The organism is Streptomyces sp. Ag109_O5-1 (genome assembly GCF_003814875.1).
Classification (GTDB): domain Bacteria; phylum Actinomycetota; class Actinomycetes; order Streptomycetales; family Streptomycetaceae; genus Streptomyces; species Streptomyces sasae.
Map to the genome: position 1 here is coordinate 6,219,173 of NZ_RKQF01000001.1, position 56,376 is coordinate 6,275,548.

The following is a 56,376-nucleotide window of genomic DNA, read 5'->3' on the forward strand; positions in this document are numbered from 1 at the left end:
TGAGCGCGGGGTCAGTTGCTGTCATTGGCGTTTTCCTCCGTCCCGGAGCGGCTGGATCCAGGATAGGGCAGGTTCGCAATATCCCTCGGTTACATATAGCCCGCGTCTGCAACTATTGTGGACGCACGTTAAGCGCACCTGCAATCGTCTGGGAAGGTTGTCCCCCATGCCTCTCGCGCTTCTGGCCCTCGCGATCGGGGCCTTCGGAATCGGCACCACCGAGTTCGTGATCATGGGCTTGCTGCCCGAGGTCGCGGATGACTTCGGGGTCTCCATCCCCACCGCCGGCCTCCTTGTGACCGGCTACGCGCTCGGCGTGGTGGCCGGCGCCCCGCTGATGACCGCCCTGGGCACCAAGATCCCGCGCAAGCGAATGCTGATGCTGCTGATGGGCCTGTTCATCGCCGGCAACCTGCTGTCCGCCGTGGCCCCCACCTTCGCCGTCATGCTGATCGGCCGTGTGGTCGCCTCCCTCGCGCACGGTGCCTTCTTCGGCATCGGCTCGGTCGTGGCGGCCGAGCTGGTCGCCCCGAGTAAGAAGGCCGGGGCCATCGCGATGATGTTCACCGGCCTCACCGTCGCCAATGTCGTCGGCGTCCCGCTCGGCACCCTGGTCGGCCAGCACGTCGGCTGGCGCGTCACCTTCGCCGTCGTCGCCGCCCTCGGTGTCGTCGGCCTGGCCGGAATCGCCAAACTGGTCCCCGAGCTGCCCAAGCCGGAAGGCGTGCACCTGCGGCACGAGCTGGCCGCGTTCAAGAACGCCCAGGTCCTGCTCGCCATGGCGATGACCGTCCTCGGCTTCGGCGGGGTCTTCGCCGCCGTCACCTACATCGCGCCGATGATGACCCACGTCGCCGGCTTCGCCGACGGCTCCGTCACCTGGCTGCTGGTCCTCTTCGGCCTCGGCATGGTCGGCGGCAACCTCATCGGCGGCAAGTTCGCCGACCGCGCCCTGATGCCCATGCTGTACGTGTCGCTCGGCGCCCTGGCCGTCGTACTCGCCCTCTTCACGCTCACCGCACACAACAAGATCGCGGCCGCCGTGACCGTCGCCCTGATCGGCGCCCTGGGCTTCGCGACCGTCCCGCCACTTCAGAAGCGCGTCCTCGACCAGGCGCACGGCGCTCCCACCCTGGCCTCGGCCGTGAACATCGGCGCCTTCAACCTCGGTAACGCCCTGTCCGCCTGGCTCGGCGGCATCGTGATCACCGCCGGCTTCGGCTACACCTCCCCCAACTGGGTCGGCGCCGCCCTCGCCGCGGCCGCCCTCGTCCTCGCCGTCCTGTCGGCCGCGCTGGAGCGCCGTGACAGCGCCCCGAGCGCCGTGGTCACGGGCGGCAACCCCGCCGGGCAGCCGGCGCCGGTCCACCACTGAGCAGCCCAAGCCGCTCACCGCACCTCAGCACCATCCAAGGAGAACCATGAGCACCACCACCGTAGCCCCCCTCACCACCCAGGACGCCGAACTGCTGGTCACCGCGGCCCGGAACGCCGCCGAGGCCGCCGGGGTCACCGTCAGCGTCACCGTCCTGGACGCCGGGGGCCATCTGCTGGCCTTCCGGCGTGACGACCGCGCGGTGCTGATCTCGGGTGAGACCAGTACCCGCAAGGCCTACACGGCGCTTCAGCTCGACGCCCCCACCGCCGATCTCGTCGACGCCGTCCAGCCCGGGGGCCTCTTCCACACCCTGCCCACGGCGCTCGACCGGCCGCTGCTGTTCATCGCGGGCGGTGTCCCCGTCCACCGCGACGGCCGGCTGATCGGGGCGGTCGGTGTCGGCGGCGGCGCGCCCGACCAGGACCACGGCTTCGCCACCGCCGCCGTACAGGCACTCGTCTGACAGCACCCCGCTCAACACGGAACGCCGGCTCCTCCGAGGGAGCCGGCGTTCCGTGTACCGAGGAGTCTTCAGCCCGCCGCCACGGTCAGCGGCGCGAACCGCCGTGTCCAGTCACCCGGCAGCTCCGTGATGCCGTACACCATGACGGAGTTCACGGCGACGGAGGCCAGGCCGCGCTCCTTCGCCCATGCCAACAGTTCCTCGTGCCGGACGTCGATGTCGGTACGGAGCGGGCGGTCGGTCTGGGAGGCGAGCGAGGCGATGAGGGACTTTGCGGTCTCCGTGTCGCGGGCGATCAGCGGACCGACGACATGGGTGTCCATGTTGGGCCAGGCGGCCGCGTATCCGACGATCCGGCCGTCGTCCACGGCCACACGCAGCCGGTCCGAGAACGCGGGCAGCCGGGTGATGAGGGGGGTGCGGTCGGCCCCGAACACCTCCTCGTCCAGCCTGAGGATGGAGCCGAGGTCCTCCGCGGTGGCCGCTCGTGTAGCCACCCGGGGCTCGGGCCCGCACGGTGTGAAGGGCCCGGACAGCATCTCCGAGCGTCCCGTGGTCTTGAACCCCAGCTCCTCATAGAGCGGACGGCCGTACGGCGTCGCGTACAGAGTCAGGGGAGTCGTCCCCGTCGCTGAGACGATGTGCCGCATCAGCCGGCGTCCGATGCCCTGCCGGGCATGCCGTCCGGCTACCAGGACCATGCCGATCGCGCCGAGATCCGGGCGTTCCCCCGGGCCGTACTCCGTCAGGACACAGGCGGCGACCAGGCCCCCGGCGGGGTCGTCGATGCCGTACCCCTTCCCGGCCGTGAGAAGGAAACGCCACTTGTGTTCCTCACGCGGCCACCCCCGATCCTCGGACAAGTCGGCGCAGGCGGTGAGATCGCGTGGCGTCAGTCGGCGAATGGGCAGAGCGGCGACGGAAGGAGTGGGCACGCAGGTCAGGCTGTCCGACCGGCACCCCTGGCGTCCACCTGTTTCGAGGTGGACACACGTGCTTTTGGCCATGCCGTAGTCCTGAGCACAGCCCCTGGACAGGCGAGGGACGTTTCACGTGAAACATCGCCCGGCGGCCACCGTCCGAGGCCTCCACGAGGAGCGGTGACCGCTCGCCACTAGCCTCGGGCTCATGGCGAGACTTCATTTCTTCGATCTTGACGGCACATTGCTCCACGGCTCGACCGCACCCGTCGAGATCTCCCGTCAACTCGGCCTGGAAACCGAGGCGATGGAGCTTGATCGGGCGATTTCGGCGGGACGGATAGATCCGCCGGAGTATGCGGCACGGGTGTACGACCTCTGGTCGGAGCTGACCGAAGCACAGGTGGCGGCGGCATTCGACGGTGCGCCGTGGCTGGCCCGCATTCGGGACGTCTGGGCCGAGATCAGGGAATCGGGGGACTACTGCGCGGTGATCTCGCTCTCACCCTCGTTCTTCGTGGAACGACTGCTGGACTGGGGAGCCCATGCCGCTTTCGGATCGCGCTTTCCGGCGGTGCCGTTCGTCGAGCCGGTGGATCCGGCCGGAGTGCTCAGCGCCGCGGCCAAGGTGACCATCGCGGACCGCTTGTGCGAGCGGTTCGGGGTCGTTCGAGCGGACTGTGTCGCCTACGGCGATTCGATGTCGGACAGGGATTTGTTCGCCGCGGTTCCGGTGTCTGTCGCGGTCAATGCGGACGGACATCTCGCCGGACTCGCGACGTACTCCTACACGGGCCGGGATCTATGGGATGCCTATGAATTGGCGTGCGCCGCCTGGTAATTGAGGGAATCGATGGTTCGCCCGTTGTTGGATTCACGGGGGGAGGGAAGGCGGACTTGTGTGCGGGGCAGCGGCCGGTAGGGTCGACTCCGGTTCCCGTCCGGGGCGCGCCGCTCCGGCTGGAGTGACTGCGGCCCTTGTCACACTCTCGCCGTACTTGTCCGTACGCGAGGGGAGCACGGGTTCAATGTGGCCGTCGGCCACGGGCCGGACCGGGAAGAGCTGGCCGCCAGCGGGGGAAAGCAAGCACCTTCCGAGCGAGGAAGCACGCAGACCGACCGAAAGATGTTCGAGGCGAGGCACACCATGGATGCTCCGACCACCACATCGGCGGGCAACGAGGGGGGCAACTGGTTCACGCCGCCCCCCTCCCAGCCTCCGGTCGAGCCCGCTGCCGAGCCTCCGGTCGGCTGGCAGGAGGCGCCTCAGGGCGGTCGTCCCGCTCCCGCGGAGCCCCAGGAGCGAATACGGCCGACGCCGGCGCAGGGACGCCCCCAGGGAGCCGCCCAGGCCCCGTACAGCGGGCAGCGCGTCCCCCCTCAGCGCAGCGTGCAGGCGCCGCCGGCCGCCTCCCCGGATGCGGTCCGTATCCGCGGCACCATGGCCGAGGTCGGTCCCATCGCCGACAAGGTCACCTCGTACTTCTACGCACTGCTCTTCGTCCGTCACCCCGAACTGCGGTCGTTGTTCCCGGCCGCGATGGACACCCAGCGCGACCGGCTGCTGAAGGCGCTGCTCACCGCCGCCGAGCACATCGACAACACGCCCGTCCTGGTCGAGTACCTCCGGAACCTGGGGCGCGGCCATCGCAAGTACGGCACCCACGCCGGGCACTACCCGGCCGTCGGTGAATGCCTCATCAGCGCGCTGAGCAAGTACGCCTCGGCCATCTGGGACCCGGAGACGGAGGCGGCCTGGGTACGGGCGTACACGACGATGTCCCAGGTCATGATCGACGCTGCCGCGGCGGACGAGCTGCGCGCACCGGCCTGGTGGCACGCGGAGGTCGTCGCGCACGACCTCAGGACCGCGGACGTCGCGGTTCTCACGGTCCGCCCGGACCAGCCGTACCCCTTTCTCGCGGGGCAGTACGCGAGTATGGAGACGCCCTGGTGGCCGCGGGTCTGGCGGCACTACTCCTTCGCCTCGGCGCCCCGTTCGGACGGTCTGCTCACGTTCCATGTGAAGGCCGTTCCGGCGGGCTGGGTCTCCAACGCGCTGGTGCACCGTGCCCGTCCCGGTGACATCGTCCGCCTCGGCCCGCCTGGCGGCTCGATGACGGTCGACCACACGAGGGACGACGGACTGCTCTGCCTGGGCGGAGGCACCGGTATCGCCCCCATCAAGGCACTGGTCGAGGACATCGCCGAACGTGGCTCGCGCCGCCCGGTCGAGGTGTTCTACGGCGCCCGCACCGACCACGACCTGTACGACATCGACACCCTGCTCCGGCTCCAGCAGAACCATCCCTGGCTCGCGGTGCGCGCGATCGTCGACCAGCACGCGCACCTCCAGCTCCCTGACGCCATCCGTGCCTACGGCCCGTGGACCGAGTACGACGGCTATCTCTCGGGACCGCCCGGCATGATCCGCAACGGGGTGCACGCACTGCGGGACGTGGGCATCCCCGGGCACCGCATACGGCACGACTCGGTCGAGGAACTGGTCGTCGTCGGCGACTGAGCCGTCAGCCGAGGTCGGGAGCGTGCATGGCCCGTACGCCCTCGATGTTGCCGTCCAGATAGTGCCGCAGGGACAGCGGTACGAGGTGCACGGAGGCGATCCCGACGCGGGTGAAGGGAACACGCACGATCTCGTACTCGCCCGTGGGCTCGTCGACCTCGGGACCGTGCCGTAGCGCCGGGTCCATGGACTCCAGCCGGCAGACGAAGAAGTGCTGCACCTTCACACCGGTCGCGCTGCCGTTGTCGCCGATGTGCTCCACGGTGTCCACGAAGCAGGGCACGACATCGGTGATCTTGGCGCCGAGTTCCTCGTGCACCTCGCGGTGCAGGGCGTCGACGACGGTGGTGTCCTCCGGCTCGACCCCGCCACCGGGAGTGACCCAGTAGGGATCGACACCTGGCTTGGTGCGCTTGATCAGAATCAGGTCGTCGCCGTCCAGAAGAACGGCGCGTGCGGTGCGCTTGACCACGGGTCGGACGGTCATGGGAGAAATGTGGCCCAGCTGGTTCCACGTGAAACATCGCGAAGCGCCACCGCACGGTCGCACCGCGTGAACCCGGACAACCCGCTCAGCCCCAGTCCACGGCCGCGTGGTGGAGCCACTCGTGCGCCCGCGCCACATGCGGCATGGCGAGCGTGCCGGTACGCACGACCAGGAAGTACGTCCGCAGCGGCGGCACCGCGGGTTCGTGCAGCGCCATGACCTCACCGCGCTCCAGAGCGATGGCGCACAGATAGCGGGGCAGTACCGCGAGGCCGGCGCCGGCGACCGTACAGGCGAGGACTGCGCGCAGATCGGGCACCACGACCGTGCCGGAGGCGGCCGGGAGGGTGTCGAACACGGAGCCCCAATAGCGCGAGACGAACGGCAGCGACTCATGCACCTCGACGACGGGCAGGTTCTCCAGAGCGGGCGCACCCTTGTCGCGCACCGTCCCGGTGCCGATCTCCTCCGCCCAGCGCGGAGCGGCGACCAGTACGTGCTCCTCGTCGCAGAGCGCGGTGGCGGTGAGCAGGGCACCGCGCGGCCGGGCCGTACTGATGGCCAGGTCATGGTGTCCGGCGGACAGCCCTTCCAGCGTCTCCTCGGCGTTCCCGAACGAGGCGCGCAGTGCGAAACCCTGGCCGTCGTCGCCGGCGAGTTCGGTGAGGGCGGGCAGGGCGCGTTCGGCGGTGAACTCGGGCGGTCCCGCGAGGTGCAGGGTGCGCACCGAGGACTCGTCGTCGAGGCCGCGCTCCGCTATCTCCACAAGGGCGTCGAGATGCGGGGCGGCCTTGTGGGCGAGTTCGTCGCCGATGGTCGTGGGGGTCACCCCACGGGCCTGCCGCAGGAAGAGAGGGCGGCCCAACTGCCGTTCCAGGGTCCGGATCTGGGACGTCACGGCCGGCTGCGAGAGCCCGAGCAGGGCGGCGGCGCGGGTGAAGGAGCCTGCCCGGTGCACGGTCACGAAGGTGCGCAGCAAGGCCAGATCCATCGCACGCCCTCCCCTTCCCCCCTGTCCTTGCGCCGGCCCCCGGACAGGTTCCTAAGTATAAATAAGTCGATAGGTCTCTGCCGCTACAGTGATTGGACACTGACGCAGAGTCAACTAGCCTTGGTCGCGCGGTTCTTGGCGCGCGGGAACCGGGACGGTCCGAGCCACGAGGGGGGAGGCTCGGACCGTCCGTTATACGTAGTCGGATCTGCGACGGCGTCCGTAATCCGGTCACCGATCCGACTCGTCGAGTGCGCGGAGCACATCGGTCACCAGGTCCTCGGGATCCTCCGCCCCGACCGACAGCCGGATGAAGCCCTCCGGTACGTCGTCCCCGCCCCAGCGGCGCCGCCGCTCGGCCGTGGAGCGCACCCCGCCGAAGCTCGTCGCGTCGTCGACCAGCCGCAACAGCCCGAGAAAGCGCTCGGCACGCGCGCGCGTGGGCAGCGTGAAGGAGATCACCGAGCCGTAGCGGCGCATCTGCTGCGAGGCGATCTTGTGCGCGGGGTCGTCGGGCAGCCCCGGGTAGCGCAACCCGGTGACCTCGGGCCGCTCGCGCAGCGCCTCCGCGAGCAGCAGCGCGGTCTCGTTCTGCCGGTCCACCCGCAACTGGAGGGTGGCGAGGGAGCGGTGGGCCAGCCAGGCCTCCATCGGCCCGGAGATCGCCCCGATGATCTTGCGCCAGCGGCGCACGGCGGCCATGGCCGCCGCGTCGCGTCCGACGACGTAGCCCAGCAGGACGTCCCCGTGCCCGGTGAGCTGTTTGGTGCCGCTGGCCATGGAGAAGTCGGCGCCCAGCGCCAGCGGCCGCTGGCCGAGCGGGGTGGCGAGGGTGTTGTCGACGGCGACGAGCGCGCCACGCGCGTGTGCCGCCTCGGCGAGCCGGCGGATGTCGCACACGTCGAGCCCGGGATTGCACGGCGACTCGATCAGCAGCAGCTTCGCCCCGTCCAGGACGTCGAGCTGGGCGCCGCCCGCGGTCGGCGCGGTGCGCACCTCGATGCCGTACGCCTCCAGCTGGGCGCGGACCAGGGGGAGTACCTGGTAGCCGTCGGACGGCAGCACCACCGCGTCACCGGCGCTCAGCTGGGAGAAGAGCACCGCCGCGATGGCCGCCACGCCGGAGGCGAACACCAGCGTCTCGACGTCGTCATCGCCAGGCGCCTCCAACTCGCCGATGGCCCGCTCCAGATGGGTCCAGGTCGGGTTCTCGTCGCGTCCATAGGCGTACGGGCCGCCCACCTCGCCCGGCAGATGGAAGTGTGCGGCGAACACCGGCCCGGGCAGGGTCGGCTCGTTCTTGACCGGCTTGGGCAGCCCCGCGCGCACCGCGCGTGTGCCCTCGCCCATGGGCGCCTCGCTCATGACGCCGTTGCCTCCACTTCGTCCCGTACCGCGGCGAGCAGGCCTTCACTCGCCGCCTCCACCATCTCAAGACACTCCTCGAAGCCGTCCAGACCGCCGTAGTACGGATCCGGTACGTCGAGGTCGTCGCCGGCGGCCGTGTCATAGGAGCGCAGCAGCCGCACTTTGCGGGCGTCCTCCTCGCTGGGGGCGAGGCGGCGCAGGGCCTTGAGATGGCCCGAGTCGAGGGCGATCACGAGGTCGAGGCGGGCGAACCAGAACGCCTGGAACTGGCGGGCGGTGTGGTCGCTGTCGTAGCCGTGCTCCTCGAGGACGCGGACGGTGCGCGGGTCGGCGCCGTCGCCCTCGTGCCAGCCGCCCGTGCCGGCACTGTCGACCTCGACGCGGTCGTCCAGCCCGGCCTCGGCCACGCGGGCGCGGAAGACGGACTCGGCCATCGGGGAACGGCAGATGTTGCCCGTGCAGACGAAGCAGACGCGGTAGGTCATCGGATCCTCAGTCCGAGTCGGGAAGGATCATGTTCAGGGCCCAGGACACGACCGAGATGATCAGTCCGCCCAGCACGGCGGTCCAGAACCCCTCAACGTGGAAGCTCAGGTTCAGCTTGTCGCACACCCAGGACGTCAGCAGCAGCATCAGCGCGTTGACCACCAGGGTGATCAGGCCGAGCGTGAGGATGAACAGCGGGAAGGTCAGGATCTTCACGATCGGCTTGACCAGGAAGTTCACCAGGCCGAAGACCAGGGCGACCAGGATCAGCGTCCAGACCTTCTTGGTCGTGCTGTCGCCGGTCAGGGTGATCTTGTCGAGCAGCCACACGGCGACCGCCAGGGCGCCCGCGTTGGCGATCGTCTTGACTACGAAATTCTTCATGTGTCTGATCGTGACAGACGAGATCGGATGCAAATAGTGAGGCGAGGGCGACAACTGCGATGAAGGCATTCCGGCTGGACGAACTGGAGGCGGAGCGCGCCGCCAACGAAGGGGCCTACCTGCAGTTCCTGCGGGAACGGAACATGTCCGTCGGCCTCTACGCCCTTGACGCGGGCTCGCACGACCCGCAACAGCCGCACAAGCAGGACGAGGTCTACTTCGTCGTCAGCGGCCGCGCTTCGATCACCGTCGGCATGGAGACCACGCAGGTGGCGCGGGGCAGCGTCGTGTACGTGCCCGCCGGGGTGGCCCACAAGTTCCATCACATCAGCGAGGATCTGAGGGTTCTGGTCGTCTTCTCTCCGCCCGAGGCCTGACCCCGGACCCCCGGGTTCCCTAGGGGAAGGGTCAGGGGAGGACAAGGGATCGCAGGCCCCCGTACGACCCCCTCGCGGCTCTAGCATCGGGTGCAGGACATCGCATCGTGCGGGACGCACGAGACCTACGTGCCGGAGCGCACGAGAAAGCTGAGGACAGGGCAATGCGAGAGATCTTCACAGGTCTGCCGTGGTGGGTGAAGTGGATCGCGGTGCCGGTCATCGCGCTGGCGGTGTTCGGCGGTCTGATCGGCGCCGTCGTCGGCTTCCTGGCCTACCTGCTCTTCAAGGTGCTGATCTTCGTGGCGCTGGTCGGCGGACTGATCTACATCGTGCGGAAGTTCATGTCGAACTCCTCGTCCAAGAGCGACTGGTGACGACCGTGGGAATCGGTGTCCGGTAACAGGAATCACCGGTTCCCTCGGGGGAGGGAAGTTTCGCGCACGGGCCGACCGGGAGCGGCGACAGACGGTTAGAGTCGCTGACCCCCTCGCGCTCCGGGAGTGACCCTTGGCCACGCTTGACGCCACCCCCGCACCCACGGACCATCCCGCACCCCCCGCCCAACGATGTTCCAGCACACCCCCCGTGCAGCGGCCGGCCGGACCGGCCGACCCCGCACAGCCGCACTCGGCCACGCTCATCGGCTCCGTGCAGCGTGCGATGCGCCTGCTGGAATGCGTCGCCGGACACGAACACGGCGCCCCCGCCAAACAACTGGCCCGCGAGACCGGCCTCGCGCTGCCCACCGCCTACCACCTGCTGCGCACCCTGGTCCACGAGGGCTATCTGCACCGTGACAAGGGGCTGTTCTTCCTCGGTGAAGCGGCGGAGCGGCTGAGCAGCAGTGGAGCGCAGCAGAAACGTCGCAGCGCGGTCGTCGACACCCTCGCTCACTGGCGGGATTCGATCGGTGTGCCGGTGTACTACGCGATGTACCGGGACGGCGAGATCGAGGTCATCTGTGTCTCCGACTCCCCGGGTATCCCGGCGGTCGAGGAGTGGGCGGACTTCCGCGAGACCGGGCACGCGCACGCCATCGGCCAGTGTCTGCTCTCCCAGCTGGACGACAACGTCCGCCGTGACCACCTCGACCGCTACCCCGTGCAGGCGATCACCCCGTACACCGTCCGTGACGGCCATGCGCTGCTGCGGCGTCTGGAGCGGACACGGCGGATGGAGCCGGTGGTGGAGCGCCAGGAGTATGCGCTGGGCACGGTGTGTGCGGCGATTCCCATCACCGTCGGCACCACGGCCGCCACGATGGCCATCTCCCTCCCCCTCCACCAGGCCGACCGGCTGTTGCCCGCCGCCCGGCAGTTGCAGGCCGAGGTGGGACGGCATCTGGGCTCTCTGGCGATCGCTATCAGTATCTGAAAACTCACTCCTTGTGATCTGCTGTGTACGTTCAGCAAGATTTGACCACCATTACAGGGGTAAATCCCGGCCAGTCGGTGTCATATGACGGGGTAGGCGATGCGCGAGTCCGTACAAGCTGAAGTCATGATGAGCTTTCTCGTCTCGGAGGAGCTCTCCTTCCGCATCCCCGTGGAGTTGTGTTACGAGACCTGTGATCCGTATGCCGTGCGGCTCACCTTCCATCTGCCCGGGGACGCGCCGGTCACCTGGGCCTTCGGCCGTGAGCTGCTGATCGACGGGGTGGGCAGGCCGTGCGGGGAAGGCGATGTGCATATCGCGCCCGCCGACTCCGAGGTGCTGGGCGAGGTGCTGATCCGGCTTCAGGTCGGCGGTGACCAGGCGGTGTTCCGGTCCTCGGCGCCCCCGCTGGTGGCCTTCCTCGACCGCACGGACAAGCTGGTCCCGCTCGGTCAGGAAGGTGCGCTCGCCGATTTCGACGCCCACCTCGACGAAGCCCTGGACCGCATCCTGGCCGAGGAGCAGAGCGCCGGCTGAAGCGTTACGGCACGGGGCGCGAGGCCGCTCCGCCGAGCCGCCCGAGGATATGCAGGAACGCTTCTGCGCATCCTCGGGCCAGTGCCTGACGCTTCCGCCCTCACCGGCCGCCCACGCCCTCCCGCAGGCCCGTCCATGGCCCTCTCACCGTTTCCGGCGCCGCCCCCGGCCGCCGCCGCGCGGCGGAGCGGACGCGGCCTCCACGGGGAGGACCGCCTTCTCGCCCGGCCGGTCGGCCGACACCACCAGGGCCGCGAGCAGCGTGGTGACCGGCACCGAGGCGACCAGGCCGATCGAGCCGACCAGCGTGCGCACGATCTCCTCGGCCACCAGCTCGCTGTTGGCGACCGTTGCCACGCTGCTCTGCGCGATCGAGAAGAGCAACAGCAACGGCAGCGCGGCGCCCGCATAGGCCAGGACGAGGGTGTTGACGACGGAGGCGATGTGGTCGCGTCCGATACGGATGCCCGCCCGGTACAGCCCTCGCCAGCCCATCGTCGGATTGGCCTCGTGCAGCTCCCAGACCGCCGACGTCTGGGTCACCGTCACATCGTCCAGGACTCCCAGCGAACCGATGATGACGCCGGCCAGCAGCAGACCGCTCATGTCGATCGACGGGTACAGGCCGTGGATCAGACCGGTGCTGTCGTCGGTGTTGCCGGTGAGCGCGGCCCAGTCGATGAACTCCGAGCCGAGGACGCCGATCAGGCACAGTGAGACCAGCGTGCCGAGCACCGCCACCGAGGTCCGGGCCGACAGCCCGTGGCACATGTACAGGGCGATCAGCATGATGGCACTCGACCCGACCACCGCCACCAGCAGCGGGTTCGAGCCCTGCAGCACCGCCGGCAGGATGAACAGGGTCAGCACCAGGAAGCTGACGGCCAGCGCGACCAGCGCCATGACACCGCGCAGCCGCCCCACCACCACGACGGCGAGCGCGAAGATCCCGGCCAGCAGCGCCATCGGGAACTTCCGGTTCACATCGGTGACCGAGTACTGCAGGTCCTTCGGCGCCGAGGGCTCGTAGGCGGCCACGACCTGCTCGCCCTGGTGCAACTGCCGTGACTGGTCGGGCTGCACGATCTCGGTGAACGTACGGCCCTTGTCCTTGCCGGTGTCGACGCGGACCGTCGCCTTCTTGCAGGTGCCGCCGGACCCCTCCTTCGTGGAACCGTCCTCGCTGGTGGAGGTGTCGCCGATCGAACCGCTCCCGGAGGCGTTGACCGACTTGCAGTCGACCGAGACGACCTTGGTGACCGTGGCCGACTGTGTCTGGCGGTCGAAGCCGACGCCGGTGCGCTCGTGCGGCGGGGCTCCGCCGGGCCACAGCACCACCATGCCGACCACGACCGCGGCGGTGAAGGGGATGAGGATCGCCGCGATGACCTTGCGCAGATGCTTGGAGACCGGTGCGGCGGGACCGTGACTGTGGCTGTGCGAGTGACCGTGCCCGCCGCCGGACACGGAGCCGCCCTGGCCGGTGCTCCGACCGGGCGGGTGGCCGTGGGCATGGCCGGTGTCGTCGTGGTGGACATGGTCGTTGTCGTGTCCGTGGGAGGGCTCGTGGCTGTACTGCTGCCCCTGCCCGTGGTTGTGTCCGTCACCGGCACCGTGGCCCCCGTGGCCGGATCCACCGCCCCGTCTTGGTTCGGGGGGTGGATAGGGGTGCTGTTGTGTCGAGGTCACCGCCCGATCATCGCAAGAACGGCAGGGGCCCTCTGTTCACCGCGCCCGAATTGACGCTAGCGTGGAGGCACCTTTGCACACGCGGGAGCTCGGAGCACCGGGCTGAGAGGGCGCTGACCTCCGTATTCGCGATGTTTCACGTGGAACGAGTGATGTTTCACATGAAACGCCGCCCGACGGAAGCCGCTGCGTCGACCGCCGAACCTGTTACCGGGTAATGCCGGCGTAGGGAGTAGGTCTCATGACCAACAAGGACGCACGCACGCCTGCCTTCCGCCAGGACGAAGCGCCCATTGCGGGTGAATCCTCCCAGGAGGCCGGGAAGTCCATCGGCTGGCACAAGGGATATGTCGAGGGCTCGCGCCCCGACCTGCGGGTGCCGGTCCGTCAGGTGCATCTCACCAACGGGCAGTCGGTCACGCTTTACGACACCTCCGGCCCGTACACCGATCCGCTCGTCGAGACCGACGTCCGCAGGGGCCTTGCGCCGCTGCGGGAGAACTGGATCGTCGCCCGCGGTGACACCGCCGAATACGCGGGCCGGCCCGTCCGTCCAGAGGACGACGGGATCAAGCACACCTCGCCCCGTGGCGGTCTGCGCAACCTGGACGCGGTCTTCCCGGGCCGCCCTCGTCAGCCGCGCCGCAGCCGTGACGGCGAGGCGGTCACGCAACTCGCGTACGCCCGCCGGGGCGAGATCACCCCGGAGATGGAGTACGTGGCCATCCGCGAGAACGTCTCTCCCGAGGTGGTCCGTGAGGAGATCGCGGCGGGCAGGGCCGTACTGCCCGCCAACGTCAACCACCCGGAGATCGAGCCGATGATCATCGGCAAGCGGTTCCTGGTGAAGGTCAACGCCAACATCGGCAACTCGGCGGTGACCTCCTCCATCGAGGAGGAGGTCGAGAAGATGACCTGGGCGACCCGCTGGGGCGCCGACACGGTCATGGACCTGTCCACCGGACGCAACATCCACACCACCCGCGAGTGGGTGCTGCGCAACTCCCCCGTCCCCATCGGCACGGTGCCGCTCTACCAGGCCCTGGAGAAGGTGGACGGCAGGGCCGAGGAGCTGACCTGGGAGATCTACAAGGACACGGTCGTCGAACAGGCCGAGCAGGGCGTGGACTACATGACCGTCCACGCGGGCGTGCGCCTGCCGTACGTGCCGCTCACCGCCAACCGCAAGACCGGCATCGTCTCGCGCGGCGGCTCGATCATGGCGGCCTGGTGCCTCGCGCACCACAAGGAGTCGTTCCTGTACGAGAACTTCGAGGAACTCTGCGAGATCCTCGCCGCGTACGACGTCACGTACTCCCTGGGCGACGGTCTGCGCCCCGGCTCCATCGCGGATGCCAACGACGAAGCGCAGTTCGCGGAGCTCCGCACTCTCGGGGAACTCAACCGGATCGCCAGGCGTTTCAATGTACAGACCATGATCGAGGGCCCGGGCCATGTCCCGATGCACAAGATCAAGGAGAACATCGACCTTCAGCAGGAGATCTGCGATGAAGCTCCGTTCTATACGCTCGGCCCGCTGACCACGGACGTCGCGCCGGCGTACGACCACATCACCTCCGGCATCGGTGCCGCGATGATCGCCTGGTGGGGCACGGCGATGCTCTGCTACGTCACGCCCAAGGAGCACCTGGGCCTGCCCAACCGGGACGACGTCAAGACCGGCGTCATCACCTACAAGATCGCCGCTCATGCGGCCGACCTCGCCAAGGGCCACCCGGGTGCGCAGGAGTGGGACGACGCGCTGTCCGACGCCCGCTTCGAGTTCCGGTGGGAGGACCAGTTCAACCTCGCCCTGGACCCGGACACGGCCCGCGAGTTCCATGACGAGACGCTCCCCGCGGAGCCCGCCAAGACGGCCCATTTCTGTTCGATGTGCGGGCCGAAGTTCTGCTCGATGAAGATCAGCCAGAGCATCACGGAGAGGTTCGGCGGCGCGGCGGCCGAGAGGGCGTCTGCGGAGGAGGTCGCGGAGGGGATGCTGCAGAAGTCGAAGGAGTTCGCGGCGAGCGGGAACCGGGTGTATCTGCCGCTGGCGGACTGAACCGCTCCCGGCTGCCGGTCGGTTACCGGTCTCGCCACGTGTCGACGTGTTCCAGCAGGTAGGCGGTGAGTTCCGGCGGGTGGAGGCCGAGGGCGGTCACGGCTGTGGTGTCCAGCGGGACCCGGACCGGATCGAAGTCACCTGTGTCGGGGGCGTCGAGTTCGGGACCGCTGCGGCGCTCCGGACGGAGGTCCAGCAGGTCGGCCAGGAAGTAGTGCTGGGTGATGGTGATCGTCTCCCCCGGGTCGGTCACGGTCAGGAACTCGGTGGCAGGGCCGATCGTGGCCCCGAGTTCCTCCATGACCTCGCGGCGCAGGGCCGTGTCGAGATCGGCGTCGTCGGGTTCGACGCTCCCGCCGACAGTCGTCCAGTACGGGAATCCGCCGGGCCATCTTCGGCGCAGGAACACCAGATGGTCGCCGTCGAGGAGGACCACACGCACTTTGTGACGGACCTTCATCTCCGTGACGATAGCGCGCCGGCTACCTCACGGGACGAGGACCAGCCTGCCGGTGGTGCGCCCGGCCCCGTGGACCGGGTGTCCGGCTTGCGCCCCCGGATGGGGGCGCAAGCCGGGTTATTCCGGCTGGTGCTCCGGGCCTCCGTAGTCCGGGCTGGTGTAGTCCGGGCTGGTGAAGCTCGGGCGGGTGGCGGGCGCGGTGCCGTCGTCGGTGCTGAAGCCCGGGCGGTCGTAGCCGAGGCGTGGCATCCGGCCAGCCGGGCCCGACGGCGTCGTACGGCGCAGTCCGGCCGTGCCGGGGTCGGTGGCCAGCGCTTCTCGCAGGAAGGGCAGGATGCCGCGCTCCAGCAGGGCGTCCCGCCAGGCCTCCCGGGCCTTGGCCACCTCCCCGCCGGGCTCGCCGTAGGCTCCGGCCTCCAGCGAGGGGCTGTTGCGCAGTGCGGTGAGCAGCAGCCCCACACCTGCCAGCAGGATGGCGGCCGCGGTCACGGCACCGAACACCCAGCCGGCGGTGAGCATGGTCCGGGCGAAGGTGCGAGACGGGTCCAGCATCTTCAGGACGTAGCCGACGAGCAGGAAGATCGCCGCGGCGGTGCCGGCGAGGACGGGGGCCAGGACCGCGACGACGGCGACAGCGCCCGCGCCGGTGGTCTCGGCTGCCCCGCCGAGGGTGGTGGCGAGCCCCAGTGCACCGCCCGTGCCCGACTCTGCCGAGCCGGACTCCTGGACGGTGGCCGGGGTGGACCGCGCCGGATTGCGCAGTTCCTCGCGGACCTTTACATAGTGCTGGTACTCGGTCGCCGCGGCCGCCGTGATCAGTGCGGTGGCGTTGAGCGCCATGGTGCGCAGCTGTTCGGTGTTCAAATGCTGGCCTATACCGGCCAGTTCTGGACGGTAAGGGGCGGAGCGCAGCGCCTCATCGAGGATCCGCTCGTATTCCTGGCGGTCCTCACTGAGCAGGTGCTGCGGAACGCTGTTCATGTGCATCCCCCGATGCTCCGTAGGGCTTGGGGCTCGCACGCCGGCGAGCCGTCGGGCAGAAACGGAGGGGAGCCTGCTACGGATAAACCGATGGTAGAGCCGTTAAGGCACGCGGTGACAGGGGGTTGCCGGAAATTGGGGGTGACCCGCGTGCGACGCCGGAGGGACAGAACAGCCTGCCGAACCCTCAGTTGTCCAGAGGAAGTTGCCTAACCAGCAGCTTTCCGGCCATGGTCACTCCGCCGTCCATGGCGATGGCGAGCCCGTCGGCGTAGATGTGCGGCCCCGTCACCACGGGGCCGGTGCCCTCTTCGTCGTCCTCGGAGCCGACTTCCCCCAGCAGATAGGGAATCGGGCTGTGTCCGTGAACGATTCGGGTGCCGCCGTACGTATCGAGAAGGGAACGGACGGCGTCTGCACCCCCTTCGTCACGGAAGGAGAAGCGCTTGGTGAACTTGCGGAAGAGATCCCAGACCTCATCCGCGTCGTTACGGGTGATGGTCTCGCGGACGGTGTCGTTGACCGCCTCGATCGAGTCGCCGTAGTCGAGGTAGGCGGTGGTGTCCGAGTGCACCAGCAGATATCCGTCGACCTCCTCGACCGCGTCCAGGCGGGCCATCCACTGGAGGTGGTGGTCCTGGAGCCGGTCCATGTCGGTCTTCTGGCCGCCGTTGAGCAGCCAGGCCGCCTGGAAGGTGGCGGTGCCCGCGCCGGAGTTGACGGGGGTGTCGCCGAACCGCTTGGCGCCGAGCAGCAGCAGTTCGTGGTTGCCCATCAGCGCCTTGCAGTAGCCGCCGGCGGCGGCCGCCTCGGCCGACAGCCGCATCACCAGGTCGATGACGCCGATGCCGTCCGGACCCCGGTCGGTGAAGTCGCCGAGGAACCACAGCCGTGCGGTGCCCGCGCACCAGTGCCTGTCCGCGTCGATCAGCCCCTGCTCCCGCAGGGCGGTGATCAGCTCGTCGAAGTAGCCGTGCACGTCACCGACGACGTACAGCGGGCCGGGGCCGGCCGCGGCCTGCGCGACCGGGGCGGCGGCCGGTTCGACGGGCAGCTGGAGCGTGTCGCCGCGGTTGATGACCGGCAGGTCGCGCTGGGTGGGCGTGTACCCGTCCGGATAGCCCTCCGGGTACGCCTCGTCGAGCGGCGGGACGACGTCGCCGGGATGCGTGCTGTCGACGTACGGACCGGTCTCGTTGACGTACGCGGGCACCCGGAAGTCGCGCAACGTCGCCGTCCGCTCCGTCTCGGGTCCCTGACCGGCCCCCTGAGTCATCAGACCCCTCCACCATCACGCCGCATCTGCACCGCATCGGACTGCCTGGTCGCAGCGGCCCGCGGTGTCGTGGGCCCATCATAGGAATGCCCGTCGCGCCGTGTGATGACCCAGGGGTGGTGAATCCGGGCAGGACTCCGGTTCGGCGCGGCTTTCGCCCCGGTTGGGCAGGGCTTCGTCCATCCGCCGTTCACCTGCCGGCCGCCATCCGACGACGCCCGGCGGGTGCGCCGTCCGGCTCTCGGCGTGCCCGTGCTACCCCTCCTCCGGTGCCCGCGGCGGGCTCACCGTCGTGCGCTGCGGCCGTCGCTGGGAGGAGGTACGCACGATCAGTTCGGTCGGTATCACCTGCTCGACGGGCTGGTCCGACTCGACCCCTTCGATCGCGTCGATGAGCAGTTGTACGACCGCCGTGCCGATGCGGCGCGGCTTCAGGGAGAGCGTGGTGATGGGCGGCTCGGTGTTGGCGTACACGGTCGACTCGCTGCAGCAGACCAGCAGCAGGTCGTCGGGGACGCGCAGCCCGTAGCGGCGGGCGGCGGCGAGCAGATCGGTGCCGTTGGGGTCGAACAGGCCGTAGACGGCGTCGGGGCGGTCAGGGCGGGCGAGCAGCCGGTCGGCGGCGACGGCGCCCGCGCACGGGTCGTGTGCCGGGTAGGCCTCGTAGACCGGGTCCTGGCCGACGCGTTCGCACCAGCGCAGGTAGGCGGTGGTCGACAGATGGGTGTACGTGTCCGTCGTCGTGCCCGTGAGCAGGCCGATCCGGCGGGCGCCCGCGTCGGCGAGATGGTCGAGGATGCCGAGGACGGCGGCCTCGTGGTCGTTGTCCACCCAGGCCGTGACCGGGAGCGAGCCGGCCGGGCGGCCGTCGGAGACCACCGGCAGGCCCTGCCGGACCAGCTCGCTGACGACCGGGTCCTGGTCGGAGGGGTCGATGACGACCGTGCCGTCCAGGGCCACGTTCGACCACACGTCGTGGCGCGAGGTCGCGGGCAGGATGACCAGGGCGTAGCCGCGGGCGAGCGCGGCCGAGGTGGCGGCCCGCGCCATCTCGGCGAAGTACGCGAACTCGGTGAAGGTGAAAGGTTCATCCCCGTACGTCGTGACGGTCAGGCCGATGAGTCCCGACTTGCCGGTACGGAGGGTGCGGGCGGCGGCCGAGGGGCGGTATCCCAGCCGGTCGGCGACCTCGCGGACGTGGCGCCTGGTGGCGTCCGGGAGCCGGCCCTTGCCGTTCAGGGCGTCGGAGACGGTCGTGATGGAGACTCCGGCGGCGGCGGCCACGTCTCTGATGCCTGCCCGGCCCGGCCGGCTGCCTCGCCGAGAGGTTTCCGCGCGGCTCACCTGGTGCTTCCCTGCTGCTGTCATGGCGAGCCGATAGTAGGGCTCATGCGGTGGGGTAGTGCGGACGCATATGCACGCGTTGACAGGCACGTTTCTGCAAGGTCAAAGAGGGTTAACTACCTTAGAAAGAAAGTCAGTTGAACGATCCAATGGTGAGACGTGACTTGTCGGCACGGATGGGCCTGCCAAGTGCTCGATGTTTCGAAGAGGTCTCAACTCACCTTCACGGGTGATGCGCGCCACGGCGTGAGCTACCGGCGCGTAGATATATGTAGGGCGCGCCCCCGATAAATGCGCCTTCGTATGGTGATGCCCGTGATGCCTATGGGGCGGGTGAGGTCAGGCCGCCCGGCTTCTCACTCGCTCCGCAGCTGTACGCAGGGGGGCCGAATCCTCATAAGGTGAGCAGTATTGGATGCCGGCGGCGCGGACGGTCCGCCGGAGGTCGCGAGGAGGACTGCGGTGAGCGAGACGAGCCCCAAGCTGCGCGCCGAGCTGGAGGGTATCCCCACCTACAAGCCGGGCAAGCCCGCCGCGGCCGACGGTCCGGTCGCCTACAAGCTGTCCTCCAACGAGAACCCCTATCCCCCGCTTCCCAGCGTGATGGAGTCCGTGACCGCGGCGGCCTCGTCCTTCAACCGCTACCCGGACATGGCCTGTGCCGGTCTGATGAACGAGTTGTCGGACCGTTTCGGCGTCCCGCTCTCGCATCTGGCCACCGGCACCGGCTCGGTCGGCGTCGCCCAGCAGCTGATCCAGGCCACCAGCGGACCCGGCGACGAGGTGATCTACGCCTGGCGGTCCTTCGAGGCGTACCCGATCATCACGCAGATCAGCGGTGCCCGCTCGGTCCAGGTGCCGCTGACGCCCGGCGATGTGCACGACCTGGACGCGATGGCGGACGCGATCACCGACCGCACCCGCCTGATCTTCGTCTGCAACCCGAACAACCCGACCGGCACGGTCGTGAAGCGGGCCGAGCTCGAACGGTTCCTCGACCGGGTGCCGGGCGATGTGCTGGTGGTCCTCGACGAGGCCTACCGCGAGTTCATCCGCGACCCCGAGGTGCCGGACGGTGTCGAGCTCTACCGTGAGCGGCCGAACGTCTGCGTCCTGCGGACCTTCTCCAAGGCGTACGGTCTCGCCGGGCTGCGGGTCGGCTTCGCCATCGCCCATGAGCCGGTGGCGGCGGCGCTGCGCAAGACGGCGGTGCCGTTCGGCGTGAGCCAGATCGCCCAGGTCGCGGCGATCGCCTCCCTGCAGGCGGAGGACGAACTGCTCGGCCGGGTGGGCTCGCTGGTGTGCCAGCGGCAGCGTGTGGTCGAAGCGCTGCGCGCCCAGGGCTGGACGGTGCCCGAGACCCAGGCCAACTTCGTGTGGCTGCGGCTGGGGGAGCGTACGGCGGCCTTCGCGGGGCTCTGCGAGGAGCACGGTGTGGTCGTCCGGCCGTTCCCGGGCGAGGGCGTGCGGGTGACGGTCGGCGAGACCGAGGCGAACGACATCTTCCTGAAGGTGGCGGAGGCGTTCCGCAAGGAGCTCTAGCCCCTGGCAGGTCCACACGTACGGGGTCGCACGGCCGGTGTTCCGGGGCCGGTCGGCCCCGTACGGCTGTGTCCGGAGAGGGCCGAACGGCTCAAGTGCGACCCCCCTTCGTCCTTCGATAATCAGTGCGTCATAATGGCTTGTGAATGTGAATGCATTCACAAGCGCGTCCCGTTTGGTCCGTGATGTACGTGACAAAAGGGGCACATGCCGCTGTATTACGGCGACGTAAGGAGACTGACGACGTGGACCTGGCTCTGGCGCCGGAGACACTGGCGCGCTGGCAGTTCGGCATCACCACCGTCTACCACTTCCTGTTCGTCCCGCTGACGATCTCACTGGCCGCGCTCACGGCCGGTCTGCAGACCGCCTGGGTGCGCACGGAGAAGGAGAAGTACCTCAGGGCGACCAAGTTCTGGGGCAAGCTCTTCCTGATCAACATCGCGATGGGGGTCGTCACCGGCATCGTGCAGGAGTTCCAGTTCGGCATGAACTGGTCGGACTACTCACGGTTCGTCGGTGACATCTTCGGCGCCCCGCTCGCCTTCGAGGCGCTGATCGCGTTCTTCTTCGAGTCCACCTTCATCGGGCTGTGGATCTTCGGCTGGGACAAGCTGCCCAAGAAGATCCACCTGGCCTGCATCTGGATGGTCTCCATCGGCACGATCCTGTCCGCGTACTTCATCCTCGCGGCCAACTCGTGGATGCAGCACCCCGTCGGCTACAAGATCGACAAGGCGAAGGGGCGGGCCGAACTCACTGACTTCCTGGCGGTCCTCACCCAGAACACCGCGCTGGCCCAGGCCTTCCACACGCTGTCCGCGTCCTTCTTGACCGGTGGCGCGTTCATGGTCGGCATCGCCGCCTTCCATCTGTTCCGCAAGAAGCACATCAGCGTGATGAAGACCTCGCTGCGGCTCGGTCTGGTCACCGTCGTCATCGCCGGCATGCTCACCGCGATCAGCGGTGACACCCTCGGCAAGGTCATGTTCAAGCAGCAGCCGATGAAGATGGCCGCCGCCGAGGCCCTGTGGGACGGCCAGAAGCCGGCGCCCTTCTCGATCTTCGCCTACGGCGATGTCAGCAAGGGCCACAACACCGTCGAACTGTCCGTCCCCGGCCTGCTCTCGTTCCTGGCCGACGACAGCTTCAATTCGTACGTGCCCGGCATCAACGACACCAACAAGGCCGAGCAGCAGAAGTACGGCGCCGGCGACTACCGGCCCATCATCCCGGTCACCTTCTGGGCGTTCCGCTGGATGATCGGCTTCGGTATGGCGTCCTTCGCGATCGGCATCGTCGGACTCTGGCTGACCCGTAAGAAGTTCATGCTGCCGCAGCATCTGCGGGTCGGCGAGGACGAGGTGCCGAACCTGGTCCTCTTCAGGAACAAGGCCCTCAGCCCCAAGCTCGGCAGGCTGTACTGGCTGGTGGCGATCTGGACGCTCGGCTTCCCGCTGATCGCCAACTCCTGGGGCTGGATCTTCACCGAGATGGGCCGCCAGCCGTGGGTCGTCTACGGCGTCCTGCAGACCCGCGACGCGGTCTCCCCCGGTGTCTCCCAGGCCGAGATCCTCATCTCGATGATCACCTTCACCGCGCTGTACGCCATCCTCGCCGTCATCGAGGTCAAGCTGCTCGTGAAGTACATCAAGGCCGGCCCGCCGGAGCTCACCGAGGACGACCTCAACCCGCCCACGAAGATCGGCGGCGAGGCCCGTGACGCCGACAAGCCGATGGCCTTCTCGTACTAGGCCGAGGGAGACGCAGTCATGGAACTTCACGACGTCTGGTTCGTCCTGATCGCCGTCCTGTGGACCGGCTACTTCTTCCTGGAGGGCTTCGACTTCGGGGTCGGCATCCTCACCAAACTGCTGGCCCGCGACCGGCTGGAGAAGCGGGTGCTGATCAACACGATCGGCCCCGTCTGGGACGGCAACGAGGTGTGGCTGCTCACCGCGGGCGGCGCCACCTTCGCCGCCTTCCCCGAGTGGTACGCCACGCTCTTCTCCGGCTTCTATCTGCCCCTGCTGGTCATCCTGGTCTGCCTGATCGTCCGCGGTGTCGCCTTCGAGTACCGGGCCAAGCGGCCCGAGGAGAACTGGCAGCGCAACTGGGAGACCGCGATCTTCTGGACCTCGCTGATCCCGGCGTTCCTGTGGGGTGTGGCCTTCGGGAACATCGTCCACGGTGTGAAGATCGACCGGCACTTCGAGTACGTCGGCACCGTCTGGGACCTGCTCAACCCGTACGCCCTGCTGGGCGGACTGGTGACGCTGACGCTGTTCACCTTCCACGGCACGGTGTTCACCGCGCTCAAGACCGTCGGTGACATCCGGGTACGGGCACGAAAGCTGGCGACCAAGGTCGGCCTTCTCACCGCCGTGGTGGCGCTGGCCTTCCTGCTCTGGACCCAGGCCGACAGCGGTGACGCCAAGAGCCTGGTGGCCCTGGTCGTGGCGGTCGTCGCGCTACTGACGGCCCTCGGGGCGAATCTGCGGGGCCGTGAGGGGTGGGCGTTCGCCCTGTCCGGCGTGACCATCGTGGCCGCCGTGGCGATGCTCTTCCTGTCGCTCTTCCCGAACGTCATGCCGTCGTCGCTCAACGGGGACTGGAGCCTCACGGTCACCAACGCCTCGTCGAGTCCGTACACCCTGAAGATCATGACCTGGCTGGCGGCGATAGCCACGCCGCTCGTCCTGCTCTACCAGGGATGGACGTACTGGGTGTTCCGCAAGCGGATCGGCACGCAGCACATCGCGACCGAAGCCGCGCACTGAGTCCGACGGGCAGGGTGATTCACGGTGATCCGCACTGTTTCACGTGAAACACCCTCCCTGGACCGAAGGGCATGTTTCACGTGAAACCAATCGATCCACGTCTGCTGCGTTATGCCCGTGCCACCCGCCTCTTCCTGGTGGCCGTCGTCGGTCTCGGTGCCGTCGGTGCCGGGCTGGTCATCGCCCAGGCGATGCTCATCGCCGAAGTGGTGGTCGGGGCCTTCCAACACGGCCACTCGGTCTCCGAACTCCGGACTCCCCTGACGCTGTTGGCGGGCGTCGCCGTCGGCCGGGCGCTGGTCTCCTGGCTCACCGAGCTCGCCGCGCACCGGGCGAGCGCGGCGGTCAAGTCCGAACTGCGTGGACGGCTCCTGGACCGGGCGGTGGCGCTCGGCCCGAGCTGGCTGAGCGGTCAGCGGACCGGATCGCTGGTCACCCTCGCCACGCGCGGTGTCGATGCCCTCGACGACTACTTCTCGCGCTATCTGCCGCAGTTGGGGCTCGCGGTGGTCGTGCCGGTCGCGGTGCTGGCGCGGATCGTCACGGAGGACTGGGTCTCCGCGGCGATCATCGTCGGGACCCTGCCGCTCATCCCGCTCTTCATGGTGCTGATCGGCTGGGCCACGCAGTCCCGGACGGACCGGCAGTGGCGGCTGCTGTCCCGGCTCTCCGGCCACTTCCTGGACGTGGTCGCCGGGCTGCCCACGCTGAAGGTGTTCGGCCGGGCCAAGGCCCAGGCCGAGTCCATCCGCCGGATCACCGGCGAGTACCGGCAGGCGACCATGCGGACGCTGCGGATCGCCTTCCTCTCCTCCTTCGCGCTGGAACTGCTCGCCACGCTGTCGGTGGCGCTGGTCGCCGTGACCATCGGAATGCGGCTCGTCCATGGCGACATGGACCTGTACACCGGGCTGGTCATCCTGGTGCTGGCACCCGAGGCGTATCTGCCGTTGCGCCAGGTGGGCGCCCAGTTCCACGCGGCGGCGGAAGGGCTCGCGGCGGCGGAGGAGATCTTCACGGTGCTGGAGACTCCGGTGCCGGCGCCCGGTGCGGGCGCGGTCCCCTCGGATGCTTCTCTGGCCTTCGAAGGGGTGACGGTCCGCTATCCCGACCGGTCGGCGGATGCGGTCACCGACGTCTCTTTCACCGTCGAACCGGGCGAGACCGTCGCGCTGGTCGGACCCAGCGGGGTGGGCAAGTCGACGCTGTTGAACGTGCTGCTGGGGTTCGTACGGCCGACGGAGGGCCGGGTGCGGGTCGGAGGGGCCGGAGGGGGCGGGGGAGTCGATCTCGCCGACGTCGACCTGGAGGAGTGGCGGTCGCGGATCGCGTGGGTGCCGCAGCGGCCGCATCTGTACGCCGGGACGATCGCCGAGAACGTACGGCTCGCGCGCCCCGATGCGGACGACGACGCCGTGCGCCGGGCGTTGCGGGACGCGGGGGCGCTGGAGTTCGTGGACGCGCTGCCTGAGGGTGCCGGGACCGTGCTCGGTGAGGACGGCGCCGGGTTGTCCGCCGGGCAGCGGCAGCGGCTGGCGCTGGCGCGGGCGTTTCTCGCCGACCGGCCTGTGCTCTTGTTGGACGAGCCGACTGCTGCGCTGGACGGGGCGACCGAGGCGGAGGTTGTGGCGGCGGTACGACGGCTCTCCGAGGGGCGGACCGTGTTGCTGGTGGTGCACCGGCCGGCGTTGCTCTCGGCGGCGGACCGCGTGGTGCGGCTCTTCGGCAGCGAGGCCCCCAGGGGGCTCCGCCCCCTGGACCCCCAGAACCTCCGCCCACCCACCACCCGACTCGGTCAATCGGAAAGCGAGGCGATCGACCGTCTCGGTGGTCTGGGAGGTGCGGCGGCCGACCGACTCGGTCAATTGGGAGGTGCGGCGGCCGACCGACTCGGTGGGCTGGAAAGTGCGGCGGCCGACCGACTCGGTGGGCTGGACAGTGGGGCGGTGGAGCTGCCTGGGCGGGTGGCGCGTGGCTCTGTGGCGTCCGCGTGCGTGCGGCGCCGGAGCGTGCTCGCTCGTGTTCGTGCTGCCTCCGGGGCACGGCGGGGGCGGTTGTTGCTTGCTCTGTTGCTCGGGGCTCTTGCGCTCGGTAGTGCCGTCGGGCTGATGGCGACCTCCGGGTGGTTGATCTCGCGGGCCTCGCAGGAACCGCCGGTGCTGTATCTGATGGTGGCCGTCACGGCCACGCGGGCCTTCGGGATCGGGCGGGCCGTGTTCCGGTACGGCGAGCGGCTCGTGTCGCACGATGCCGTGCTGCGGATGCTGGCCGATACCCGGGTGGCCGTGTACCGGCGCCTTGAGCGGCTCGCCCCCGCCGGGCTTCGGGCGGCCAGGCGGGGTGATCTGCTCAGCCGGCTGGTCGCCGACGTCGACACGCTGCAGGACTACTGGCTGCGCTGGCTGCTGCCGGCCGGGGTCGCGGTTGCCGTCTCCGCAGGGGCCGTGGGGTTCACGGCCTGGCTCCTGCCCGAGGCCGGGGCCGCGCTCGCGGTGGGGCTGCTGGCGGCCGGAGTCGGTGTTCCGCTGGTGACCTCCGCCGTGGCCCGGCGTGCCGAGCACCGGCTGGCGCCCGCCCGCGGGTTGCTGGCCACCCGGGTGACCGACCTGCTCACCGGCACTGCCGAGCTGACGGTCGCCGGTGCGCTGCCCGTTCGTACGGAGGAAGCCCGGCGGGCCGACCACACGCTCACCCGGATCGCCTCCCGGGGCGCCACCGCCACCGCGCTCGGTGACGGGCTGACCGCACTGCTGACGGGGCTCACCGTCGCGGCCACCGCGCTGCTGGGTGCCCAGGGGGTCGCCGACGGCCGGCTGAGCGGGGTGGCGATGGCGGTCGTGGTCCTCACTCCGCTGGCCGCCTTCGAGGCCGTACTGGGGCTGCCGCTCGCCGTGCGGCACCGGCAGCGGGTGCGCAGGAGCGCCGAGCGCATCTACGAAGTGCTGGACGCCCCCGAGCCCGTGCGCGAGCCGGAGCGGCCGCGCCAGGCCCCCGCGACGCCCTTCCCCGTCGTACTGAAGGGCCTGTCCGCCCGGTACGAGGGCCAGGGACGGGAGGCCCTCGCCGGGCTCGACCTCACCCTCCCCGAGGGGCACAGGGTCGCGGTGGTCGGTCCCTCCGGCTCCGGCAAGACGACCCTCGCGCAGGTCCTGCTGCGGTTCCTCGACCCGGACGCGGGCTCCTACACGCTCGCCGGTGTGGACGCGTTCGGCATGGACGGCGACGACGTACGGCGGCTGGTCGGGCTGTGTGCCCAGGATGCGCACCTCTTCGACAGTTCGGTCCGCGAGAACCTGCTGCTCGCCCGGAAGGACGCCACCGAGGACGACCTGCGGGACGCGCTGGGCCGGGCCCGGCTGCTCGACTGGGTGGACGGGTTGCCCGACGGGCTGGACACCCTCGTCGGCGAGCACGGGGCCCGGCTCTCCGGCGGGCAGCGGCAGCGGCTGGCACTCGCCCGGGCGCTGCTCGCGGACTTCCCGGTGCTCGTCCTGGACGAGCCCGCCGAGCATCTGGACCTGCCCACGGCGGATGCGCTCACCGCGGATCTGCTGGCCGCGACCGAGGGCCGGACGACCCTTCTCATCACGCACCGGTTGGCGGGGCTCGATGCCGTGGACGAGGTGATCGTGCTCGGCGAGGGCCGGGTGGTGCAGCGTGGACCGTATGCGGAGCTGGCCGCCGCGGTCGGGCCGCTGCGGGCGATGGCGGAGCGGGAGGCGGCGGCGGAGTCGCTGGTGGGAGCGGCCTAGCCCGCGGATGGTCGCTCGTGGGAGCGGCCTAGCCCGCGGACAGTCGGGTTCAGATGCGGGCGGCCAGCATCCGCTCGATCACGACCGCCACCCCGTCCTCGTTGTTGGCGACCGTGCGGCCCGAGGCGGCGGCGATGACGTCGGGGTGGGCGTTGCCCATCGCGTACGACTGCCCGGCCCAGGTCAGCATCTCGACGTCGTTGGGCATGTCACCGAAGGCGACGACCTCCTCGTGCGAGATACCGCGCTCGGCGCACTCCAGGGCGAGGGTGCTCGCTTTGGAGACACCCGGACCGCTGATCTCCAGCAGGGCGCTGGGGCTGGACCGGGTGACGGTGGCACGGTCGCCGATGGCGAGGCGGGCGCGGGAGAGGAAGGCGTCGGGGTCGAGATCGAAGTGGTAGGCAAGGATCTTGAGCACGGGCTCGCCGGCGCTCGGACCGTCGGCCGCGAGGATCTCCTCCGCGGGCAGCAGATGGTCGGGTATCTCCATGTGCAGCTTGGGATAGGCCGGCTCCTGGTGGAAGCCGTACGTCTGCTCGATCGCGTACACCGTGCCCGGCACGGCGTCGCGCAGCAGCCCCACGGCGTCCAGCGCGTTCTCCCGGGCCAGTTGGCGCACCTTCACGAACCGGTGGGCGCCGGGGCCGCCGTGCAGGTCGACCACGGCGGCGCCGTTGCCGCAGATCGCCAGGCCGTGGCCGTGCACATGGTCGCTGACGACGTCCATCCAGCGGGCCGGGCGGCCGGTGACGAAGAAGACCGCGATGCCCGCCTCCTCGGCGGCGGCCAGCGCGGCGACCGTCCTCGGGGAGACCGACTTGTCGTCGCGCAGCAGGGTGCCGTCGAGATCGGTGGCGATCAGCCGCGGCGGGGTCGCGAAGGCAGGGGTCTCGGGCTGTCGGGTCGCTGAGGTCACCGGGCCATTCTCGCGCATATGCCCGCACGGCAGTGCGGCACAGTGCACAGATGAGACACAGACGACTCCGAAGCGTCTCTGACCGCGCTTCAGACCAGCTGGGCCGGGGCCTCCATGGCGATCTGCTCGAAGACCTTCTGCTCGGCCGCGAAGTCCGAGTCGGGGATGGGCCAGTGGATCACCAGCTCGGTGAAGCCCAGCTCCTGGTGGCGGCCGGCGAAGTCCACGAAGGCGTCCAGGGACTCCAGCGGACGGCCGCGGTCCGGAGTGAAGCCGGTGAGCAGGACCTTGTCCAGTTCCCCCGCATCCCGGCCGATCGCCGCACAGGCCTCGCCGAGCTTCCCCAGCTGACCGCGCAGCGCCTCCACCGACTCCTCGGGAGTGCCGTTCTCGTACAGCTTCGGGTCGCCGGTGGTCACCCACGCCTGGCCGTGGCGCGCGGCCAGCTTCAGCCCGCGCGGGCCGGTGGCCGCGACCGCGAAGGGCAGCCGGGGTCGCTGCACACAGCCGGGAATGTTGCGCGCCTCGTGGGCCGAGTAGAACTCGCCTCCGTACGTCACCGAGTCCTCGGTGAGCAGCCGGTCGAGCAGCGGCACGAACTCGGCGAACCGGTCGGCGCGCTCGCGCGGGGTCCACGGCTCCTGGCCCAGCGCGGTGGCGTCGAAGCCGTTGCCGCCCGCGCCGATGCCGAGGGTGACGCGGCCGCCGGAGATGTCGTCCAGGGAGATCAGCTCCTTGGCGAGCGGCACCGGATGCCGGAAGTTCGGCGAGGTGACGAGTGTGCCCAGGCGCAGCCGGTCGGTGACGGACGCGGCGGCGGTCAGTGTCGGAATCGCACCGAACCACGGGCCGTCGCGGAAGGTGCGCCAGGAGAGGTGGTCGTAGGTGTAGGCGGTGTGGAAGCCCAGTTCCTCGGCCCGCGTCCACGCGGAACCGCCGCCCTCGCTCCAGCGGCGGTACGGGAGGATCACGGTGCTCAGGCGCAGACTCATGCGTCCGAGACTAAGGGGACCCGTCCGCGACGGACGAAACGGTCACCGTATGCGGCCGTTCAGCCACGGCGTGAGCAGGCCGACGGTGAGGTGCTCCTTGTACGTCCGGTCCCCGGGCAGCGGCACGACCAGCCACGCGGCGGGCGGGAAGCGGCGGCTCCGGACATGGGCCAGGCCGCCGAAGACGGAGCGCAGGAACGGGGGTACGTCGTCGCGCGGGACGTCGTGGCACGCGATGCCCTCGACGGTGATCAGCGCGTCGTCATCGGGGTAGAGCCGCACGCTCACCCGGGGCACCCCGCCGAACTCGGCGTACGCCTCGTGCGGCAGTGAACCGTCCGGGTCCAGGGTGACGCCGAAGCCCGCCGCGCTGCGGCGCGAGGTCTGGTCGGCGCCGATGTCGTGTGTCACCTCGATCGCGTGGCCGTACTCGGCGGCGATCGCGCGGAGCGCGGTGACGGCCGCCTCGGTGGTCGGAAGGTGCTCCTGGCGCTCCTGGTACTCCGAATGGTCCATACCACTCATGATGCAGGGGTCAGTGCGGATCGGGGAAGCGCAGGTACTTCGGCGGTACGGCCTGTGTCAGCCACACCCCGTTCGCGCTGATGTGGAAGACATGGCCGTCCCGGTGCATCGCGTCCGCGTCGACCGACAGCACGACCGGGCGGCCGCGCCGGGCGCCGACCCGTGTCGCGGTCTCCCGGTCCGCCGACAGATGTACATCGTGCCTGTTCATGGGCCTGAGACCCTCGGTCCGGATCGCGTCCAGGTTCCGGGCGACGGTGCCGTGGTAGAGGTACGGCGGCGGGGTCGCCGGGGGCAGTCCGAGCTCGACGTCGATGCTGTGGCCCTGGCTGGCGCGGATCCGGGTGCCCTCGATCGCGAACCGCTGCTTGTCGTTGGCGGCGACCACATGGTCCAGCTCCTCGCGGGTGACCGGGAAGCCGTGCGCCGCCGTCGCCGCGAGCAGTGTGTCGATCTCCACCCAGCCGGCCTCGTCGAGGCTGAGACCGATGCGTTCGGGCTGGTGGCGAAGGTGCTTCGAGAGGTACTTCGACACCTTCACGGTGCGCCGCTCGTCCCACCCTCCTTCGTTGTGTCTCTCGTTCATGTCACCAGCGTGCCGGGAGAGACGCGGATCACGCACTTATTTTTCGCCCGAGGTTTGATCCACAACCAAGTCGGGTTATCCACAGGGGAATTGGCCGCGCTGTGGACAACTGCTGGGCGATTCAAGGTGTTTCGTCAAGATCGTTAACAGGGTGGTGATGTGCGGTCAGGGCGTCCAAATGGCGCGCCTGGACCTCTCGTTCGGTGGCGAGCGCGATGAACTCCGCAGTGCGGTCCGGGCCAACGAGGCGCTGTACGGCCTGGATCGTTTCGGCCGGGAGAGCCACGACAAGCGTCTCGTCCCGGGTTTTTGGCCGCTCCCCCGTCGCGAGGTGCCGCCGCACCTCCCGGGTCGCGAACAGGCGCATGGCCCGCGCCAGTTCGGCGTCCACGGTCTGCTGGGCGAGGGGCCGCAGACGTCGTACGAGAGAGGCCGCCTCGGCCGCCTTCGCGTCGGTGCGGTGGTCCGGGTCGTCGAGGTAGCGGGCGAAGACGTGCTCGGTAGTGAACTCCAGGAAACGGGCGGCTATGTGCTCGACCTGGACCCTCAACTCCCGCAGGTGGTCCGAGATCGCGGTGAGCGGGACCCCGGCCGCGTACAACTCGGCGGCCACAGCCAGCTCTTGTGGGCTCGGCACGAGGAAGGAGTCGGGGTCGCCGTCCACCGGTTCCAGTACGCCGAGTTCCAGGGCCTCGGCAACGGCCCCCTCGTCCGGGGCGCTGCCGAAACGGGCGTCGAGGTCGGCGCGGGAGAGACGGGCCGGTTCCTCGTCGGTCCAGGGGCCCTCGGCCTCGGTGACGAGACCGAGGACGCCGCCGAGGCCGCGGCCGGTGTCCCAGGCGTCGAGCAACTCCTTGATTGAGGCCAGGGTGTAGCCGCGGGCGAGGAGGTCGGCGATCTGGTGGAGGCGGGTCAGATGGACGTCGGAGTAGAGGTTGGCGCGCCCCCGCCGCTCCGGGCGGGGGAGCAGGCCCTTGTCCTGGTAGGCGCGGACGGTCCGGACGGAGGTCCCGGAGCGGTGGGCCAAGTCTTCTATGCGCACCTCACGCCACCCCTGTCACAACTTCGGCTCCACCCTCGCGATCCTCCGCAACACCCCCGGCGCCAGCCGCGACAGCACCCGGGCCCCCCGCGCTTCCGGAGTCACCGGCACCACCGCCCTGTTCCGCTCCACCGCCTCCAGGATCGCCGAAGCCACCTTCTCCGGTGGGTAGTTCCGCATCCCGTACAGCCGGGCGGACCGCCTGCGCCTCCGCCGTTCCTCCTCCTCGTCGACCCCCGTGAAGCGTGCCGTCGACGTGATGTTCGTGTTGACGATGCCGGGGCAGATCGCCGTCACCCCGATGCGCTGGGAGGCGAGTTCGGCGCGCAGGCACTCGGACAGCATCAGCACCGCCGCCTTGGACGTGCTGTAGGCCGGCAGTGCCCGCGAGGGCTGGTACGCGGCGGCCGATGCGACGTTCACGATGTGGCCGCCCTGGCCGCGCTCCGCCATCCGCGCCCCGAAGAGCCGGCAACCATGGATCACACCCCACAGGTTGACGTCCAGAACCCGCCGCCAGTCCTCCGGCGTCGTCGTGAAGAACGAGCCCGACAGACCGATGCCCGCGTTGTTGACCAGGACGTCCAGGACGCCGTACTCGCGGTGGACCTTCTCCGCGAGCTTCTCCATCGCCTGCTCGTCGGAGACGTCGGCCGTCTCCGCCCACGCGTCTGCCGCGCCGACCAGGCGGGACAGCTCGGCGGTGCGTGCGGCCGCCTCCGCGTCCCGGTCCACGGCGACCACGCGCGCGCCCGCCTCCGCGAACGCGAACGCCGTCGCCCGGCCGATACCGCTGCCCGCGCCCGTGACCAGGACCAGCTGGCCGCCGAACCGCTGGGCATGGCGGTCGGCGGGCTTCGGCTCCGCGCCCCGGCCGTCCTCCACCGACCTCACGAACTCCTCGATCCAGGCCGCCACCTGGTCGGGGCGCGTGCGGGGGATCCAGTGCTTGTCGGGCAGGGTGCGTCGGGTCAGCCGGGGAGCCCAGCGTTCCAGGTCGTCGTAGAGCCGCTCGGAGAGGAACGCGTCCCCGAGGGGCGTGATGAGCTGCACGGGCGCGTGCGCGTACGCGTCCTCGCGCGGGCGGCGCAGCCGGGACCGTACGTTGTCGCGGTACAGCCAGGCGCCGTGTGCCGCGTCGGAGGGGAGGGAGGCGGTCGGGTAGTCACCGGGCGGGAGCTTCTCGACCAGCTGCAGGATCCTCGGCCACTGCTTGCCGAGCGGGCCGCGCCAGGCGAGTTCGGGGACGACCGGCGTGTGCAGCAGGTACACGTACCAGGACTTGGCGCCCTGGCCGAGGAGTTGGCCCACCCTGCGTGGCGTCGGGCGCTTCACACGCGCGTTGATCCAGTGCCCGAAGTGGTCCAGGGACGGCCCGGACATCGAAGTGAAGGAGGCGATACGGCCCTGAGTGGGCCCCACCGTGGCGAACTCCCAGGACTGCACCGAGCCCCAGTCGTGGCCGACCAGGTGCACCGGCCGGTCCGGGCTGACCGCGTCGATCACCGCCAGGAAGTCGTCCGTGAGCTTGGCGAGGGTGAAGCCGCCGCGCAGCGGCTTCGGCGCGGTCGAGCGGCCGTGGCCGCGGACGTCGTACAGGACGACGTGGAAGCGGTCGGCGAGGCGGCCCGCGACCTCGGACCAGACCTCCTTGCTGTCCGGGTAGCCGTGGACGAGGACGACCGTCGGCTGTGCCGGGTCGCCCAGTTCCGCCACGCACAGTTCGATGCCGCCGGTCCGCACCCGGCGCTCGCGCGCGCCCTCCAGTGCCGTCACTTGTCCTCCGCCCAGCGCCGCACGTGCGGCAGATCGTCGTCCAGCCAGAAGGCGCTCTGCTCGGGGTCCCGGGAGTCGGTGACCACGAGGATCTCCTCGAACTTGGCGCCCGTGCCCCGGAAACCGAGGTGCGGTTCGACTGCCCACAGGCCCGGCCGGGGCGGGTGGTCGGAGAAGCGGTACGGCGACCACAGGGGCGACCAGCCCTCGCGGTGGCCGTGCAGCGCGTCGGCCGCGAGGCCCTTCAGGGACTGGGCGCCGAACCCGAAGAGATGCGGTGACCAGCGGCGCTGCTTCACCCGGTCCACCTTGTGGGCGATCACGCCGAAGGGGTAGGCGCGATGCCGGTTGGCGTAGCCCTGGCGGACCATCAGGCGGTCCACGTCCTCGTAGATCTCGCGCAGCGGGCGCCGTTCGCGCACCTCGCGCAGGATCAGCTCGCGGTGTGCCTCCAGGTCGGCCATCAGCCGGTCCTGCACGGGGTTGATCCCGAGGGAGTCCGAGTAACCGATGTCGGCCGTGTAGCCCTCGTGCACCGGGGCCATGTCCAGGATGAACGGCATCCCGGGCTCGAGCCGGCGGTCGCTCGGGAAGAACTGCAGCGGTATCCGGAAGTCCGCGAACGCGGTGCGGTCGCCGAACCAGGCGAAGGGGAGGTGGAACCAGTCCCGCACGCCCCGCGCCCGCAGCCACTCGCGCTGCATCCGCGCCGCCTCACGCTCGGTGATGCCTGGCTCCAGCCGCGCGGCGACCGCTTCCGCGCACTCGTACGCGAGCCGTTGGACCCGCCGGAAACCCTGCAGCTCCGTGGCGCGTTCTTCCCTCAGTGCCGTCGTCATCCGCCCCGTCCCCATCGACTGCGGTACGTGTTCGTAACTTGACACTGGTGAATGTGACAGTTGTTAGAGGTGGCGTCAATAGGAGGGACCCGACCTGTGGACAACCCCGTGTAGCTCTCAGGCAGGGGATCCCCTAGGGCTCCGTAATACTCGAGAGTGAGGTGAAGACGGCTCCAGGGTCTGACGACCGGGCGTGGTCCAGGTCACTACCTTCGACGACGTGACTGTGATCGCGACCGAAAGCCTGAGCAAGCGGTTCCCCCGGGTGACCGCGCTCGACCGGCTGTCCGTGGACATCGGAGCCGGTGTGACCGGACTCGTCGGAGCCAACGGCGCCGGCAAGTCCACCCTGATCAAGATCCTGCTGGGTCTGTCCCCCGCGACCGAGGGCAGCGCCGAGGTGCTCGGCCTCGACGTCGCGACCAAGGGCGCCGCCATCCGCGAGCGCGTGGGCTACATGCCGGAGCACGACTGCCTGCCGCCCGACGTCTCGGCCACCGAGTTCGTCGTCCACATGGCCCGCATGTCCGGCCTGCCGCCCACCGCGGCCCGCGAGCGCACCGCGGACACCCTGCGCCACGTCGGCCTCTACGAGGAGCGGTACCGCCCCATCGGCGGCTACTCGACCGGCATGAAGCAGCGCGTGAAGCTCGCCCAGGCCCTGGTGCACGACCCGCAGCTGGTCTTCCTCGACGAGCCGACCAACGGCCTCGACCCGGTCGGCCGCGACGAGATGCTCGGCCTGATCCGCCGCATCCACACGGACTTCGGCATCTCGGTCCTGGTCACCTCGCACCTCCTCGGTGAACTCGAACGCACCTGCGACCACGTGGTCGTCGTCGACGGCGGCAAGCTGCTGCGCTCCAGCTCCACCACGGACTTCACGCAGACCACGACCACCCTCGCGATCGAGGTCACCGACAACGACGAGCACCCGGACGGCACCCGCGCGGTGCGCGAGGCGCTCGCCGCGCGCGGGGTGGACACCGACAACGACGGTGGCGGCCTGCCCGGCGCCGGCCACATCCTGCTGCTCACCGCCCAGGGCGAGGAGACGTACGACCTGGTCCGTGACGTCGTCGCCGACCTCGGCCTCGGCCTGGTGCGCATGGAGCAGCGCAGACACCACATCTCAGAGGTCTTCACCGACAGCGACGAGCAGCGGAAGGAGGCGGCCGTCCATGGCGGTTGAGCAGCCCCTGGCCACCCCCGCGGGTGACCAGTCCCGAATCCACGACATCGGCTACCGCGGCTACGACGGCCCGCGCCTCGGCCGCGGCTACGCCCGCCTCTCCCTCTACTCGCAGACCCTGCGCGGCTCCTACGGCCTCGGCCGTTCGGTGAAGTCCAAGGTGCTGCCGATGCTGCTGTTCGCGGTGATGTGCGTGCCGGCGGCCATCATGGTCGCCGTCGCCGTCGCCACCAAGGCGCACGACCTGCCGGTGTCCTACACGCGGTACGCGATCATCATGCAGGCCGTCATCAGCCTGTACGTCGCCTCGCAGGCACCCCAGGCGGTCTCCCGCGACCTGCGCTTCAAGACCATCCCGCTGTACTTCTCGCGACCCATCGAGACCGCCGACTACGTCCAGGCCAAGTTCGCGGCCCTGGCCTCGGCGATGTTCATCCTCACCGGAGCTCCGCTGCTCGTGCTCTACCTGGGCGCCCTGCTCGCCAAGATGGACTTCGCCCACCAGTCCAAGGGGTTCGGCCAGGGGCTCGTCTCGGTGGCCCTGCTGTCCCTCCTCTTCGCCGGCATCGGCCTGGTCATCGCGTCGATCACCCCGCGCCGCGGCTTCGGCATCGCCGCCGTGATCGCCGTCCTGATCATCTCCTACGGCGCCGTCTCCACCCTCCAGGCCATAGCGGACTCCCGGGGCAGCGCCGGTGCCGTCCCGTGGATCGGCCTGTTCTCGCCGGTCACCCTGATCGGCGGCCTGAGCGCCGGCCTCCTCGGCGGCACCAACACCTTCCCCGGTGACGGGCCCTCCCATGCCCAGGGCGTGGTGTACCTGCTCGTCGTCCTCGGCGTCATCGCCGCGGCCTACGGCCTTCTGCTGCGCCGCTACAAGAAGGTGGGACTGTGACCACGCTCTCCATCGACCATGTCTCCCGCTGGTTCGGCAACGTGGTCGCCGTCAACGACATCACCATGACCATCGGCCCCGGGGTCACCGGCCTGCTCGGTCCCAACGGCGCCGGAAAGTCCACCCTCATCAACATGATGGGCGGCTTCCTCGCCCCCTCCACCGGCACGGTCACCCTCGACGGGCAGCCGACCTGGCGCAACGAGGCCATCTACAAGCACATCGGCATCGTCCCCGAGCGCGAGGCGATGTACGACTTCCTCACCGGCCGCGAATTCGTCGTCGCCAACGCCGAGTTGCACGGCCTCGGCGCCAAGGCGGCCCAGAAGGCGCTCGCCACGGTCGAGATGGAGTACGCGCAGGACCGCAAGATCCAGACGTACTCCAAGGGCATGCGCCAGCGCGTGAAGATGGCGTCCGCCCTGGTCCACGACCCGTCGCTGCTCCTGCTCGACGAACCCTTCAACGGCATGGACCCGCGCCAGCGGATGCAGCTGATGGACCTGCTGCGGAGGATGGGCGACGAGGGCCGCACGGTCCTGTTCTCCTCCCACATCCTCGAAGAGGTCGAGCAACTCGCCTGGCACATCGAGGTCGTGGTCGCAGGCCGGCACGCGGCCAGCGGCGACTTCCGCAAGATCCGCCGCCTGATGACCGACCGCCCGCACCGCTACCTGGTCCGCTCCAGCGACGACCGCGCGCTCGCCGCCGCCCTCATCGCCGATCCCTCCACATCGGGCATCGAGGTGGACGTCACCGAGGGCGCGTTGCGCATCCAGGCCGTCGACTTCGGCCGCTTCACCGCCCTGCTGCCGAAGGTCGCCCGCGACCACGGCATCCGGCTGCTCACGGTCTCGCCGTCCGACGAGTCCCTGGAATCCGTGTTCTCGTACCTGGTCGCGGCGTAGGAGGCCGAAGATGTACGACCCCACAGTCGCCCGACTCACCTACCGGGCCCTGCTCGGCCGCCGTCGGGCCCTCATCCTGGGCATCCTGCCCCTGCTGCTGATCGTGATCTCGGTGGCCGTCCGTGCCCTGGCCGGTGCCGACGACCAGACCGCCGCCGACCTGCTCGGCGGCCTCGGGCTCGCCACCATGGTGCCGATCATCGGCGTCATCGCGGGCACGGGCGCGATCGGCCCGGAGATCGACGACGGCTCGGTGGTGTACCTGCTGTCCAAGCCGATCAAACGGCCGACGATCATCTTCACCAAGCTGATCGTGGCGATCGCCGTGACGATGGTGTTCTCCGCCCTGCCGACCCTGATCGCGGGCTTCATCCTCAACGGCAACGGCCAGCAGATCGCCGTCGCCTACACGGTGGCCGCTCTCGTCGCCTCGATCGCCTACGCCGCGCTCTTCCTGCTCCTCGGCACGGTCTCCCGGCACGCGGTCGTGTTCGGGCTCGTCTACGCCCTCGTCTGGGAGGCCCTGTTCGGCTCCCTGGTCCCGGGCGCGCGCACGCTCAGCGTCCAGCAGTGGTCCCTGGCGGTCGCCCACAAGGTGACCGGCGGCGAGCTGGTGACGTCCGACGTGTCGCTGACGACGGCCACGGTGCTGCTGATCGCGGTGACCGTACTGGCGACCTGGTACGCGGGTCAGAAGCTGCGCTCGCTGACACTGGCGGGCGAGGAGTAGACGGCCGGCTTACTGACGGGGGCTTCACCCCCGTCAGGTCACACTGGGTCAAAGGGGATGCACTGCGTAGGAGGCGCGGGGATGGCTGACGACTGGAACGACCTCGTCCTGGACGAGGAGTTCATACGGTCCGCGGAGACGTCGGAGCCGTCCGCGCGGGCGCGGATGCTCGCAGCACGCTGGAAGGCCGAGGAACCGGAGCCGCAGCCGTGGCGTTCGGACGAGGCGCCCGCGGGGTGGTTCTTCAGCAAGGCGCGGCGCAAGTGGTGGCGCCGGTAGGCGGTTCGCCTCTCAGAAAATCAGTGGCGTCCAACTCGGCCCGAAGGCACAGTTGTTGTGTCAGCCCACCGTCTGGGAGAGGAGCCGGACGATGTCCATGCACGACAGTACGTCCCGCTCCCGTCAGGGCAGCCCGCTGCGGATCGCCGTGTAGCTGCCCGGGGCGGCCGCTTCGAGCACGCGATGGTCGCTCTCGCGTGGGCCGCCCACCCGGAGGATTGGCCGAGTGGTAAGGCACTGGCTTGCTAAGCCATGGTCGGGCCTGAAAAGCCCGCGCACGTTCGATTCGTGCATCCTCCGCCGAACTTGTCAGCGCGCTTGAGTGGTCCCGCCCGGGGGCGCGGGGCTGTATCGAGATGCGGCTCCGCCGCGCGGGCGCGACCAGCCCCCACCGACCCGCAGCTCCCGCACTACCTCAACCGAGCAGACGCTCCACGACCACCGCAATGCCGTCCTCCTCGTTGGAAGACGTCACCTCGTCGGCCACCGCGCGGAGCTCCTCGTGGGCATTGGCCATGGCCACTCCCCGAGCCGCCCAGGCGAACATCGGGATGTCGTTCGGCATGTCGCCGAAGGCGATCGTGTCGGCTGCCTTCAGCCCCAGCCGGCGCGCGGCCAGTGACAGGCCCGTCGCCTTCGACAGGCCGAGCGGGAGCAGTTCCACGATGCCCTCGCCCGCCATGGCGACGGTGACGAAACCACCGGCCGCCTGCCGGGCGACCTGCGCCAGCTCGTCGTCGGACAGCTCGGGGTGCTGGATGTAGATCTTGTTCAGCGGCGCCGCCCACAGGTCCGCCACGTCCGTGAACGGGGTCGCCGGAAGCGACCCGCTCACCGCGTACCCCGGACCGATCAGCACGTCGCCGTCGAGGCCGTCGCGGCTCGCCGCGAGCCGCAACGGGCCGGTCTCCGCCTCGATCTTGGCCAGGGCGATCCCGGCCAGTTTCCGGTCGAGCGTCACCGACGTCAGCAGCCGATGCGACCCGGCGTCGTAGACCTGCGCCCCCTGGCCGCAGACCGCGAGGCCCTCGTAGCCGAGGTCGTCGAGGATGTGACGGGTCCAGGGGACCGCGCGGCCGGTGACGACGATGTGCGCGGCGCCCGCCGCGGCGGCCGCGGCGAGCGCGTCACGCGTGCGCCCGGAGATCGACTCGTCGGAGCGCAGCAGCGTCCCGTCGAGGTCGGTGGCGATGAGCCCGTAGGGGAAGGTCACCGAGACACCGGCTCCAGGACCTCCCGGCCGCCCAGGTACGGACGCAGCACCTCGGGCACGTACACCGAACCGTCGGCCTGCTGGTGGTTCTCCAGGATCGCCACGATGGTGCGCGGTACGGCGCACAGCGTGCCGTTCAGCGTCGCCAGCGGCTTGACCTGCTTGCCCTCGCGGACGCGGATCGACAGCCGGCGGGACTGGAACTCGGTGCAGTCCGACGTCGACGTCAGCTCGCGGTACTTGCCCTGCGTCGGGATCCACGCCTCGCAGTCGAACTTGCGGGCGGCCGAGGCGCCGAGGTCACCGGTGGCGACGTCGATCACCCGGAACGGCAGCTCCAGCGAGGTCAGCCACTGCTTCTCCCAGGCCAGCAGGCGCTGGTGCTCCGCCTCCGAGTCCTCGGGAGCGACGTAGGAGAACATCTCCACCTTGTCGAACTGGTGGACACGGAAGATGCCCTTGGTGTCCTTGCCGTGCGAACCGGCCTCGCGGCGGAAGCAGGGCGAGAAACCGGCGTAGCGCAGCGGGAGGCGGTCGGCGTCGATGATCTCGTCCATGTGGTACGCCGCCAGCGGCACCTCGGAGGTGCCGACCAGGTAGAGGTCGTCCTTGTCGAGGTGGTAGACGTCCTGGGCCGCCTGGCCGAGGAAGCCGGTGCCCGCCATGGACTGGGGGCGGACCAGCGCCGGGGTCAGCATCGGCGTGAAGCCGGCCTCGGTGGCCTGGGTGATCGCCGCGTTGACGAGCGCGAGCTCCAGGAGCGCGCCGACGCCGGTGAGGAAGTAGAAGCGGGAGCCGGAGACCTTGGCGCCGCGCTCGACGTCGATCGCGCCGAGGAGCTGGCCCAGCTCCAGGTGGTCCTTGGGCTCGAAGCCCTCGGCGCCGAAGTCGCGGATCGTGCCGTGCGTCTCAAGGGTGACGAAGTCCTCCTCGCCGCCGACGGGCACGTCGGGGTGGACGAGGTTGCCGAGCCGGAGCAGCAGCTCCTGGGTCTCGGTGTCGGCCGCGTCGCGCTCGGCGTCGGCGGCCTTGACGTCGGCCTTCAGCTGCTCGGCCTTCTTCAGCAGCTCGGCCTTCTCGTCGCCGGCGGCCTTCGGGATGAGCTTGCCGAGCGACTTCTGTTCGTTGCGCAGCTCGTCGAAGCGGACGCCGGAGGACCTGCGCCGCTCGTCGGCGGAGAGCAGGGCGTCGACGAGCGCGACGTCCTCTCCACGGGCGCGCTGGGAGGCGCGCACACGGTCGGGGTCCTCACGGAGCAGGCGAAGGTCAATCACGGAGCCAAGGCTACCGGTGCGGGGGTAGGCCCCACGAATCACTATTCAAACGTGTTCCGAATCGCGGCTTACGTTCCGTTATAGGCGAATTGCCGAGCGTGTCAATAAAAAGTGTCTCACTCCCTGGGACGGGGCAAGCGCACGGCTCGGGGTTGACTTGATTTCTTTGTGGAGAGCGGGACTTGGCAGTGCGGTTGTCCACAGGAATCCGCAGCCTCGCAAGAGTTATCCACAGGGTGTGTGGAAGGGGTGTGGACTTCGGAATTGATCACTCCGGAAGCGGTCTGTGAAGAGAGGAATTCACGTCCCAAACTGGGACAACACCCACTTTCGAGTGGAAAGGCGTCGCTCCAAAAGATGAACCATGGGAAACGAGTGGACGAAGGGTGATGCGGGCGATCATGGTCGCTTCGGTGGGCTGTAGGCCGATTTGTCGACAGACTCATGCGTCCCTGTCGACTTATCCCCAGGTCGAGTTGAGGACCTGTGGATAACTCCTGTGGATAAGGAATATATGAACGTACGACTGGCTAGAAGCGGCCGTCCTGACAGCGCGCCACCCAGTCCGAGGCCGCCACGAACTCCTCGTCCGACGTTCCCGGCAGGGTCGGATCGACGGTCTCGCCCGGCTTGATGTCCGCCCGTGGGTACGAGCCCAGGAACCGCACCTGGCGGCAGATCCGCTTCAGCCCCATCAGGGCCTCCGCCACCCGGCGGTCGGAGATATGGCCCTCGGCGTCGACGCAGAAGCAGTAGTTGCCGATGCCGGCGCCGGTGGGCCTGGACTGCAGCAGCATCAGGTTTATGCCCCGGGTGGCGAACTCGCCGAGCAGGTCGCGCAGCCCGCCGGGGTGGTCGTCGTTCTGCCAGATGACGACCGAGGTCTTGTCCGCGCCGCTCGGGGCCGCGGGCCGGGCCGGGCGGCCCACCAGGACGAACCGGGTCTGCGCGTTCTCCGCGTCGTGGATCCCGGTCTCCAGGGCCTCCAGACCGTACCGTTCGGCCGCGAACTCGCCCGCGAACGCGGCGTCGTAACGGCCCTCCTGGACCAGCCGGGCGCCGTCCGCGTTCGACGCGGCGGACTCCCAGACCGCCTCCGGGAGGTTGGCCCGCAGCCAGTTGCGGACCTGCGGCTGGGCGACCGGATGGGCGGTCACCGTCTTGATCTCGGAGAGCTTGGTGCCCGGGCGGACCAGCAGCGCGAAGGTGATCGACAGCAGCACCTCGCGGTAGATCATCAGCGGCTCGCCCGCGACGAGCTCGTCGAGGGTCGTGGTGACCCCGCCCTCGACGGAGTTCTCGATCGGCACGAACGCGGCCTCGGCCCCGCCGGTGCGTACCGCGTCCAGCGCGGACTGCACGGAGACGTACGGGATCAGCTCGCGGGTGGCGGCTTCCGGAAGCGTGCGCAGGGCGACTTCGGTGAAGGTGCCTTCAGGACCGAGATACGCATAGCTCGCTGGCATGTCCCTCACCCTAATGGGCGCAGGGGAGCCCGGCTCACTTGTCTCACCGGAACCACTCGACCGGGTGGTTTGAAATGCGGAATCGCGCCAATAGTGATCAGAAGCCACTTCGCCAACCGCACATCACCCTTCGAGCAGCCGCTGCCCCACGTACTCCCCGTCGGCCGCCCCGCCCGGTACCGCGAACAGTCCGCTGGCCTCGTGCCGGATGTAGTCGGACAGCGCGTCCCCGCGGTCCAGCTTCCGCTGCAACGGCACGAATCCGCGCAGCGGATCCGCCTGCCAGCAGACGAAGAGCAGCCCGGCGTCCGGGGTGCCGTCCGCGTCGATGCCGTCGTGGTACGAGAACGGGCGCCGGAGAATGGCCGCGCCCCCGTTCTGGTCGGGCCGGGTGATCCGGGCATGGGCGTTGATCGGGACGATGTACTCGCCGTCCGCCTTCGCCTTCTCCAGGTCCATCGCGGTCGTCTCGGTGCCCCCGGACAGCGGCGCCCCGTTCGCCTTCCTGCGCCCGATCACGTTCTCCTGGGCGGCGAGCGACAGCTTCTCCCAGTCGTCGAGGAGCATGCGGATCCGGCGTACGACGGCGTAGGAGCCGTTCGCCATCCACGCGGGCTCGCCCGACGACGGCACGAAGATCCGCTGGTCGAAGTCCGAGTCCGCCGGCTTCGGATTGCGCGTGCCGTCCAGCTGGCCCATGAGGTTGCGGGCCGTCATGGGGTGGGCGGTCGCGCCCGGGGTGCGGTTGAAGCCGTTCATCTGCCAGCGGACCTTCGCCGCGCTGCCCGCGTCCTTCTGGATCGCGCGCAGGGCGTGGAAGGCGACCAGGGCGTCGTCGGCGCCGATCTGCACCCACAGGTCGCCGTTGCTGCGTGTCCTGTCGAGGTGGTCGGAGGAGAAGTCGGGCAGCGGGTCCAGCGCGGACGGGCGCTGCTTCTCCAGACCGGTGCGGGCGAAGAAGCTGTTGCCGAAGCCGAAGGTGATGGTCAGGGCGGAGGGACCGGCGTCCCGGGCCACATCCGTGTCGTCCTGTGTCGTCGGTTCGCCCGCCATCAGCCGGCCGGCCGTCGTCGACCAGCGGCGCAGCAGCGCGGCGGCCTCCGTGCGGCCCGCGCCCGCCGCCAGGTCGAAGGCGACGAGATGGCCGCGCGCCTGGAGACCCTCGGTGATGCCGGGCTGATGTTTCCCGTGAAACATCGCCCGGCCGGAGCCCACCGAGCTGAGCGGAGTGGCCTGGGCGGGTGCGGCCGCGTAGCCGACGCCCGCGCCCGCCGCGCCGAGGACGAGCCCGGTGGCACCGGCGCTGCCGAGCAGCGCGCGCCGGCTGACGCCGCCGGCCGGGGGAGCCGACTGGTCTTCCTCGGAGGCGGGTGTGCGAAGGGACTGGGACGGTTCAGCCATGGTGCGGTTCAGCCGATCTGCGCGCTCTTGGAGACGGTCACCTGGTCGATGTCGGAGGTCCGTACGGTCACGGCGACGGTCCAGTCGCCGGCCATGGGGATCTGCACTCCGTTGGCGGCCCAGTGCCCGGTGGTGATGTGGTCGGGGGCCACGGGGAGCGGCCCGATCTTCTTGGCGGCCAGAGTGAAGGCGACCTTGACCTCGGGGATGTCGAAGGCCCGCCCGTTGGGCCGCTGGACGTAGACATGCATCTCGTTGCTGCCCACGGTCGCGGGGTCGAGGTCGACACGGACGACGCCCTTGCCGTCCTTGCCGCCGGTGTCGAAGGACATGTCGAGGGTGAGCGCTCCGGAGGAGGAGTCCGACGACGCCGAAGAGGACGACGAGGAGGCCGCGGTGGCGGCCTTGGCGTCCTGCTCGGTACGGCCCGGCTCGGTCTGCGTCAGCACGGTGGTGACCGCGAGCAGGACGACGGCGACACCGGCCTCCGCGAGCACCGAGCGGCGCAGCCCGAAGCGGTTGGGGTCGGCGTCCCGGACGCGCTTCTGCCGGGCGGTGTCCATGGCGGCCTGCTGCCGTGCCAGTTGGGCGGCCCGCTCGGGGGCGTCGTCGCCGGAGTCGGCCCCGGCGGACGCGTCCTTGCCGGGGACCCCGGAGGCGCCGGACTTCGCGGCTTTGGAAGCCTTGGCGGGCGCCTCCTGGACGGCCACGGACGCCTTGACCGTCTCCTTCTCGGGCTGGGCCTCGGCTTCCTCAGCCTCGGCCTCTTCGCCGGCCGCGGCCTCCTCGCCCGTCTCCTTCTCCTTCTCCGTGACGGCCGTGGCCGCGAGCCGTCCCGTCCACCGTCGTGAGATGGACGCGATGCCGACGAGCAGCGCCACGAGCCCGATCTTGACCAGTAGCAGCTGCCCGTACGTCGTGTCGGTGAAGGCCGACCAGGAGCCGAGCTGCCGCCAGGACTGGTAGATGCCGGTGGCGACCAGGGCGAGCACGGAGCCGAAGGCGACGCGGGAGAAGCGCTGGACGGCGGTGGAGTCGACCGGGGTGTCGGCGGGCGCCCGGTACAGGGCGACCAGCAGGGCGGTGAGCCCGCCCAGCCAGGTGGCGACGGCGAGCAGGTGGATGACGTCGACGGGCATCGCGATGCCCGGCTGGAGCCCGGTGGAGGCGTGCTCGGCCATGGCCCAGCTCGCTGCGAGCCCGGCGGCCACGACGGTCCCGCCGATGGCGAGTCCGAAGGTCAGGTCGCGCTTCTCCTCCTCTTCCCGCTTGTCGTAGGCGCCGAAGAGCACGGCGATGAACAGCGCGGCCGCGGCGAGCAGCAGCAGCCGGGAGACCAGGGCCGCGCCGGGCTTGGTCTGCAGGACCTGGCCGAGCAGGTTCAGGTCGAAGATGTCGCCGAGGCTGCCGGAGGTCGTGTAGGAGCCGCGCAGGAGCAGCAGCCAGAGGGTGGCCGAGGTGAGCGTCAGCCAGCCGCCGACGACCAGACGCTGCATGGCCCGTACCCCGGAGCCGCGCTGCCAGCAGGCGAGGACGAAGGCGGCGCCGCCGACGAGCACGATGTACCCGGCGTACGACATGTACCGCCCGAAGCCGTACAGCCAGCCGACGACGCCGCCGCCCGTGGCCTGGTCGCCGACCGAGGCGACGGTCTTGGAGGGCGCGCCGACGGAGAAGGTGTAGGCGCCGGCGACGGGGTGGCTGTCGGCCGAGACGACCTGGTAGGCGACGGTGTATGTGCCCTTGCCGAGCCCGCTCTTGAGCTGCACGGCGTAGGTCGTGCCGCTCAGGTTGGTCGGCTTGCGCAGGTCGACGCGCTTGCCCTTGGGGTCGAGGACCCGCAGCGAGTTGTCGTTCATCGACACGTTCTCGGAGAACGTGAGCGAGACCTGGTCGGGTGCCTTCGGGACCACCACCCCCTGGGCGGGGTCGCTGCCGGTCAGCGCGGCGTGCGCGGAGGCCGGCCCGGCGCCGGCGAGCAGCGCGCCGGTGACGGCGATGAACAGCAGCACCAGGGTGCGCAGGCGGGGGGTGATGGTCCGCGTCAAGGTCGGTCCCTCCCTCAGTGTCCGGTCGACGGGTTGTACGTGGCGGACTTCACCGGCATCTCGACGGTGAGCGGACCGGATTCGGCGAACTTGAGTTTCAGAGTGATCGTGTCGCCCTGCTTCGGGCGGCGCTTCAGCTTCTCGAACATCAGATGGTTGCCTCCGCTTTTGAACACGAGTTGACCGTGTGCGGGCACGTCGAAGGAGTTGACCTCCTCCATCGCACCGCCGGTGGTCTCGTGCATGGTGATCTCACCGGCGGAGTCGCTGGTGACGGAGGTCAGTTCGTCCTTCGTGCCGCCCTTGTTGGTGATCGTCAGGAAGCCGGCGGCCATGTCGGCGGAGACCGGCTGTGGCATGTAGGAGGCGCCGACGGACAGTTCCGCTCCCGATGCGCCCGAACCGCCGCAGCCCGCCAGGACCACGACGGAGCCCAGGGCTGCCCCGGCCAGGGTGAGACGCCTTCCGGGTATCACGGGTTCTCCCCCTTGATGATCTTCGGAAGGTCCTTGGTGTAGTCGTCGACGGTGGCGTTCTCGCCGTAGAGGACGTAACCGCCATCGGTCTTCGGCGAGAACGCCATGACCTGGGTGCCGTGCACCGAGACGGTCTTGCCGGTCTTCTTGTCCTTGTGGGTCGGCTCGATGGAGATGCCGAGGGTGCGGGCGCCGGCCTGGATGGTGGCGAAGTCGCCGGTCAGGCCGATGAACTGGGGGTCGATGCCCTTGAGCCACTTGCCGAGCTCGGAGGGGGTGTCGCGGGCCGGGTCGGTGGTCACGAACACGACCCGCAGCTTCGCCTGGTCGGCCTTGGAGAGCGCCTTCTTGGCGACCGCGATATTGCTCATGGTCAGGGGGCAGACGTCGGGGCAGTGCGTGTAGCCGAAGTAGATCAGCGTCGGCCGCCCCTTGGTCTCGGCGCGCAGGTCGTACTTCTTGCCGAGGGTGTCGGTGAGCACCAGGTCCGGCTTCTCGAACGGCTGGTCGAGGACGGTGGCGGCCTTGTTCGTGGTGTCCCCGGAGACCACGGTGACGGGTGATGTGGCGTCGTCGCCGCTGCCGCAGGCGGAGAGGGTCAGGGTGGCGGCGGCGAGCAGGGCGGCCGCGGCGAACGTCTTCTTGCGCATAGAAAAATGTCCCAGATGTGTGAGATCCGGCGCGCACCGGGGATCGTACGACGGCCGTGGTGGCTACGAAGGCCATGACAGCCTCGCACGACCCCCTGTGCGCGTTACGGACGTGGAGCTCAGGCCTCGGAGCCGGTGGAGCGGCGGCGGCCCGCGAGGACGCCGTAGGCGACGCCGGCCGCGCCGACGGCGATTCCGGCGACGGCCAGGACGCGGGCGGTGGTGTCGCTGCCGCCGGACGAGCCGGAGTCGTCGGAGGAGGCCGTGGTCTCGGTCCTGGCCGCGGTGTCCTCGGCGGTCGTCGAGCCGTGGTGGTCGTCGGTGGCGGCGGACAGGGTGAGGACGGGGGCCGGGTTCTCCGGCTCGTCCTGGCCGTCCTGCTGGACCTCGATCCAGCGGACGACCTCCTTGTTGGAGTACGTCTGGATCGCCTTGAAGACCATGTCGTCGGTGTTCTCGGGCAGGGCGCCCACGGAGAGCGGGAACTTCTGGAAGTAGCCCGGCTCGATGCCCTTGCCGTCGGAGGCGGTCCAGGTGACCTTGGTGACCGCCTCGGCGATCTTCTCGCCGTGCATCTCCAGCGGCTTGGCGAGCTTGGACTTGGTGACCTCGATCTTCCAGCCGGCCATCGGCTGCGGCATCACGGAGGCCAGCGGGTGGTCGGCGGGGAAGTTGACCTCGACCTTGGTGGTCGAGGCGTCGTCGCGCTCGTTGGGGACCTTGAAGTCGATGACCGCGTAGCCGCCCTTGGCGGCGGTGCCCTCGGGCTGGACGCTGACGTGCGCGAAGGCGGGCGAGGAGACGGCCAGGACGGCGGTGCCCGCGACCGCGGCAGCGGCGGCGATACGAGAAGGCTTCATGGCAGGGAGCACTCCACTCAGGATGAGTTCTGTCGTTGAGGGGGCGTGCGGGCGGATGCGCACGCACGCGCGCGTGCCGCACGACGGCGGCCGGCCCCTCCGGACGAACTCCGGGAGTGCTGTGGTCGCGTCGTGTCAGGCGGCGAGAACGAGTGCGTCGGCCGTGGGCGGGCCGCGCCGGATCACCGAGTGCTGGAGTGCGACGGTGCGCGGGGCGGGCGGTTCGTCCCAGGCGTTACGACGACGGTGCGCGGGTGCCTCGGGTACGGCGACGAGCCCGGCGCACAGGGCGCACGCCAGTGTGAGCGCCCAGCGCAGGGAACGGATGAGCGCCCCTTCGGCGACCCCGTGCGCCGAATCGGCCGACAGCGCGATCAGCCGCAGCAGCGCCAGGTCGCCCCGGCGCAGCAGCCATCCGGTCACGACGGCCGCGAGGACGTGTCCGAGGACCATGGGCACGGAGGGCAGCAGCGAGCCGGAGGACCCGGTGGCGTCCGCCGCATGGGCCGTTCCGCTCATGTCCATGGCCGACGCGGAGGTGCTCAGATGCGCGGCTGAGAGGATCTTGTACGCATGGGCCGGGCTGAGCTGTGCCGCCCCAGCCCCGCACAGCAGTTCGGCCGCCCGCTGGACCAGCGCCGCGTCGCCCATCGGCATCGAGGAGCCGGTGGCCATCGCCATACCGCCGTGCTGGCCGAGACCGAACAGCGTGTGCAGCACGGTCTGCAGGACCGCGAGCAGCGCGACGATCCCCGGCAGTGTGCGGGCCCGCCCGGTCAGCGGGGCGACGAGCGCCAGGGTGCCCAGGAAGCCCGCGCCGAGCGTCCACAGCGGAACGGTCGCGCAGGCGGCCAGAGTGTGCCCCGCCGCGGCCAGCACGACGCAGAGCGCCGCGAACACCGCGGCCCGCAGGAGCCGCAGTCCGCTTCCGGTGCGCGCCGTGCGCGGGTGGGGGGCAGTCATGGCGCGCTCATCATCGCACTGGCCCCCCACCCGCCATGCGGCAGGTCCGGAAGATTCCGTTACGAGCGGAAACGTGGGAAGGGCCCCGAGGGAAGCGGGTGATGAGGCCAGGAGCGGTACGGCGGAAGAGGGCGGACGAGCGGACGGGGCCGGAGCGACGGAAGGAAGCGGAAGGTGGCCCGGAGGGTGGTGACGGTCGTACAGGAGGCCGTTGAAAGGCATACGGGAGGTGAACGAGGGAAGGAAGTGGAAGATCTCTCTTGCACCGAACCGCCCGCTCATACACCGAAACCTCCCGGTGCGCATCCCCCGGATGGGCGTTCTCACATGAACGGAGTGCTTACACCCGCGCACGGGTGGCAATAGGTATCGGTATGTCGAGCCGCGGCCAGGAGGCTGGAGTATGAGCATCTGGTGGTCACTCCATCTGCGGCGCGAGGCTGCGAGCGTGCCGCTCGCCCGGCGGCTGCTGATCGGCACCATGGAGACGGCGGGCGTCGACCCCGACATCTCCTACGACCTCTCCGTCGCCCTCAGCGAGGCCTGCGCCAACGCCGTGGAGCACGGTGGGGCAGGCCGCACCTCGGAGGCGTACCGGGTCACCGCCTACCTGGACGGCGAGAAGTGCCGTATCGAAGTGGCCGACTCCGGGCCGGGGCTCGGCCCGGGGTTCGCCCGCACCCAGGACCTCAGACCCGCCCGGCCCGATGCCGAGCACGGGCGGGGGCTCTGTCTGATCAGAGAACTCGCCGATCACGTCCACATCGGCAGCAAACCGGGCCGCGTCGGCACGGTGGTCAGCTTCGACAAGATCCTCAAGTGGAAGAAAGATCCTTCCCTGCTTTCGGCATGACTCTCCCCGCCGCATAACACGCGCGCTAGGGTGCGCGCATGATTCTGAGAAAGATTAAAGAAAGCCCTGTCGGGACCGGTGTGATATTGCGTCCGATTGCCATCGGTGACGCCAAAGCGCTGAGCGCCGCATACGTCGCCAACCGAAGGCATCTCGAACCCTGGGAACCGGTCAGACCCGAGTCCTTCTTCACCGTGGAGGGCCAGACCGAACGCGTCGATGGCCTGCTACGACAGGCTGCCGACGGGAACCTGGTCCCCTTGGTCATGGAGTCGGCGCAGGACGGCCGGATCGTCGGCGCGATCACCCTTTCCGGGATTTCGCTCGGCCCTTTCTGCAGCTCCTACGTCGGCTATTGGGTGGCCGGTGATCAACAGGGCCGCGGGCTGGCCACGGCCGCCCTGGAGCAGGTCTGCGAGATCGCCCGGGAGATCGTCGGACTCCACCGGATCGAGGCGTCCACCCTCATCGACAACACGACCTCCCAGCGCGTGCTGAAGAAATGCGGATTCGAGACGATCGGTGATGCGCCGCAGTATCTGCACATCAACGGGGAATGGCGGGACAGCCGGCTGTTCCAGCGGATCCTGCACGATCGCGCCCCGGCCCTTTGACCAGCGGCTTCCCGTCCGGCTCAGCTTCCTGGGCGTTCACAGGTCTTTGCCAGCTCTCGCCCATGCCCCTGACAAACGGCGTTTCTAGCTTCGTCGGCCATGACGGGAAACCACAAAGACACGTCGATCACCCGCCGTCGCGCCCTCGCGGTGTCCGGCGGCACGGTGGCGGCCGGCGGCCTCGCGGTCGTCGGCTTCCAGTCGGCCTTCGCCGACACGACGGACAGCACCGACGCGGACGCCACGGCTTCCGCCAGCTCCACCAGCAGTGAGTGCATGACGCTGATGAGCAGCGTCACGGAGGGCCCGTACTACCTCGATGGTGCCTTGGTGCGCAAGGACATCACCGAGGGCAAGGCCGGTGTGCCGCTGACCCTGCGCCTGACCGTCGTCGACGCCACCGACGGCTGCACGCCGGTCAAGGGCGCGGCGGTCGAGATCTGGCACTGCGACACCTGGGGCTACTACTCCGGCTACACCACCGCCAACCCGGGCGGCTCCGCCCCCGCGGAGAGCGAGGAGGGCGACTCCGCCAACGACAAGACCTACCTGCGCGGCTACCAGATCGCCAACGGCGACGGGGTCGTCAAGTTCGAGACGATCTTCCCGGGCTGGTACACCCCGCGCACCTGCCACATCCACGTGAAGGTGCACACGGGCGGCGAGAAGGAGGACGGCACCTACGAGGGCGGCATCGTCAACTACACCGGCCAGCTGTTCTTCGACGACGACATCGCCGAGGAGATCTTCACCCTTGAGCCCTACTCGAAGCACACCGGCGACTACACCGTCCTCGCCAAGGACATGGTGTACGACGGCGGCGGCGCCTCCAGCGGTCTGCTGACCCTGCAGGCCGTGCACAAGAAGGACCCCTCGAAGGGCTACAAGGGCTTCCTGACCCTGGCCATCGACCCGGACACCGAGAACACGGGCGCCGGCAGCGGTGGCGGCGGCACGCCCCCGAGCGGTGCCCCGAGCGGCGCGCCGACGGGCACGCCGCCGAGCGACGCTCCCAGCGACAGCGCCTCCCCTTCGGCCTCCGCCTCCTCATAAGGTAAGGGACATGACAAGCCGCGAGGACGAGGTGCTGGCGCAGGCAGCGGTGGCCGCGCTCACCGGTCAGCTGGCGCTGACCCCGAAGCCGGGGCTGCCCGACCCGCGTGACCTGGATGCCCGCAGTACGCGCCAGGAGCACGACAGCCTGCGCTGGTCGGCCAGAGCACTGACGCCCGGCCTCGCGGCGATGGCCGCCTCCGCCCGCCGCACCGGTACACCCACGCCGGTGTTGCGGGCGGAACTCGGCGCGATCGGCCGGTGCACCGAGCACTCGGTCGGTCTGGCCGGCGGTGGCCACAAGGGTGCCCTGTGGGCCCTCGGCTTACTGGTCGCCGCGACCGCCCTGGACCCACGGGCCAAGGCCCGCGAGATCGCCTCGACCGCCCGCAAGATCGCCGCGTTCAACGACAAGGGCGCTCCCAGGCGGCCCTCCCGGGGTTCGACGATCTCCGCGAAGTACGGCGCGGCCGGCGCCCGGGGCGAGGCCAGGGCCGGATTCCGGCACGTAAGAAGGGCGTTGGAGGCACTGACGGCGGCCCGCAAGGCGGGCGCCACCGAGAACCAGGCCCGCCTCGACGCCCTGCTCACCGTGATGTCCACCCTCCAGGACACCGAACTCCTCTACGAGGTCGGCCCGATGGGCCTGCGCCATGTACAGGCGGGAGCGCGGGGCGTGCTGGAGGCGGGCGGCACGGCGACGACCGCGGGCGCGGAAGCCCTGGCGGCCATGGACGCAGACCTGCACGACCGAGGCTGGAGCCCGAGGGGCAGCGCAGGCCTGCTGGCAGGCGCACTGTTCCTGGATGCTTTGCCCGCTGTGTAACACCGTGAGCGGAGCGCCCCGTCAGGGGCGCGGGGCTGTGTTCGATGTGCGGCTACCGCCGCGTGGGCGCGAGCAACCACACACGACTCGCAGAACGCAACGATGGCCGGGCACCCACCCAGGTACCCGGCCATTTCGCATACGTCAGCCCTTCAGCGAGGCCATCCAGGCCTCGACCTCGTCCGACCGCCGAGGCAGCCCCGCGGACAGGTTCCGGTTCCCGTCCTCCGTGACGAGGATGTCGTCCTCGATCCGCACGCCGATCCCCCGGTACTCCTCCGGAACCGTGAGGTCGTCGGCCTGGAAGTACAGCCCCGGCTCGACGGTGAGCACCATCCCCGGCTCCAGGACGCCCTCCACATACGTCTCGGTCCGCGCGGCAGCGCAGTCGTGGACGTCGAGCCCGAGCATGTGCCCGGTCCCGTGCAGCGTCCACCGGCGCTGCAGGCCCAGCTCCAGCACCCGCTCCACCGGCCCCTCCACGAGCCCCCACTCGACGAGCCGCTCGGCCAGCACCCGCTGCGCGGCGTCATGGAAGTCGCGGTACTTGGCGCCCGGCTTCACCGCCGCGATCCCGGCCTCCTGGGCGTCGTACACCGCGTCGTAGATCTTCTTCTGGAGCTCGCTGTAGGTGCCGTTGACCGGCAGCGTGCGCGTGACGTCGGCGGTGTAGAGGCTGTGCGTCTCGACGCCCGCGTCCAGGAGCAGCAGGTCGCCCGAGCGCACCGGTCCGTCGTTGCGCACCCAGTGCAGCGTGCAGGCGTGCGGGCCGGCCGCGCAGATGGAGCCGTAGCCGATGTCGTTGCCCTCGACCCGCGCACGCAGGAAGAACGTGCCCTCGATGTAGCGCTCGCTGGTCGCCTCGGCCTTGTCGAGGACCTTCACCACGTCCTCGAAGCCGCGGACCGTGGAGTCGACGGCCTTCTGCAGCTCGCCGATCTCCCACTCGTCCTTGACCAGGCGGGCCTCGGAGAGGAAGACGCGCAGTTCCTCGTCGCGCTCGGCGGTGACCTTGTCGGTCAGTGCGGCCTGGACGCCGGCGTCGTACCCGCGGACGACCCGGACCGGGCCGGTGGCCTCGCGCAGCTGGTCGGCCAGCTCGCGGACGTCGGCCGCGGGGATGCCGTAGAGCGCCTCGGACTCGGTGAGGGAGTGGCGGCGGCCGACCCAGAGCTCGCCCTGTCCGGAGAGCCAGAACTCGCCGTTCTCGCGGTCGGAGCGGGGCAGCAGGTAGACGGTGGCCACATGGCCGTCGTCCTTCGGCTCCAGGACGAGTACGCCGTCCTCCGTCTGGTTGCCGGTGAGATAGACGTACTCGACCGACGCCCGGAACGGGTAGTCCGTGTCGTTCGAGCGGGTCTTCAGGTTGCCGGCCGGGATCACCAGGCGCTCGCCCGGGAAGCGGGCGGACAGCTCGGCGCGGCGGCGGGCGGTCTGCCCGGCCTGCTCGACCGGCTTCAGGTCGTGCAGCTCCGTGTCGGCCCAGCCTGACTTCATGCTCTCGGCGAGCTCGTCGGACACGCCCGGGTACAGGCCGTTCTTGCGCTGCTTGATCGGCTCTTCCGACTCGGTTTCCGGGGTCTCCGGATTCTCCGGGGTGAGCTCGTCGGCCACGTCATCCTCCTCGACACTGCTGTGGATCCCGTCCATCGTACGGTCGTACCGAACGGCGTCCCAGGGACCGGGGACCCACCGCCGTGCGAGGCGGTCTTCTGACTGACCGGTCAGTCGAACCGGGCGGCCAGCAGTACGACGTCCTCCTCGCTCTCCGCCGAGTCCAGCCCGTCCGGCAGCACCGTGCGCAGCACGTGGTCGGCGATCGCCCCCGGGTCGTGGCGCAGCGTGCGCGGGATGCTCGCGGCGGCCGTGTGCAGCCGGGCGAAGGCACGGTCCATGGGGTCGCCGGTGCGGTGCAGCAGCCCGTCCGTGTACAGCAGAACCGTCTCGCCTGCTTCCGCCTGGATCTCCACGCTCGGCGCCTCCCAGCACGCCAGCATCCCCAGCGGTGCGGACACCGAGGTCTCCGCGAACTCGGTGCGCCGCTCCCCGATCAGCAGCGGTGGGCTGTGCCCGGCCCCGGCCAGGGTGACCTTGCGCAGCGCGGGTTCGCAGTACGCGAACAGGGCGGTGGCGGAACGGGCCGGCTCGGTCAGCCTGAGCAGCAGTTCGAGGTCGGAGAGGACCGCGACCGGGTCCTCGCCCTCCATCACGGCGTACGCCCGCAGGGAGGCGCGCAGCCTGCCCATGGCGGCGACCGCGCTGGGTCCGGAGCCGGTGACCGAGCCGACGGCGAGACCGAGGGCCGCTTCGGGCAGCGGCAGCGCGTCGTACCAGTCGCCGCCGCCGCGCGGGCCGGTGCGGTGCCGGGCGGCGAGCTGGACGCCGGCCACCCGGGGCAGCCGGGAGGGGAGCAGTTCTTCGGCGATGGTCGCCATGCACGCGCGCGTGCGCTCCACTTCCAGCAGCCGGGCCAGGTGTTCGGCGGAGTGACGGACGTACAGGCCGATGAGGTGGCGCTGCCGCTCGTTCGGTTCGGCCGGCTCGTCGTAGAGCCAGAGGACCGCGCCGAGCCGGGCGGCCGTCCCGGTGGTGAGGGGGAGTGCGTAGCTGGCGGCGTAGCCGAGGCGGGCGGCGACCTCGCGGTGGCGGGGGTCGAGGCCGTCCTCGGCGAACAGGTCGGGGTGCACGATCTCGGCGGCGGTACCGGCGTCGTACGGCAGCGCGCCGCGCGGGACGGTCTCCATGTGGCCGAGGTCCGCGCGGCCGAGGCCCAGGCCGATGGTGGCGTGCGGGCCGAGCCCGTCGGCAGGCTCCAGCGCCACGAGACCGCGCCGGGCGCCCACGAGGGCGGCACCGGCGCGCAGCAGTTCCTGGAGGGCGGGCTCCAGCCCGTCGGTGCGGGCGAGCCGTTCGGTCAGTTCATGGAGGGTGGTGAGGTCGGACACCCAGCCGGCCAGCCGGTCCTGGAGAAGCGTGCCGGGCGCCGGGGCGGTGGGGGCCTTCGGGACGGGGGGTGCGCCCGAGGCGGGGGGAACCGGCGCGACAGTGTGTGCTGGCGTGGGAACCGTTGAATCGATTCCAGCCACTTTCGGAGGGTGCGGGGCGTTCATCGTGTCCGGCTTTCAGACCTGTGCGTATTGCTCAAAAGCATCGCAAACCCCCATGTCTTTCTGCGCCGCTAGCAGTGTCTCCACATGTACACGCACTCGTGAGGGGATGTCCAGCATTGTCCTGCTGGGATTCCTGGTGTCCGTGGGCCTCTTGGGGGCTTCTTCCGGACCGCTTGCGTAAAAGCAAAGTTGGCTTAAAACTGACTCGGGTATCGGTTCATTGCGGTCGACTGGCCTTGCTCCACAGAGCGTCACAGCGGTCGTGATGGGTACGTACTCGGTGAAGGCCAGGGGCGGTTGGGGACCACCCGGAACCTGGCGACGGACCCGGGCGTCTTAACCACCGACGACCGTGCCCCATCCTCCCGTGGCGGAGGCGGAGAGAAACACTCGGAACGGCAAAACGCCAGACTTCGCCACCCCCACGCCGTGGCCGTGCTTTTGACAGACGCAGTACGAGCAGCAGTACGACGCAGTACTTGGCAGTACTTGAACGCGGGCGCGGCCCCCGCTCGAACCCATGGGGTTCCCCTTGCTCAGTGCAGGGGTGTGATGCGCCAAAAGGTACGCACAGTGAAGTGATCGACACATGGTGTGATGTGGTCCACGGTGTTGCCAGCGGTGCAACGGAAAGGAACGAGCGCTCATGCGCGAGATCCTCGGAAGGCGACGCAGGCTCCTGTCCAGGCGGAACGACAAGGGTTCTGAGTTCCTCGACACGGCCCTGACCTTCGCGACGGAATGGCAGTGGCCCGTACTCCCGGGCGTGGCCCCGGACCCGCAGGGCCGGGCCCGGTGCGCCTGCCCCGACCCGGAGTGCACGGTGCCCGGTGCGCACCCCTTCGACCCCGGCCTGCTCGCCGCCACCACCGACGAGCGGATGGTGCGCTGGTGGTGGGGCAACCGGCCGACCGCGCCGATCATCCTCGCCACCGGAGCCTCCGGTGGAAAGGCGCCCTGCGCGGTCAGCCTGCCGGCCCTCGCCGCCTCCCACGCCCTCGCCCTCCTGGACCGCCGCGGCATGCGGCTCGGCCCGGTGGTGGCGGCGCCCAACCGATGGGCGCTGCTCGTCAAGCCGTACTCCATGGAGCAGTTGGGCGAGCTGCTGTACGCCAAGGACTTCGTGCCCGGCTCGCTCCGCTTCCACGGGGAGGGCGGCTATCTCGCCCTGCCCCCGTCCGAGACCGGCCAGGGCGCCATCCGCTGGGAGCGCGCCCCGCTGCCCGGCTCGGCCAAGCCCTGGGTGCCCGATGTGGAGGCCGTGGTGGACGCCGTGGTCGACGCCCTCACTCGTACGGGTGTGAGCGCACCCGAGTTGTAAGGGTGTCGGGCGCGACAGCGCGGCTCTCCCCACCTCGCTGGTTACCCTCCGTACATGCTGCGTAACTCTGGGGGGCAGCCCCTGGACCCCCGACTGCGTCTGCTCGCCCTCGTGGGCGTCATGGTGTGCGCGGTGGTACTGCCGCTGACCGTGGCGTCCGCGGGTCAGGTGGGCGATGCCGCCGTACACCCTGCGAAGCAGGACGACCAGAAACTGCGGGCCCCCGCCCGCTCCCCCCGGGTGCTCGGCCTGGGTCTCGCCACGGCCGCCCGCTGCGGTCCCGCACTCACCTCTCCCGAGGGCGTGGAGGCGCAGACCTGTGTGATGACCCAGGGCGCGGACACCTGGGCGCGCACCTACTACCGCAACGCCACCGGGGCCGCCCTC

General features: G+C 69.9%; 53 protein-coding genes, 1 tRNA gene, 1 pseudogene and 1 riboswitch (2 of these 56 only partly in view). Of the genes and pseudogenes, 25 read left to right on the forward strand and 30 right to left on the reverse strand.

The genetic code is table 11. From position 1 onward, the window contains the following. A protein-coding gene (locus EDD90_RS28015) for a MarR family winged helix-turn-helix transcriptional regulator (RefSeq protein WP_123975747.1) crosses the window boundary here: on the reverse strand, positions 1-25 show its beginning. The gene continues 434 nt to the left of window position 1, outside the view; only the first 25 of its 459 coding nucleotides appear in the window; its start codon is at positions 23-25; its stop codon lies beyond the left edge, outside the window. Positions 26-166: 141 nt separating this feature from the next. On the opposite strand from EDD90_RS28015, the gene EDD90_RS28020 reads away from it, so the two are divergent. Both EDD90_RS28020 and EDD90_RS28025 read left to right on the forward strand, forming a co-directional pair. After that, positions 167-1,375, forward strand: coding sequence for an MFS transporter (locus tag EDD90_RS28020; protein WP_123975748.1), 1,209 nt, complete (start codon positions 167-169; stop codon positions 1,373-1,375). 46 nt (positions 1,376-1,421) lie between these two features. Further along, positions 1,422-1,841 carry a heme-binding protein gene (locus EDD90_RS28025; RefSeq protein WP_123975749.1) on the forward strand — a complete coding sequence of 140 codons (420 nt, stop codon included), beginning with the start codon at positions 1,422-1,424 and terminating at the stop codon, positions 1,839-1,841. Between the two features lie 68 nt (positions 1,842-1,909). Here the strand turns inward: EDD90_RS28025 and EDD90_RS28030 are convergent, their stop codons facing one another. Next, positions 1,910-2,776, reverse strand: coding sequence for a GNAT family N-acetyltransferase (locus EDD90_RS28030; RefSeq protein WP_123975750.1), 867 nt, complete (start codon positions 2,774-2,776; stop codon positions 1,910-1,912). A 193-nt stretch (positions 2,777-2,969) separates the two neighbouring features. Here EDD90_RS28030 and EDD90_RS28035 point away from each other — a divergent pair, with 193 nt between their 5' ends. Beyond that, positions 2,970-3,602, forward strand: coding sequence for an HAD family phosphatase (locus EDD90_RS28035; RefSeq protein ID WP_123975751.1), 633 nt, complete (start codon positions 2,970-2,972; stop codon positions 3,600-3,602). 285 nt (positions 3,603-3,887) lie between these two features. Further along, positions 3,888-5,285: a globin domain-containing protein gene (locus EDD90_RS28040; RefSeq protein WP_185149250.1), complete on the forward strand. Its 1,398-nt coding sequence runs from the start codon at positions 3,888-3,890 to the stop codon at positions 5,283-5,285. 4 nt (positions 5,286-5,289) lie between these two features. Here the strand turns inward: EDD90_RS28040 and EDD90_RS28045 are convergent, their stop codons facing one another. From EDD90_RS28045 to EDD90_RS28065, 5 genes are all read right to left on the reverse strand, one after another. Next, positions 5,290-5,772, reverse strand: a complete 483-nt coding sequence (locus EDD90_RS28045) for an NUDIX domain-containing protein (protein WP_123975752.1) — start codon at positions 5,770-5,772, stop codon at positions 5,290-5,292. A gap of 85 nt (positions 5,773-5,857) precedes the next feature. Continuing rightward, positions 5,858-6,763, reverse strand: coding sequence for a LysR family transcriptional regulator (locus EDD90_RS28050; protein ID WP_123975753.1), 906 nt, complete (start codon positions 6,761-6,763; stop codon positions 5,858-5,860). Between the two features lie 231 nt (positions 6,764-6,994). After that, on the reverse strand, positions 6,995-8,128 hold the full coding sequence (locus EDD90_RS28055) for a cystathionine gamma-lyase (RefSeq protein ID WP_123975754.1): 1,134 nt from the start codon (positions 8,126-8,128) through the stop codon (positions 6,995-6,997). After that, positions 8,125-8,616, reverse strand: a complete 492-nt coding sequence (locus EDD90_RS28060) for a low molecular weight protein-tyrosine-phosphatase (protein WP_123975755.1) — start codon at positions 8,614-8,616, stop codon at positions 8,125-8,127. The genes EDD90_RS28055 and EDD90_RS28060 overlap by 4 nt, the downstream gene beginning before the upstream one ends. A gap of 7 nt (positions 8,617-8,623) precedes the next feature. Then, positions 8,624-9,001: a phage holin family protein gene (locus EDD90_RS28065; RefSeq protein WP_123975756.1), complete on the reverse strand. Its 378-nt coding sequence runs from the start codon at positions 8,999-9,001 to the stop codon at positions 8,624-8,626. A 59-nt stretch (positions 9,002-9,060) separates the two neighbouring features. On the opposite strand from EDD90_RS28065, the gene EDD90_RS28070 reads away from it, so the two are divergent. The 4 genes from EDD90_RS28070 to EDD90_RS28085 all read left to right on the forward strand — a co-directional run bounded on the left by EDD90_RS28070 (position 9,061) and on the right by EDD90_RS28085 (position 11,292). Then, positions 9,061-9,378: a cupin domain-containing protein gene (locus tag EDD90_RS28070; protein WP_123975757.1), complete on the forward strand. Its 318-nt coding sequence runs from the start codon at positions 9,061-9,063 to the stop codon at positions 9,376-9,378. 164 nt (positions 9,379-9,542) lie between these two features. Further along, entirely contained in the window at positions 9,543-9,755 is a 213-nt protein-coding gene (locus EDD90_RS28075; RefSeq protein WP_123975758.1) for a DUF5326 family protein, read from the forward strand. Between the two features lie 211 nt (positions 9,756-9,966). Further along, positions 9,967-10,755 carry an IclR family transcriptional regulator gene (locus EDD90_RS28080; RefSeq protein ID WP_260328763.1) on the forward strand — a complete coding sequence of 263 codons (789 nt, stop codon included), beginning with the start codon at positions 9,967-9,969 and terminating at the stop codon, positions 10,753-10,755. 99 nt (positions 10,756-10,854) lie between these two features. After that, positions 10,855-11,292: an SsgA family sporulation/cell division regulator gene (locus EDD90_RS28085; RefSeq protein WP_123975759.1), complete on the forward strand. Its 438-nt coding sequence runs from the start codon at positions 10,855-10,857 to the stop codon at positions 11,290-11,292. Between the two features lie 144 nt (positions 11,293-11,436). Here EDD90_RS28085 and EDD90_RS28090 read toward each other — a convergent pair whose 3' ends face one another. Next, a complete protein-coding gene (locus tag EDD90_RS28090) occupies positions 11,437-12,981 on the reverse strand; it encodes a YibE/F family protein (protein ID WP_123975760.1) in 1,545 nt (514 codons plus the stop codon). A 71-nt stretch (positions 12,982-13,052) separates the two neighbouring features. After that, positions 13,053-13,230: riboswitch (TPP riboswitch) on the forward strand. Here EDD90_RS28090 and thiC point away from each other — a divergent pair. After that, positions 13,223-15,043 carry a phosphomethylpyrimidine synthase ThiC gene (gene thiC, locus EDD90_RS28095; RefSeq protein WP_123975761.1) on the forward strand — a complete coding sequence of 607 codons (1,821 nt, stop codon included), beginning with the start codon at positions 13,223-13,225 and terminating at the stop codon, positions 15,041-15,043. Its footprint overlaps the riboswitch before it by 8 nt. Positions 15,044-15,065: 22 nt before the next feature. Here the strand turns inward: thiC and EDD90_RS28100 are convergent, their stop codons facing one another. The 4 genes from EDD90_RS28100 to EDD90_RS28115 form a co-directional block, all read right to left on the reverse strand. Next, a complete protein-coding gene (locus EDD90_RS28100; protein ID WP_123975762.1) occupies positions 15,066-15,503 on the reverse strand; it encodes an NUDIX domain-containing protein in 438 nt (145 codons plus the stop codon). 117 nt (positions 15,504-15,620) lie between these two features. Then, on the reverse strand, positions 15,621-16,490 hold the full coding sequence (locus tag EDD90_RS28105; protein WP_123975763.1) for a hypothetical protein: 870 nt from the start codon (positions 16,488-16,490) through the stop codon (positions 15,621-15,623). A 181-nt stretch (positions 16,491-16,671) separates the two neighbouring features. Beyond that, the gene (locus tag EDD90_RS28110; RefSeq protein WP_123975764.1) at positions 16,672-17,760 is read right to left on the reverse strand and encodes a metallophosphoesterase; all 1,089 of its coding nucleotides are present in this window, start codon (positions 17,758-17,760) and stop codon (positions 16,672-16,674) included. A 255-nt stretch (positions 17,761-18,015) separates the two neighbouring features. Then, positions 18,016-19,128, reverse strand: a complete 1,113-nt coding sequence (locus EDD90_RS28115) for a LacI family DNA-binding transcriptional regulator (RefSeq protein ID WP_123975765.1) — start codon at positions 19,126-19,128, stop codon at positions 18,016-18,018. A gap of 438 nt (positions 19,129-19,566) precedes the next feature. Between EDD90_RS28115 and hisC the strand changes: the two genes are divergently transcribed. From hisC to cydD, 4 genes are all read left to right on the forward strand, one after another. Beyond that, positions 19,567-20,646: a histidinol-phosphate transaminase gene (gene hisC, locus EDD90_RS28120; protein WP_123975766.1), complete on the forward strand. Its 1,080-nt coding sequence runs from the start codon at positions 19,567-19,569 to the stop codon at positions 20,644-20,646. Positions 20,647-20,891: 245 nt separating this feature from the next. Next, complete coding sequence (locus EDD90_RS28125) at positions 20,892-22,400, forward strand: cytochrome ubiquinol oxidase subunit I (RefSeq protein ID WP_123975767.1); 1,509 nt, start codon at positions 20,892-20,894, stop codon at positions 22,398-22,400. Positions 22,401-22,418: 18 nt separating this feature from the next. Further along, complete coding sequence (gene cydB / locus EDD90_RS28130; protein WP_123975768.1) at positions 22,419-23,426, forward strand: cytochrome d ubiquinol oxidase subunit II; 1,008 nt, start codon at positions 22,419-22,421, stop codon at positions 23,424-23,426. A gap of 71 nt (positions 23,427-23,497) precedes the next feature. After that, entirely contained in the window at positions 23,498-27,178 is a 3,681-nt protein-coding gene (cydD, locus tag EDD90_RS28135; protein ID WP_185149251.1) for a thiol reductant ABC exporter subunit CydD, read from the forward strand. A gap of 49 nt (positions 27,179-27,227) precedes the next feature. Here the strand turns inward: cydD and EDD90_RS28140 are convergent, their stop codons facing one another. The 7 genes from EDD90_RS28140 to EDD90_RS28170 form a co-directional block, all read right to left on the reverse strand. After that, entirely contained in the window at positions 27,228-28,115 is an 888-nt protein-coding gene (locus tag EDD90_RS28140) for an HAD-IIB family hydrolase (RefSeq protein ID WP_123975770.1), read from the reverse strand. Positions 28,116-28,186: 71 nt separating this feature from the next. Further along, positions 28,187-29,089: an LLM class flavin-dependent oxidoreductase gene (locus EDD90_RS28145; protein ID WP_123975771.1), complete on the reverse strand. Its 903-nt coding sequence runs from the start codon at positions 29,087-29,089 to the stop codon at positions 28,187-28,189. A gap of 42 nt (positions 29,090-29,131) precedes the next feature. Beyond that, a complete protein-coding gene (locus EDD90_RS28150) occupies positions 29,132-29,605 on the reverse strand; it encodes a hypothetical protein (RefSeq protein WP_123975772.1) in 474 nt (157 codons plus the stop codon). A gap of 19 nt (positions 29,606-29,624) precedes the next feature. Then, entirely contained in the window at positions 29,625-30,200 is a 576-nt protein-coding gene (locus EDD90_RS28155; protein ID WP_123981731.1) for an RNA 2'-phosphotransferase, read from the reverse strand. A 121-nt stretch (positions 30,201-30,321) separates the two neighbouring features. Beyond that, positions 30,322-31,242, reverse strand: coding sequence for a MerR family transcriptional regulator (locus tag EDD90_RS28160; protein WP_123975773.1), 921 nt, complete (start codon positions 31,240-31,242; stop codon positions 30,322-30,324). 15 nt (positions 31,243-31,257) lie between these two features. Further along, positions 31,258-33,018, reverse strand: a complete 1,761-nt coding sequence (locus tag EDD90_RS28165; protein ID WP_123975774.1) for an SDR family oxidoreductase — start codon at positions 33,016-33,018, stop codon at positions 31,258-31,260. Continuing rightward, positions 33,015-33,857 carry a M24 family metallopeptidase gene (locus tag EDD90_RS28170; protein ID WP_123975775.1) on the reverse strand — a complete coding sequence of 281 codons (843 nt, stop codon included), beginning with the start codon at positions 33,855-33,857 and terminating at the stop codon, positions 33,015-33,017. Before EDD90_RS28170 ends, EDD90_RS28165 begins: the two co-directional genes overlap by 4 nt. 226 nt (positions 33,858-34,083) lie before the next feature. Between EDD90_RS28170 and EDD90_RS28175 the strand changes: the two genes are divergently transcribed. The 6 genes from EDD90_RS28175 (at position 34,084) to EDD90_RS28200 (ending at position 38,161) form a co-directional block, all read left to right on the forward strand. Then, positions 34,084-35,049: an ABC transporter ATP-binding protein gene (locus EDD90_RS28175; protein ID WP_123981733.1), complete on the forward strand. Its 966-nt coding sequence runs from the start codon at positions 34,084-34,086 to the stop codon at positions 35,047-35,049. After that, positions 35,039-35,944: an ABC transporter permease gene (locus tag EDD90_RS28180; protein WP_123975776.1), complete on the forward strand. Its 906-nt coding sequence runs from the start codon at positions 35,039-35,041 to the stop codon at positions 35,942-35,944. Before EDD90_RS28175 ends, EDD90_RS28180 begins: the two co-directional genes overlap by 11 nt. After that, the gene (locus tag EDD90_RS28185) at positions 35,941-36,852 is read left to right on the forward strand and encodes an ABC transporter ATP-binding protein (RefSeq protein WP_123975777.1); all 912 of its coding nucleotides are present in this window, start codon (positions 35,941-35,943) and stop codon (positions 36,850-36,852) included. Before EDD90_RS28180 ends, EDD90_RS28185 begins: the two co-directional genes overlap by 4 nt. A 10-nt stretch (positions 36,853-36,862) precedes the next feature. Then, positions 36,863-37,582 carry an ABC transporter permease subunit gene (locus tag EDD90_RS28190; protein WP_123975778.1) on the forward strand — a complete coding sequence of 240 codons (720 nt, stop codon included), beginning with the start codon at positions 36,863-36,865 and terminating at the stop codon, positions 37,580-37,582. An 81-nt stretch (positions 37,583-37,663) separates the two neighbouring features. Continuing rightward, a complete protein-coding gene (locus tag EDD90_RS28195; protein WP_123975779.1) occupies positions 37,664-37,861 on the forward strand; it encodes a hypothetical protein in 198 nt (65 codons plus the stop codon). Positions 37,862-38,073: 212 nt separating this feature from the next. Further along, positions 38,074-38,161 (forward strand) — tRNA-Ser (locus EDD90_RS28200). 115 nt (positions 38,162-38,276) lie between these two features. On the opposite strand, the gene EDD90_RS28205 is transcribed toward EDD90_RS28200, so the two are convergent. The 9 genes from EDD90_RS28205 to EDD90_RS28245 all read right to left on the reverse strand — a co-directional run bounded on the left by EDD90_RS28205 (position 38,277) and on the right by EDD90_RS28245 (position 48,212). Continuing rightward, complete coding sequence (locus tag EDD90_RS28205; RefSeq protein ID WP_123975780.1) at positions 38,277-39,074, reverse strand: HAD family hydrolase; 798 nt, start codon at positions 39,072-39,074, stop codon at positions 38,277-38,279. Beyond that, complete coding sequence (gene serS, locus EDD90_RS28210; protein ID WP_123975781.1) at positions 39,071-40,348, reverse strand: serine--tRNA ligase; 1,278 nt, start codon at positions 40,346-40,348, stop codon at positions 39,071-39,073. Before serS ends, EDD90_RS28205 begins: the two co-directional genes overlap by 4 nt. 530 nt (positions 40,349-40,878) lie before the next feature. Next, on the reverse strand, positions 40,879-41,814 hold the full coding sequence (gene pheA, locus EDD90_RS28215) for a prephenate dehydratase (RefSeq protein WP_123975782.1): 936 nt from the start codon (positions 41,812-41,814) through the stop codon (positions 40,879-40,881). A 123-nt stretch (positions 41,815-41,937) separates the two neighbouring features. Continuing rightward, a complete protein-coding gene (efeB, locus tag EDD90_RS28220) occupies positions 41,938-43,215 on the reverse strand; it encodes an iron uptake transporter deferrochelatase/peroxidase subunit (RefSeq protein WP_123975783.1) in 1,278 nt (425 codons plus the stop codon). Between the two features lie 8 nt (positions 43,216-43,223). Then, positions 43,224-45,263: a copper resistance CopC/CopD family protein gene (locus tag EDD90_RS28225; RefSeq protein WP_123975784.1), complete on the reverse strand. Its 2,040-nt coding sequence runs from the start codon at positions 45,261-45,263 to the stop codon at positions 43,224-43,226. Positions 45,264-45,277: 14 nt separating this feature from the next. Beyond that, positions 45,278-45,736 (reverse strand): copper chaperone PCu(A)C, encoded by a 459-nt coding sequence (locus EDD90_RS28230; RefSeq protein ID WP_185149631.1) that lies wholly within the window; start codon positions 45,734-45,736, stop codon positions 45,278-45,280. Further along, the gene (locus EDD90_RS28235; RefSeq protein WP_123975785.1) at positions 45,736-46,389 is read right to left on the reverse strand and encodes an SCO family protein; all 654 of its coding nucleotides are present in this window, start codon (positions 46,387-46,389) and stop codon (positions 45,736-45,738) included. Before EDD90_RS28235 ends, EDD90_RS28230 begins: the two co-directional genes overlap by 1 nt. 119 nt (positions 46,390-46,508) lie before the next feature. Next, entirely contained in the window at positions 46,509-47,249 is a 741-nt protein-coding gene (locus tag EDD90_RS28240) for a YcnI family protein (protein WP_123975786.1), read from the reverse strand. Between the two features lie 135 nt (positions 47,250-47,384). Further along, positions 47,385-48,212 (reverse strand): hypothetical protein, encoded by an 828-nt coding sequence (locus tag EDD90_RS28245; protein WP_123975787.1) that lies wholly within the window; start codon positions 48,210-48,212, stop codon positions 47,385-47,387. A gap of 403 nt (positions 48,213-48,615) precedes the next feature. Between EDD90_RS28245 and EDD90_RS28250 the strand changes: the two genes are divergently transcribed. From EDD90_RS28250 to EDD90_RS28265, 4 genes are all read left to right on the forward strand, one after another. After that, complete coding sequence (locus EDD90_RS28250) at positions 48,616-49,065, forward strand: ATP-binding protein (RefSeq protein WP_123975788.1); 450 nt, start codon at positions 48,616-48,618, stop codon at positions 49,063-49,065. A gap of 38 nt (positions 49,066-49,103) precedes the next feature. After that, complete coding sequence (locus EDD90_RS28255) at positions 49,104-49,679, forward strand: GNAT family N-acetyltransferase (protein ID WP_123975789.1); 576 nt, start codon at positions 49,104-49,106, stop codon at positions 49,677-49,679. A 99-nt stretch (positions 49,680-49,778) separates the two neighbouring features. Then, complete coding sequence (locus tag EDD90_RS28260) at positions 49,779-50,732, forward strand: intradiol ring-cleavage dioxygenase (RefSeq protein WP_123975790.1); 954 nt, start codon at positions 49,779-49,781, stop codon at positions 50,730-50,732. Between the two features lie 10 nt (positions 50,733-50,742). Beyond that, entirely contained in the window at positions 50,743-51,558 is an 816-nt protein-coding gene (locus EDD90_RS28265; RefSeq protein ID WP_123975791.1) for a triphosphoribosyl-dephospho-CoA synthase, read from the forward strand. A 144-nt stretch (positions 51,559-51,702) separates the two neighbouring features. On the opposite strand, the gene EDD90_RS28270 is transcribed toward EDD90_RS28265, so the two are convergent. Both EDD90_RS28270 and EDD90_RS28275 read right to left on the reverse strand, forming a co-directional pair. Beyond that, positions 51,703-53,172, reverse strand: coding sequence for an aminopeptidase P family protein (locus EDD90_RS28270; protein ID WP_123981737.1), 1,470 nt, complete (start codon positions 53,170-53,172; stop codon positions 51,703-51,705). Positions 53,173-53,282: 110 nt separating this feature from the next. Continuing rightward, positions 53,283-54,668 carry a PP2C family protein-serine/threonine phosphatase gene (locus tag EDD90_RS28275; protein ID WP_123975792.1) on the reverse strand — a complete coding sequence of 462 codons (1,386 nt, stop codon included), beginning with the start codon at positions 54,666-54,668 and terminating at the stop codon, positions 53,283-53,285. A 646-nt stretch (positions 54,669-55,314) separates the two neighbouring features. On the opposite strand from EDD90_RS28275, the gene EDD90_RS28280 reads away from it, so the two are divergent. Next, a complete protein-coding gene (locus EDD90_RS28280; protein ID WP_123975793.1) occupies positions 55,315-55,989 on the forward strand; it encodes a bifunctional DNA primase/polymerase in 675 nt (224 codons plus the stop codon). A gap of 120 nt (positions 55,990-56,109) precedes the next feature. Then, positions 56,110-56,376, forward strand: a pseudogene (locus EDD90_RS28285) (hypothetical protein) (its annotated part continues 213 nt past the right edge of the window); the annotation flags it as partial.

Excerpts from the sequence above, each read along its gene's own strand:
- cydD (WP_185149251.1), top strand. The coding sequence starts at position 23,498 with ATGTTTCACGTGAAACCAATCGATCCACGTCTGCTGCGTTATGCCCGT.
- EDD90_RS28170 (WP_123975775.1), bottom strand. The coding sequence starts at position 33,857 with ATGACGACGGCACTGAGGGAAGAACGCGCCACGGAGCTGCAGGGTTTC.
- pheA (WP_123975782.1), bottom strand. The coding sequence starts at position 41,814 with ATGCCAGCGAGCTATGCGTATCTCGGTCCTGAAGGCACCTTCACCGAA.
- efeB (WP_123975783.1), bottom strand. The coding sequence starts at position 43,215 with ATGGCTGAACCGTCCCAGTCCCTTCGCACACCCGCCTCCGAGGAAGAC.
- EDD90_RS28075 (WP_123975758.1), top strand. The coding sequence starts at position 9,543 with ATGCGAGAGATCTTCACAGGTCTGCCGTGGTGGGTGAAGTGGATCGCG.
- EDD90_RS28060 (WP_123975755.1), bottom strand. The coding sequence starts at position 8,616 with ATGACCTACCGCGTCTGCTTCGTCTGCACGGGCAACATCTGCCGTTCC.
- EDD90_RS28180 (WP_123975776.1), top strand. The coding sequence starts at position 35,039 with ATGGCGGTTGAGCAGCCCCTGGCCACCCCCGCGGGTGACCAGTCCCGA.
- EDD90_RS28250 (WP_123975788.1), top strand. The coding sequence starts at position 48,616 with ATGAGCATCTGGTGGTCACTCCATCTGCGGCGCGAGGCTGCGAGCGTG.
- EDD90_RS28190 (WP_123975778.1), top strand. The coding sequence starts at position 36,863 with ATGTACGACCCCACAGTCGCCCGACTCACCTACCGGGCCCTGCTCGGC.
- EDD90_RS28235 (WP_123975785.1), bottom strand. The coding sequence starts at position 46,389 with ATGCGCAAGAAGACGTTCGCCGCGGCCGCCCTGCTCGCCGCCGCCACC.
- EDD90_RS28045 (WP_123975752.1), bottom strand. The coding sequence starts at position 5,772 with ATGACCGTCCGACCCGTGGTCAAGCGCACCGCACGCGCCGTTCTTCTG.
- EDD90_RS28240 (WP_123975786.1), bottom strand. The coding sequence starts at position 47,249 with ATGAAGCCTTCTCGTATCGCCGCCGCTGCCGCGGTCGCGGGCACCGCC.
- thiC (WP_123975761.1), top strand. The coding sequence starts at position 13,223 with ATGACCAACAAGGACGCACGCACGCCTGCCTTCCGCCAGGACGAAGCG.
- EDD90_RS28065 (WP_123975756.1), bottom strand. The coding sequence starts at position 9,001 with ATGAAGAATTTCGTAGTCAAGACGATCGCCAACGCGGGCGCCCTGGCG.
- EDD90_RS28020 (WP_123975748.1), top strand. The coding sequence starts at position 167 with ATGCCTCTCGCGCTTCTGGCCCTCGCGATCGGGGCCTTCGGAATCGGC.
- EDD90_RS28070 (WP_123975757.1), top strand. The coding sequence starts at position 9,061 with ATGAAGGCATTCCGGCTGGACGAACTGGAGGCGGAGCGCGCCGCCAAC.
- EDD90_RS28025 (WP_123975749.1), top strand. The coding sequence starts at position 1,422 with ATGAGCACCACCACCGTAGCCCCCCTCACCACCCAGGACGCCGAACTG.
- EDD90_RS28255 (WP_123975789.1), top strand. The coding sequence starts at position 49,104 with ATGATTCTGAGAAAGATTAAAGAAAGCCCTGTCGGGACCGGTGTGATA.
- EDD90_RS28260 (WP_123975790.1), top strand. The coding sequence starts at position 49,779 with ATGACGGGAAACCACAAAGACACGTCGATCACCCGCCGTCGCGCCCTC.
- EDD90_RS28140 (WP_123975770.1), bottom strand. The coding sequence starts at position 28,115 with ATGCGCGAGAATGGCCCGGTGACCTCAGCGACCCGACAGCCCGAGACC.
- EDD90_RS28245 (WP_123975787.1), bottom strand. The coding sequence starts at position 48,212 with ATGACTGCCCCCCACCCGCGCACGGCGCGCACCGGAAGCGGACTGCGG.
- EDD90_RS28280 (WP_123975793.1), top strand. The coding sequence starts at position 55,315 with ATGCGCGAGATCCTCGGAAGGCGACGCAGGCTCCTGTCCAGGCGGAAC.
- EDD90_RS28040 (WP_185149250.1), top strand. The coding sequence starts at position 3,888 with ATGTTCGAGGCGAGGCACACCATGGATGCTCCGACCACCACATCGGCG.
- EDD90_RS28275 (WP_123975792.1), bottom strand. The coding sequence starts at position 54,668 with ATGAACGCCCCGCACCCTCCGAAAGTGGCTGGAATCGATTCAACGGTT.
- EDD90_RS28155 (WP_123981731.1), bottom strand. The coding sequence starts at position 30,200 with ATGAACGAGAGACACAACGAAGGAGGGTGGGACGAGCGGCGCACCGTG.
- EDD90_RS28035 (WP_123975751.1), top strand. The coding sequence starts at position 2,970 with ATGGCGAGACTTCATTTCTTCGATCTTGACGGCACATTGCTCCACGGC.
- EDD90_RS28145 (WP_123975771.1), bottom strand. The coding sequence starts at position 29,089 with ATGAGTCTGCGCCTGAGCACCGTGATCCTCCCGTACCGCCGCTGGAGC.
- EDD90_RS28100 (WP_123975762.1), bottom strand. The coding sequence starts at position 15,503 with ATGAAGGTCCGTCACAAAGTGCGTGTGGTCCTCCTCGACGGCGACCAT.
- EDD90_RS28265 (WP_123975791.1), top strand. The coding sequence starts at position 50,743 with ATGACAAGCCGCGAGGACGAGGTGCTGGCGCAGGCAGCGGTGGCCGCG.
- EDD90_RS28195 (WP_123975779.1), top strand. The coding sequence starts at position 37,664 with ATGGCTGACGACTGGAACGACCTCGTCCTGGACGAGGAGTTCATACGG.
- EDD90_RS28110 (WP_123975764.1), bottom strand. The coding sequence starts at position 17,760 with ATGACTCAGGGGGCCGGTCAGGGACCCGAGACGGAGCGGACGGCGACG.
- cydB (WP_123975768.1), top strand. The coding sequence starts at position 22,419 with ATGGAACTTCACGACGTCTGGTTCGTCCTGATCGCCGTCCTGTGGACC.
- EDD90_RS28105 (WP_123975763.1), bottom strand. The coding sequence starts at position 16,490 with ATGCACATGAACAGCGTTCCGCAGCACCTGCTCAGTGAGGACCGCCAG.
- EDD90_RS28150 (WP_123975772.1), bottom strand. The coding sequence starts at position 29,605 with ATGGACCATTCGGAGTACCAGGAGCGCCAGGAGCACCTTCCGACCACC.
- EDD90_RS28055 (WP_123975754.1), bottom strand. The coding sequence starts at position 8,128 with ATGAGCGAGGCGCCCATGGGCGAGGGCACACGCGCGGTGCGCGCGGGG.
- EDD90_RS28115 (WP_123975765.1), bottom strand. The coding sequence starts at position 19,128 with ATGACAGCAGCAGGGAAGCACCAGGTGAGCCGCGCGGAAACCTCTCGG.
- EDD90_RS28050 (WP_123975753.1), bottom strand. The coding sequence starts at position 6,763 with ATGGATCTGGCCTTGCTGCGCACCTTCGTGACCGTGCACCGGGCAGGC.
- EDD90_RS28085 (WP_123975759.1), top strand. The coding sequence starts at position 10,855 with ATGCGCGAGTCCGTACAAGCTGAAGTCATGATGAGCTTTCTCGTCTCG.